Raw genomic sequence first — 56,355 nt, 5'->3', positions numbered from 1 at the left:
TCCCGCTGATCCTCGTCCTCCCGCACGACTCTCCCCCACGTTCTTCCTCCCCCCACGCACAGAGGAGCCATTAGCCGTGACCATCACCCAGCCGGACCTGAGCGTCTTCGAGACCCTGGAGTCGGAGGTGCGCAGCTACTGCCGCAACTGGCCCACCGTCTTCGACCGGGCCCGGGGCAGCCGGATGTACGACGAGGACGGCCACGAGTACCTCGACTTCTTCGCGGGTGCCGGGTCCCTGAACTACGGGCACAACAACCCCGTGCTCAAGCGGGCCCTGATCGACTACCTGGAGCGCGACGGCGTCACTCACGGGCTCGACATGTCGACGACCGCCAAACGCGGCTTCCTGGAGGCCTTCCAGAACCTGGTGCTGCGGCCGCGCGACCTGCCGTACAAGGTGATGTTCCCCGGGCCGACCGGCACCAACGCCGTCGAGTCCGCGCTCAAGCTCGCGCGGAAGGTGAAGGGCCGCGAGTCGATCGTGTCGTTCACCAACGCCTTCCACGGCATGTCGCTCGGCTCGCTCGCCGTGACCGGCAACGCCTTCAAGCGGGCCGGCGCCGGTGTCCCGCTGGTGCACGGCACCCCGATGCCGTTCGACAACTACTTCGACGGCCAGGTCCCGGACTTCCTGTGGTTCGAACGGCTCCTGGAGGACCAGGGCTCGGGCCTCAACCAGCCCGCCGCGGTGATCGTCGAGACCGTGCAGGGCGAGGGCGGCATCAACGTCGCGCGGCCCGAGTGGCTGCGCGCCCTCGCCGACCTGTGCGAGCGCCGCGACATGCTGCTGATCGTCGACGACATCCAGATGGGCTGCGGGCGGACCGGCGCGTTCTTCTCCTTCGAGGAGGCCGGCGTCGTGCCCGACATCGTGACCGTGTCCAAGTCCATCAGCGGGTACGGACTGCCGATGTCGCTGTGCCTGTTCAAGCCCGAGCTGGACATCTGGGAGCCGGGCGAGCACAACGGCACCTTCCGCGGCAACAACCCGGCGTTCGTCACGGCCGCCGCCGCCCTGGAGGCCTACTGGGCCGACGGCTCCGCCATGGAGAAGCAGACCCGCACCCGCGGCGAGCAGATCGAACAGGCGCTGATCTCCATCACCGAGGAGAACCTCGCCGACATCAAGGAGTACCGGGGCCGCGGGCTCGTCTGGGGCATCGAGTTCAAGGACAAGGCCCGCGCCGGGCGGGTCGCCCAGCGCGCCTTCGAACTCGGGCTGCTCATCGAGACGTCCGGCCCCGAGAGCGAGGTCGTGAAACTGCTGCCCGCGCTCACCATCACCCCCGACGAGCTCGACGAGGGCCTGCGCACCCTCGCCCGCGCCGTCGGCGAGACCGCCTGACCGGCCGCCCGAGAGACCCGGGCAGCGCGAACCACGAGAAGCACGAGAGAGAGGCATCGCACCACCGTGATAGTCCGTTCGTTCAAGGATGTCGAAGGCACCGACCGGCACGTGAGGGCCGCGACCGGTACCTGGGAGAGCAAGCGCATCGTCCTCGCCAAGGAGAAGGTCGGCTTCTCCCTGCACGAGACGATCCTGTACGCGGGTACGGAGACCCAGATGTGGTACGCGAACCACATCGAGGCCGTGCTCTGTGTGGAGGGCGAGGCCGAACTCACCGACGAGGAGACCGGCCGGAAGCACTGGATCGAGCCCGGGACGATGTATCTGCTGGACGGCCACGAGCGCCACACCCTGCGTCCCAGGACCGACTTCCGCTGCGTCTGCGTCTTCAATCCGCCCGTCACCGGACGGGAGGACCACGACGAGAACGGCGTCTACCCCCTGCTCACCGAACCCGAGGAGGCGTGACCCACCGATGACCACACTCACCGATCCGTACCCCAGCCGCGCCGCCACCGAAGTGGCCCTGCCCCGCCAGGACCCGGTCATCTGGAGCGCGCCGGACGGACCCGGCCCGATCCCGGTCGACCGGCTCCAGTCGTACGAGCGCGACGGGTTCCTCTCCGTCGAGGAACTCATCACCGAGGACGAGGTCGCCGTCTACCGGCAGGAACTGGAGCGGCTCGTCACCGATCCGGCGATCCGCGCCGACGAGCGCTCGATCGTCGAGCCGGGGACGCGGGAGATCCGGTCCGTCTTCGAGGTGCACCGGATCAGCGAGATCTTCGCCCGCCTCGTACGCGACGAGCGCGTCGTCGGCCGGGCCCGGCAGATCCTCGGCTCGGACGTGTACGTCCACCAGTCGCGGATCAACGTCAAGCCGGGGTTCGGGGCCGGCGGTTTCTACTGGCACTCGGACTTCGAGACCTGGCACGCCGAGGACGGTCTGCCGAACATGCGGACCGTGTCCGTCTCGATCGCGCTGACCGAGAACCACGACACCAACGGCGGCCTGATGATCATGCCGGGGTCGCACCGGACGTTCCTCGGATGCGCGGGGGCCACACCGAAGGACAACTACAAGCAGTCGCTCCAGATGCAGGACGCCGGAACGCCCTCCGACGAGGCGCTCACCCGCCTCGCGAGCCTGCACGGCATCAAGCTCTTCACGGGCCGGGCCGGTTCGGCGACCTGGTTCGACTGCAACTGCATGCACGGCTCGGGGGACAACATCACCCCGTTCCCGCGCAGCAACGTCTTCATCGTGTTCAACAGTGTGGAGAACGCGGCGGTGGAACCGTTCGCGGCCCCCGTGCGCAGGCCGGAGTTCATCGGGGCGCGGGACTTCACACCGGTGCGGTGACACTGCCCCGCCGGCACTCGGTGGGCGGCCTCGGGGAGCCCGTGCTCCCCGGGGCCGCCCGACGTGCGCCGGCCGTCTCGCCGGTCAGCCGGCGAGCACGTCCAGCAGCCGGTCGACGTCGGCGGCGGTGTTGTAGAGGTGGAACGACGCCCGCAGATTGCCCGCGCGGTTCGACACCTCGATGCCGGCCCGGCTCAACTCGCCCTGGCGGTGCCCCAGTCCGGGCACCGAGACGATGGCGGAGCCGGGTGCCGGCAGCGGCTCGTGGTCCAGCGCGGCCAGACCCGCGCGGAACCGGCCGGCGAGGGCGAGGTCGTGCGCGTGTACGGCGTCCACGCCGAGTTCCTCGATCAGCGCGAGGGAGTGACGCACCCCGGCGTAGGTGAACAGGGCGGGACTCACGTCGAAACGGCGCGCGGAGTGGGCGAGTTCCTGCACCGGGCCGTAGCAGCTGTCCCAGGGCTTCTCCCCGGCCACCCAGCCGGCCAGCAGCGGGGTGAGCCCGCCGAAGTCCTCGGGCACGACGAGGAAGGCGGCGCCGTGCGGGCCCAGCAGCCATTTGAAGGTGGTGCACACGGTGAAGTCGTAGCCGTCGGCGTCGACCGGCAGCCAGCCCGCCGCCTGCGAGAAGTCGACGTAGGTGCGCGCCCCGTGGGTGCGGGCCGCCTCGCGCAGCGCGGGCAGATCGGCGATCCGTCCGTCGGCGGACTGCGCGGCACTGACCGCGACGAGTGCCGTGCCGGACCGCACGGACTCGGCGAGCCGCTCCAGCGGCACGGCGCGCACCTTCAGGTCGCCGCGGACGTGGAACGGGTTCAGCACGGAGGTGAAGTCGTCCTCAGCGGTGAGAACTTCGGACCCGGGGGCCAGCCCGGTCGCGACCAGCGCGGTCTGGGCGGCGACGGACGGGCCGGCGGCGACCCGGGCGGCCGGGACGCCGGCCAGCCGGGCGAAGGCGGCACGGGCCAGCTCGACGTCCTCGAAGAGTGAGTCGATCGGCCTGCCCTCGGCCCGCAGGGCCACCGCCTCGTGCAGGGCGGTGACGGTCCGGGCCGGCAGCAGGCCGCTGCTGGCCGTGTTCAGGTAGGTGTTCTCCGGGGTGAACTCGGCGCGGACGAGGCTCTCGAAGGTCTCCATGGCACAACTGTGCGGCCCCGTGGACTTCCCGTCCATTGCCGTTTTCTGCGTGGCATTCCCAAGGAACGCTTATGCATCAGCCCTGACCTGCCGCTTTCAGGACTGCGGCACCGCGCACCCGTCCGGGCCGCACGCCTCGGCGTCGGCGCCTTCGTCCTGGACCAGCGTGAGCTGCGGGCGCTCGCCCCAGGCCTGGGCCAGCGCCTGGGCGAAGACCTCGGCGGGCTGCGCGCCGGAGACGCCGTACGCGCGGTCGAGGACGAAGAAGGGGACGCCGTTCGCGCCCAGCTCGGCGGCCTCGCGCCCGTCGGCGCGGACGTCGTCGGCGTAGGCGGTCGGGTCGGCGAGCACCTCGCGGGCGTCGTCGGCGTCGAGCCCGGCGGCGACGGCCAGCTCCACGAGCCGCTCGTCGTCACCGAAGACGCTCCGCTCCTCGGCGAAGTTGGCCTTGTAGAACAGGCCGATCAGCTCGTCCTGCCGGCCCCGCGCCTTGGCGAGGTGCAGCAGGCGGTGCATGTCGAAGGTGCTGCCGTGGTCGCGGTCCCGGGTGCGGTACGCGAGGCCCTCGGCGGCGGCCTGCGTGCCGAGGTTCTCCTCGCCCGCCCGCGCCTGCGCCTCGCTCATGCCGTACTTCTTGGTGAGCATCGTGAGCACCGGCTGGATGTCGCCCTTGGCGCGGCCCGGGTCGAGCTCGAAGGAGCGGTGCACGACCTCGACCTCGTCGCGGTGCGGGAAGGCGTCCAACGCCTTCTCAAAGCGCGCTTTCCCGACATAGCACCAGGGGCACGCGATGTCGCTCCAGATTTCGACGCGCATTCTTCGGCTCTCTCTCCAGGTCGTACGGATACGGGACACCCTCCAGGGGAGTCGGTAGATGAACGTTCAAACGGCTCGGGTCATTCCCCGGGCGCGGAGCGGGACGGGGTTCCGGGATCGGAACCGGTGGCACCGGCACCGGACACCCGGCCGGACACCGCGTACCGCAGATACAGGTGGTGGTCGCCCTCGGCGGGCGGGTTCTCCGGGTCCGGTACCCAGCCCAGGCGGGCGTAGAAGGCCTGGGCGCGCGCGTTGTCGACGTGCACGTCGAGCGTCGCCGCGCTCTTCCCGTCCGCCTGCCATTCCTCCACGCAGGCCGCGTGCAGCTCCGTGCCGATACCGGCCCGCCAGCGGTCGGGATCGACATGGAACTGGTGGAGCTTGACCGTGTCGGCGGGCGCGCCCTCGGCCGTACGGAAGGAGGCGATGCCCGCGATACGGCCGTCCCGCACGACGCACAGGACATGGCCGTCGGGGCGCTCGATGGCGCTCCGCCAGGCCGCGAGCCAGTCGGTACCGTCCCGCGGCACTCCGTCCGGGTAGTACGTCGCCCGAGCCCGGGCGTGCAGTTCGGCGACGACGGCCGCCTCGGAGGGCAGCGCGGTCCTGATCACCCGCCGCACACGGTTCACACGGTCCTCGATCATGCCGATGAGGACGTGGCCGCGGACGGTCCGGTTCCGCGCGGGCCGAACCGGGTGCGGAAACCGGCCGCGGAACCGGGCCGGGCGCGCCCGCTAGCTGCCGTCGCGGAGATCCTGCGGCCAGTCAGGCCTGAACTCGATGGCGTCGTACGTCACCACACAGCCCTCCCCCATCGGCGACTGGGTCATGAAACCCACCAGCGCCGCCCCGGTCTCCTTCTCGCCGGCCAGGGTGAAGAGGCGGACGAAGGTCCAGCGCTCGCCGTCGCGTGAGGCGTGGAAGGCGAAGGCGCGGTCCGTGCGGCTCACCCGCAGCCAGACGGAACTGCCCTCCACGGTGAAGGAGTTGGCATCGTCGGAGTGTCCCCGGGTGACCACCGTGCAGACGGTGGGCACGTCCGGGGAGTACTCCAGACACAGCTTCGCCCAGGCCCGCTCCCCGACGTGGACGTAGAGCACGCCCGCGTCGAAGGCCGCCCCGAAACCCACCGTCACGCGGGCGATCAACTGGAAGTCGCCCTCCGGCGAGCCGAGCAGCCGCGGCGCGTCCGAGGCCGGGTCGAGTCCTTCACCGGTGGGCGGCACGAAGCGGTCCTGCCGGGGCCCGGCCCAGCCGGTGAGCACGCCGTCCTCGTACGACCAGTGCCCGCCGGGGCCGTAGGTGCGGAGGGAGAAGGGGAGTTCGGGGAGTGTGACGTCCATGGATCGAAGTCTCTCAGGTTCACGGCCCGCCCTCCGGGGGCGCGGGGCGCCGCGTGATCGGACACGCGGCACCCACGGCACCTGCGGCCCGCGAAGGACCGGTGAGGACCCATAGGAACCGGGAAAAGGCCGGAAAGGGACCGGCCCGCTTCGGAACTAGCGCTCCAGCCGCCCGTCGTACCGGCGGGGCAGCCCCAGCGGGTTGTCGTCGCGCAGCTCGGGCGGCAGCAGCGCCTCGGGCACGCCCTGATAGGCGACCGGCCGCATCCAGCGCTCGATCGCGCTGCCGCCGACCGACGTGGACGTCGAGGTCGTCGCCGGGTACGGCCCTCCGTGGTGCTGGGCCGGCGCGACCGCGACCCCCGTCGGCCAGCCGTTCACCAGCACGCGACCCGCGAGAGAGGTCAGTTCGGCGAGGATCTCCGCGCCGCGCCCCTCGCCCGCCGCCTCCTCCGCGGAGAGCTGCACCGTGGCCGTGAGGTTGCCCGGCAGCCGGGAGAGCACCGCGCCGGCCTCGGACTCGGACTCGTAGCGCGCCACGACCGTGAGCGGCCCGAAGCACTCCTCCAGGAGCAGATCGTGCTCGCCCTCGGCCGCGAGCCTGCTCGCGGGAACGGTCAGGAAGCCGGGGCTCACCGTGTGCTCGCCGCCCGCGCCCGGTGTCACCGGGGCCTGGACGTCCGGGAGTCCGGCGCGCCGGGCGACCCCGGCGATGAAGTTGTCGCGCATACGGTGGTCGAGCAGGACGCCGGAGGCGGTGTCGCTCACCGCGTCGGTCAGGGACTTCAGCAGACGGTCGCCCGCCGCGCCGGCCGGAGCGAGCACCAGGCCCGGCTTCACACAGAACTGGCCGACGCCCAGGGTCATCGAACCGGCGAGTCCCGCGCCGATCTCCTCGGCGCGTTCGGCGGCCGCGGCCTCGGTGACGACGACGGGGTTGAGGGAGCCCAGCTCGCCGTGGAACGGGATCGGCACCGGACGCGACGAGGCCGCGTCGAACAGCGCGCGCCCGCCGCGGATCGAGCCGGTGAACCCGGCGGCCGTGATCAGCGGATGCCGGACCAGCTCGACACCGGCCTCGAAGCCGTGGACGAGACCGATGACACCCTCGGGGATGTCGTGCCGGGCGGCGGCGCGGCGCAGGACGGCCGCGACCAGCTCGGAGAGCGCCGGGTGGTCGGGGTGGCCCTTGACCACGACCGGGCAGCCCGCGGCCAGCGCGCTCGCCGTGTCGCCGCCCGCGACCGAGAAGGCGAAGGGGAAGTTCGAGGCCGAGTACACGGCCACGACGCCCAGCGGCACCTTGTAGCGGCGCAGGTCCGGGATCGGCGGGGTCGCCGTGCCGTCCGGGTGGTTGATGACGACGTCGAGGAAGGCGCCCTCGTCGACGATCGAGGCAAAAGCACGCAACTGGTAGCAGGTGCGGGCGAGTTCGCCGGTGAGCCGGACCGGGCCGAGCGCGGTCTCCGCGTCGGCGGCCTCGACGAGCTGGTCCTTGGCGCCTTCGAGCAGGTCGGCGGCGGTGCGCAGGAACGCGGCGCGTACGGTGCGGTCGACGAGAGCGGGACGGGCGGCGTGCGCGGCGCGGACGGTGTCGTCCACCTCCTGGGCCGTGGCCTCGACCGCGACCTGCTCCCGCTGCTTCCCGGTACGGGGGTCGACACTCCAGACTGGTGCTGCTGCCACCGCGGGTCCCTTCAGATGTAATGCCACAGTTCTTGTGTCGCTCACCAGGGGTGTTCGATATGCTGAACGCTGTCTCTGATGGTGAACTCCTGTTGGAGACTATTTCCCGTCCAACGAAGGGGTCAAGGGCGATGTCGGCAGGCGAGACAGGCGGCGGGGCGCAGGTCAAGTCCGCGGTGCGGACCGTGGAATTGCTGGAGTACTTCGCCGGCAAGCCCGGAATGCACTCCCTGGCCGCGGTCCAGGAGGCCGTCGGCTATCCCAAGTCCAGCCTCTACATGCTCCTTCGCACGCTCGTGGAGCTCGGCTGGGTCGAGACGGACGCGACGGGCACGCGGTACGGCATCGGCGTACGGGCCCTGCTGGTCGGCACCTCGTACATCGACGGCGACGAAGTGGTCGCCGCGGCCCGTCCCACCCTCGACCGTCTCTCCGACGACACCACCGAGACGATCCACCTGGCGCGCCTGGACGGCACGAACGTCGTCTATCTGGCCACCCGGCAGTCGCAGCACTATCTGCGCCCCTTCACCCGGGTCGGCCGCCGGCTGCCCGCCCACTCCACCTCGCTCGGCAAGGCGCTGCTGGCCACGCACACCGACGAGCAGGTCCGCAAGATGCTGCCGGAGACGCTCCCCGCGCTGACCGAGCACACGATCACCGACCGGGAGAAGCTCATCGAGGAGCTGCGCCAGGTGCGGGAGCAGGGCTTCGCGGTGGACCGTGAGGAGAACACGCTGGGACTGCGCTGCTTCGGCGTGGCGATCCCGTACCGTACGCCCTCCCGTGACGCGATCAGCTGCTCGGTGCCGGTGGCCCGGCTCACCCCCGCGCACGAGCAGATGGTCAAGGACGCCCTGTTCGACGCCCGCGACCGCCTCACCCTGGCCACCCGCAGGCTCTGACGGGCGAGCCGCCCGCCCGGTGGCTCCATGAGGGATCCATGAGAAAACCGGGCGGACGGGAACGATTCGCCCCTGATCGCTCGTCCTTCTGTGCGGGATGAACAAGACGATCAGGCGTGCCGCCGTCTTCACTCTGCTGCTCGTGCTCTCCCTGCTGGTCAGGGCGACGTGGGTGCAGTTCTACGACGGCAGGGCACTCGCGGACGACAAGAACAACCGACGGAACATGATCTCGCTGTACGCGAATCCCCTCGGGAACATCATCGTGGCCGGTGACGCGATCACCGGCTCCGCGCAGACGACAGGGGGCGACCTCAAGTACAAGCGGACGTACAAGGACGGCAGCCTGTACGCGGCGGTCACCGGCTACAGCTCGCAGGTGTACGGGGCGACCCAGCTGGAGGGCATCTACCGGAACCTGCTGGACGGCACGGACCTCCGGCTGAAGAACCCGCTGGACACCCTGGCCGACAAGCGCGCCGACCCCGGTGATGTGATCACGACGATCGACCCGGCCGTGCAGAAGGCCGCGTACACGGCGCTCGGGAGCAAGAAGGGCGCCGCCGTCGCGATCGACCCGAAGACCGGCAAGATCCTCGCGGTCGTCTCGACACCGTCGTACGACCCGACGTCGATCAGCGCGGGCAACACGAGCGTCTGGCAGCGGCTGACCAAGGACGCCGACAAGCCGCTGGTCAACCGCGCGCTGCGGCAGCCGCTGCCGCCGGGCTCGACGTTCAAGCTGGTCGTGGCCGCCGCCGCGCTGGAGGACGGGCTCTACGCCGACGTGGACGCGAAGACGGACAGCCCGGCCCCGTACACCCTGCCGGGCACGACGACCGTCCTGAAGAACGAGAACACGTCCGCGCCCTGCGAGAACGCCTCGATCCGGGTCGCGCTCCAGTACTCCTGCAACAACGTCTTCGGGAAGATGGCGGTCGACCTGGGCCAGGACAAGGTCAGGGCGATGGCGGAGAAGTTCGGCTTCAACGACTCGAAGCAGGACGTGCCGGTGCGGGCGTACACCAGCGTGTACCCCTCGGGCATGGACAAGTCGTCCACGGCGCTGACCGGCATCGGGCAGTTCGACGTCACCGCGACCCCGCTCCAGATGGCCATGGTGTCCGCCGCCATTGCCAACGACGGCAAGTTGGTCTCGCCGCACATGGTGTCGCAGACCAGTGACGCCAGCGGCGATGTGCTGAGGAACTACGACGACAGCGCCGGCACCAAGGAGATCGTCAGCTCCGGAACGGCCCGGCAGCTCCAGTCCGCGATGCAGACGGTCATCGAGGACGGCACGGGCACGAACGCCCGGATCCCCGGCGCGACCGTGGGCGGCAAGACCGGAACGGCCCAGCACGGCGAGAAGAACAGCAAGACGCCGTACGCCTGGTTCACGTCGTACGCGAAGTCGGACTCGGGCGGCAAGGAGGTCGCCGTCGCGGTGATGGTCGAGCAGTCGGACGCGGCGCGCTCGGAGGTCAGCGGCAACGGACTGGCGGCACCGGTCGCCAAGGCGATGATGCGGGCGGCGCTCCAGGGCTGACGCCCGGGGCGCTGTGCCCGAAGCCGGGACGGCCCCGCACCCTCGGGGGTGCGGGGCCGTCTCCCGTACGGGGCTCCCTCGGAGCGTTACTTCACGCCGAGCAACTGCTCCACCGGGTCGATCGCGAAGTACACCAGGAACAGCGCCGAGGCCGCCCACAGCAGCCAGTTGACCTCCTTGGCCTTGCCCAGCACCGTCTTGATGACGACGTAGGCCAGGAATCCGGCGCCGATGCCGTCGGTGATGGAGTACGTGAACGGCATGGCCACGATGGTCAGGAACGCCGGGATCGCGATCTCGTACTTGTCCCAGTCGATGTGCTTGACATGGGTCATCATCAGGAACCCGACCGCGATCAGCGCGGGCGCCGCGGCCTGGAGCGGGACGATGGTCAGCAGCGGGGTGAGGAAGAGCGCGAGGCCGAAGAGGCCGCCGGTGATCAGGTTGGCGAAGCCGGTACGGGCGCCCTCGCCGACGCCGGCCGCGGACTCGATGTAGGCGGTGTTGGAGGAGGCGGAGCCCAGACCGCCCGCGACGGCGGCGGCGCCGTCGATGAACAGGACCCGGCCGATGCCCGGCACCTGCCCCTGCTCGTCGAGCAGCCCGGCCTCGGCACTGATCCCGACGATGGTGCCCATGGCGTCGAAGAAGTCCGACAGGATCAGCGTGAAGACCAGCAGGACCGCGGTGAGTACACCGGCCTCGGCGAAGCCGCCGAACAGGCTGAAGTGACCGATGAGTCCGAAGTCCGGGCTGGCGACGATCTTGTCCGGCACCTTGGGGGTGGTCAGGCCCCAGCTCTTGATGTCGGCGACGGCGTTGATGACGATCGCGACGACGGTCATCGTCACGATGCTGATGAGGATCGCGCCCTTCACCTTGCGGGCGAGCAGCGCGATGGTCAGCAGGACACCGAGACAGAACACGAGGACGGGCCAGCCGGTGAGACGGCCCACGGCACCGAGCTGCACGGGGACGGTGGTGTTCGCGATGTCCGGGATACGGCTGACGAACCCGGCGTCCACGAAGCCGATGAAGGCGATGAACAGACCGATGCCGACGCCGATGGCCTGCTTGAGCTGCTGCGGGATCGCGTTCATGATCGCTTCCCGGAGGCCGGTGAGCACCAGGACGCAGATCAGGACGCCTTCGAGGACGACCAGGCCCATCGCGTCGGGCCAGCTCATCAGCGGCGCCAGCTGGAAGGCGACGACGGCGTTGAGGCCGAGGCCCGCGGCGATGGCGAGCGGGAGGTTGCCGCCGACACCCATGATGACGGTCATCACACACGCCACCAGCGCGGTGGCGGTGACCAGTTGGCCGGTGTCGAGCGTGTGCCCGAACTTGTCCTTGGCGCTGCCCAGGATGATGGGATTCAGGACAAGGATGTACGCCATAGTGAAGAACGTGGCGAATCCGCCGCGTATCTCCCGGCCTATGGTGGAACCTCTGGCGGATATCTTGAAGAACCCGTCGACCCCACCTGCCGCCGGTGTTGCGGCACTTGGCCGGTTGTCGACCTTTTGAGCTTCGGACATGGCGATTCTCCTCGTTGCCTGCGCGCGCGGTGTGCGGATGCTGGCTGGATTGTTCCCCCGATCAACTGCTTTCAGGTTTTCTCCGTGTTACGGAAATCGAGTTCGGTCCGCCACACGCCGTTCGAAGGTCCGTACGACCGGCTGGTACGCTCACGCGTCCCGCCCCACCAGAACTCCCTTCCCCCACAGGCGAATCACAGGGGTGAACCACAGAGGCCGTATACGCCGCACCCGCACCGGTGCCACAGCCGTAGCGAGGAGAGGTACCCCGTGGGCACTGTCGTCGACGACGCCGCCTCCGTGGAGTTCCACGCCTTCTTCGAGCGGCACTACGCCGAACTGGCCCGCCTGGCCAACCTGTTGACGGGTGAGCCGGACGCCGCCGACGACTTGGCCGCCGACGCGCTGCTCGCGCTGTGGCACCGCTGGGACCGGGTGCGGGCGGCGGACCATCCGGTGGCGTACGCGCGCGGTGTGGTCGCCAATCTCGCCCGGACCCGGATCCGCGCGGCGGTGCGCGAGCGCCGGCGGATCACGCTCTTCTGGTCGCAGCGCGAGGACAGGACCGAGAACCCCGACGTGGCGGGCACGGTCGACGTCCAGGAGGCGCTGCGCCGGCTGCCGTTCCGCAAACGGGCCTGTGTCGTACTGCGGCACGCCTTCGATCTTTCGGAGAAGGACACCGCGCTCGCCCTCGGAATCTCCGTGGGTACCGTGAAGAGCCAGACGTCCAAGGGCATGGCGGAGCTGAAGCGGCTGCTGGGCACCGACCGGGCGGCGGTCCGGATGCGCGCGGGAGCGCTGCCCGCGGGCGGGGCCCGAGGACGAGAGCGATGAGGGAGGCGCTGGACGTGCACGACGAGCTGCGCGCCCGGCTGCGCGAGGCGGCCGGGGCGCACGAGCCCGACCGCGCGCGCATCCTGGCCCGGGTGGAGCGCGGTATGGGGGGCGCGGGCGAGCGGCGGCCCTCGCGGCGCGCGGCGCGCCCGCCGCTGCTCGGCTGGGCCCGTGTCCTGGGCGCCACGGCCGCGGTCGCGAGTGTCCTGGCGGTGGGCGGCTACGCGGTCGCCTCGGCGGTGAAGGACGACACCCCGCCCCAGCAGACCGTCGCGGTCTCGCCGACCCCCGCCCCGTCGCCGGACCCGACCGGCCGGGTACCGGTCACACCCGGCCCCGGCCGACACTCCGGGACGCCGAAGGAGTCGGGCCGGCCGGGTCCGTCGCCCTCGGGCACCCCCACGGCGACCGCGACCGCCCCGGTCCGGGCGCCCGCCGGGGGCACCGCGGAGGGCCCGTTGTGGTCGGACGGCTCGGTCGACCCGCACAGCAACGACTTCTGGGCACAGAGCGATGTCACTCTGAAGACCGGCAAGCAGCTCACCGCGCTCATGGTCGAGTTGAAGGTCAAGCGGACCGGCGGTGTGAGCGACGCGGGTGCCTGGCGTTCGCTGCCCGAGAGCGACTTCACGACGACGGTCGCGGAGCGGGACGGCTTCCTCGTCTACACCTGGACGCTCAAGCCGGGCCGCACGGTCTGGCCGGGCGAGTGGGTCTTCGCCGGTCAGTACGGCCACGACCGCGGCGGCCGGGACGCGAAGGACGACGCCTACGCCGTCACGGCGACCGCGAAGGGCGGCGAACGGTCCAGCGTGGCAGGGGACTTCGCGGCCCGCACCGCCGACGGTTCATAGGCCTGTCCGTGTTCGCCCATGACGGGGTCCGGAGATTCGATCGCACCCCGGAAACAACCACACGTTCGTATTTGACGTCATCGACTGTGTGGACCTGTCGGCCTGAGCCCCCCTCGGCCGACAGAAGAACGCCCCCGCCGGTGACGACCGGCGGGGGCGTTCGCCCGTGGGGGGGGATCAGCTCACGAAGTACGTGGGGTTCGGGAGCTTGTAGGTCTTGTCGGCGTAGCCGCCGTCGAGGTCCGAGTACTGGTCGCCGAAGTTGGCGACGATGTCGTACCCGAGGGACTCGATGTGCTTGCGGGTGCCGGACTTGTACTGCACGGTCGTGCAGTTCCAGGCGACGGCGGTGGCGCAATCGCTCAGGTAGGCGGGCGGGTTGGCCGCGTCCTTGAGGAACATGTGCGCGGCGTCGAGGTTGACGTCGACGCCGATCTTCTTCAGGTTCTCGACCGCGGAGACGCGCTGCGACTCCTTCAGGCCCGAGTTGTAGAACACCTCGACGCCCTTGGACGCGGCGTACTCGACGAGTTCGGGGCTGCCGAAGACGGCCGGGCGGTCCGCCTGGGCGACGTACGCGGCCCAGGAGGCCGAGTTGTAGGTGTAGTTGGTCTTCTTCTCGTAGTCGAGGGAGAGCAGCAGCGTGTCGTCGATGTCGAAGACGACCGCGGCCTTCTCGTGCCGGTGGTGGGCCTTGCGGGCCGCCTGGTCGATGTGCCGCTTCGCGGCGGCGTCGAGGCGCGCCAGGTCCTTGGCGTACGGGCTGTCGGGGGACGCCTGGTAGACCCCGTTGCTGTCGGCCGCGGTGCCGTAGTAGGTGTCGATGTCCTTGACGAGGACCCCGATGTTGTAGGGCTCGTGCGTCGAGTTCGCCGTCGACTGACCGGCGGTGGCGACGCCGGTGCCGTACAGGGCGGCACCGGCGACGACACAGGTGGCGGCGACGGCCGCGATGCGCAATGGCTTATGCATGACAGGTTTCTACGCGCGTAACCCCCTTCGGCGCGAGACCTGTTGCCTGATCGATACATACTTTTCAGGCGACTTGGGCCTCGCGCCTTGCGCTTGGCGGACTCAGTTCATGGTGGCTCCGATGGTGCTGCTGCCTGTCGTCAGGAAGGTGGTCGCGGGCAGCGCGCCACTGGACGAGCGGGCGTTGTACGTGGTGCTCGCGTCCGTGGAGACGAACGACGGGGTGGAGATCCCGGAGTCCCAGTTGTTGCCGGCCGAGGTCACCGAGGAGCCCTTGGACACCGCCGCGGTGCCGTTGCCCACGGCGAGGTTCTTGCCGAGCTTGGCGGCGCTGGTGGCGAAGTAGTAGCCGTACTTGCCGTTGGCGTAGGCGGTGGTGCGGTTGATGACGATGGCACCGGTGTTGGAGTTCTCGGTGAAGCCGCTGCCCGCGTCGTCCCAGGCGGCGGAGTTGTTGACGACGTGGGCGACGACCTCGCCGTCGCCGCCGAGTTTGTAGCCGTTGCCGTCGCCCGCGAAGGCCGAGTCGCCCCAGCGGTTCTTGCCGTTGCCGAAGGACCAGGAGTGTTCGACGGTGACGGGCGAGGAGAACGACCAGAAGTCGATGCCGTCATCCGAATTGTTGTACAGGCGGGCCCCGGTGATCAGGTTGCCGGTGCCCGAGCCGAACTTCACGGCGACGCCGTCCGCGTTCTCGCCGTGCTCGGCGGCGTCGTAGTTGCCGTACGAGTCGATGTTCTTCACCGTGTTGTTGACGGTGCCGTCGCCGGTCAGCGTGAAGCCGGAGTCGCCGCCGTTGATGGTCTTGATGTTGTTCCACACGGTGCCGGTGCAGGACTGGCAGACGACCGCGCTGTCCGGGGAGTCCTGGAACGTCAGGTTCGAGACGTTCCAGTAGTCGGCGGTGAGTTTGAAGATCCAGGAGCCCGAGGGGAGCGAGGACCCGTCGATCTTCACGGTCTCCGAGCCGTACGCCGTGAGCGTGACCGGCGAGGAGGACGTGCCGTTGGTCGTGGACTGGAGGGTGGCCGTCGGGTAGTAGGTGCCGCCGCGCACCTGGATGACGGTTCCGGCGGTGGCACTGGAGATGGCGCTGGTCAGTTGGGCGGTGGTGGAGACGACGACGGTGGCGGCCTGCGCCTGGGTGGGGAGGACGGCGAGGCCTGCGCCGAGTGCCAGGGTGGCACTCAGGGCGAGAGCGGTACGACGAGACATGGAGTGCGGTCCTTTCGTCGTGCTGGGGAGTGGAACGGGGGAATCACGGACGCCAGTCGCCGAGATACGCGGCACGGGTGTGCTGCTCGGCCTCCGCGTCCGTGAGCTGGGGACGGTTCTCCGGGACGGTGATCACCGCGCCGGGTCCGGTGTTGCGGTACTCGCGAAAGCGCATGGACTGCCACGGATAGGCCGCGCGCATGTCGGTGTAGGGCGCCACCGCGTCGATGCCGGGCCCGAGTTCGCATCCGCGGACCACGAGCGAGGGCCAGGCCGTGGTCTCGTACGAGGGGACCCAGGGCCGGGCGATCTTGTACGCCCCGTCCTCGGCGCCGGAGGTGACACGGCCGCCCACGGCCAGGAAGCCGTACGGGTTCGCTCGGGCCGTGGACGGCGCGAAGACCATTCCCTCGGGCCTGAAGGAGACGTCCCGGTCGAGCGTGTGGAAGTGGCAGCGCTCGAAGACGGCGGTGGCCCGGCCGAAGACGAAGTCGACATCGCCCTCGATGTAGCAGTCGCGGTAGAAGTGACGGTCGAAGGCGGCCAGGTCGCTGGTGTCCGCGAACAACGTGTCCTGGTGCGCGAGCAGCCGCACCCGCGCGAACGACGAGCGGTCGCCGGTGACGCGGGCCGCGACCGCCTGGGTGCCGGTGATCTCCGGATGGTCGGCCCGCAGCCAGTCGTTGGCGATCGTGAGCCCGCGGACGGTCAGTCCCGGCGCCGCCGAGGTGAGCGTCGCGGAGCCCGCGGTCCCGTACGTGCCGGAGCCGTCCGGCTTCGGCGTGCCGTTCGCCCGGTCGAAGACGATCACGGCGTCGCGCGGGTCGCGGGTGGCACCGCGCAGCGTCAACTCCCGCTTGTCCGCGGGGATGTCGACCACTTCGCGATACGTCCCCGGGTGGACGACGATCGTCTGCCCGGGTCCGTCCACCGCGTCCACGGCGGCCTGGACCGAGTCACCGGGACACACGTGCAGGACACGGCGGCCGTGCACGGCGGCCGGGGTGCCGCCGAGGGCCATGACTCCCCCGGCCACGCCGGCGAGGAGCGTGCGCCTGCGCATCTCAGCACCCCCTCCCCGGCGTCCAGTCGCCGAGGTACGCCTCCCGGGTCGCCGAGCGGGCCTCCTCGTCGGTGAGCTGGGGACGGTTCTCCGGGACCGTGATCACCGCGCCGGGTCCGGTGTTGCGGTACTCGGCGAAACGCTGGCTCTGCCACGGATAGGCGGCTGACATGTTCGTGTACGGCGCTACCGCGTCGGTGCCTGCGTCCAGGCGGGTGTCGCGGACGGTCAGCATCGGGCGGGCGGTGGGGTCCGAGCCGGGCACCCACGGGCGGGCCAGCTTGTAGTAGGCGTCCGGTGCCGCGCTGCTGATCCGGCTCCGCGTGACCAGGTATCCGCGCGGGTCGGCGACGGCCGTGGACGGCGCGAAGACGAAGCCGTACGGGGCGGTGGCCAGGTCCGTGCGGTTCAGGGTGCGGAAGTGGCAGTACTCGAAGACCGCCGTCGCCCGCCCGAAGACGAAGTCCACGTCCCCCTCGACGTAGCAGTCCCGGTAGTACTGGCGGGCGAAGGTGCCCAGGGCGAACGAGTCGGCGTACAGCGTGTCCTGGTGGCCGAGGAAGCGGCACCGGTGGAACGCCGAGCGGTCGCCCTGCACCTTGATGGCCACGGCCTGGGTGCCGGTGACCCCGGGGTGGTCGGCGCGCAGCCAGTCGTTGGCGAAGGTGACCGCGCGGGCCGTGAAACCGTCGGTTCGTACGGTGGTCGTGGCCGATCCGGTGGTGCCGTAGGTGCCCGAACCGTCGGGCTTGGGCGTGCCGTTGGCGTTGTCGTACACGACGACGACATCACGCGGGTCGCCTGAGGCGCCGATCCAGGTCATCTCGGACCCGGCGGCGCCGGGCAGCCCGGTCGCCGGGTCGACCGCTCCGACCGAGACCGTCTCGCGGTAGACGCCGGGCGCTATGACCAGGGTGAATCCGGCGCCGGTCGCGGCGGTCACGGCGGCCTGCACGGTGGTGTGGTCGCCCAGGCCGCCGGGGTGGACGTACAGCGTCCTCGCGTCGGGCCGCGCGGACGGCGAACCGTGGCGTCCGAAGGGCCGGCGTCCGAAGGGCGGGCGCCCGGTGGCACGGGCGGGGGCCGCGAGCCCGAGAGCCAGGGCGGCTCCGGTGCTCGCGGCGACGAACGCCCTTCTGCTGACGGGGTGTCCGGCCATGGTCAGCAGATCTTTCCGGCGCCCGCGCGGTGGTCGACGATGCCGGGAACCGCCCTCGGCGCGTCGACCTTCGTCCGCAGGGCCGGTGTCCATCCGGCACCGGACTGGAGCGTCTCGGCGGGGATCCCCGCGTTGTGCACGGCGATCAGATCGGTCAGTACGCCGTTGACGTAGTTGTCGGCTGCGGTCAGCGGCGCCTCCTTCCACTTCTTGAGGACCGTCGCGGCGCTGACGGAGTCCGGCAGCGTGAACGCGTTGTGTTCGGCGACGAGTTGGGACTCCATGCCGATGCCGTAGCTGTAGCCGTACGTGGAGTCGGCCACGAAGTGGTTGTTGTAGGAGTCCACTTGTCCGAAGCGGACGCGCGGGGCGCGCTCGACGAGACCGGTGAACAGGTTGTGGTGGAGGGTGACCTTCAGATGGCCCCGGTCCACGGCGGCGGTCGACGCGCTGTCGCTGTTGCCGATCAGGATGGTCTTGTCGTGGTCGGCGAAGACGTTCCAGGAGGCGGTCACGTAGTCGGCGCCCTTGACGATGTCCAGTTCGCCGTCGTGCTGTTCGTAGATCCGGCCGTAGTACGTCGGCAGCGAGCTGTCCGGGTGGGCGCCGTCGGTGAACGTGTTGTGGTCGAGCCAGACGTGCGTGGCCCCGTAGATCACCGCGCTGTCGTACTCGGAGTTCCAGTTGCCGGTGTCGCCGTCGGTGGGGTCCCACTGCGGGAAGCAGTCGAGGGGGCTCTCGAAGGAGAGGTTGCGGACGATGACGTTGTCGACGCCCTTGATCTGGAGGCTCGCGCCCTTGAAGCCCGCGTTCCGGCCGATGCCGACGATGGTGGTGTCGGCGGGGACGTACGCCTTGATGGCGGTGTCCTGGTTGGCGGCGGAGGCGGCGCGCAGATCCTCCTGCTCGCCGCTGACCACCTGGTCGTAGCCCCACACGGCGGGGTCGTAGTCGGCGAGGTACCGGGCGAAGTCGTAGCCGGGCGCCGCGAAGGAGTCGCAGCCCTCGGCGTTGGCGTCGATCGTTCCCCTGACCTTGATGATCTTCGGCGCGCTGCCGCCCGCGGCGAGCGCGGCCTTGAACTCCGCCCAGGTCGTGACCGTGCTGACCCGCGCGGCCGCGGCGGCCGAGCCGCCGGTGGTGCCGGTCCCGTCGGACGCCCAGCCGTCGCCCGCGGCGAGTGTCTGCCGGCCGAGCTCGCGGGGACGGGCCTCGGCGGTGGTGCCGGTGACGGCGAGCACGAGGGCGGTGCAGCCGATCAGCGCGGCCGTCCGTCGCACGGTGACCGCACTCCAACATGTGGCATGCTCATGCCATTTCTGTGTGTTCATGGTGCGACTCGACTCTCTTTCCTTCGGCTCAGGGACTCGGGGGTTCGGGGACTCAGGGACTCAGAGGTTCAGGAGTTCAGGCTGGGGGCCAGGTGATCCAGGACTCGGGTATCTCCGCGTCGAGGCGGCGTACGTCCCGGGGCGTGAGCACCCGGCGGTGCAGCAGCCCGGCCGCGACGAGACGGGCCACGGCGATGGCGCCGGGCGGGTTGAAGTGCGTGTTGTCCTGTTCGGTCGCGGTCCAGTTGAAGTACTTCTTCGTCTCCTCGACGCCGAGCCGCTGCCACAGGGCGATCGAGCGGGCCTGGATGTCGAGGAGCGCCACGTGCTCGTCCGCGGCGAGCGCGCGCATCGACGCCGGGTAGTCGCCGTGCGTCGGCACCGCGTTGCCGTCCGCGTCGAACTTCCTGCGCTCCACCGGGGTGGCGAGCACCGGCCGGGCGCCCCGGGTCCGCGCCCCCTCGATGTACTGCCGCAGACAGTCCTGGTACGTCGTCCACGGCTCGGTGTAACGCGTCGGGTCGGCGGTCTTCTCGTCGTTGTGCCCGAACTGGACGAGCAGGAGGTCGCCTGGGCGGATCACGTCGAGGATCGCGCCGAGGCGCCCCTCGTCGATGAAGCTCTTCGAACTGCGGCCGTTCACCGCGTGGTTGGCGACCACGACGTCCTCGTGGAGGAAGAACGGGAGCGCCATGCCCCACCCGGTCTCGGGTGCGGCGTCGGCGTACTTCTGGGCGGCGGTGGAGTCGCCGGCGATGTGGAGGGTGCGGGGCCGGCGGTGCGGGCGCGCCGAGGCGGGTGCCGCCGCGGCGACGGCGAGGGGTAAGGCGGCCGCGGCCGCCGAGGTGACCTGTCTGCGCGTGAGGGACACGGGCGTGTGCCTTTCGACAGAGGTGCGGGAGCGCGCCCCCGCGGGGCGCCTGACTGCCTGGATGCGCGGCTCCGCCGCGGGGGCGGCGGGAGCCGCTGCACGACGTGCGCCACGGCCGGCCACGGTGAGCACGGGGCCGGCCACGACGGGCGCACCGGACTAGTGGTGGGCCTTCCAGTCCGCCTGTGCCTTGTTCAGCTGGTCGGCCAGCGTGTCCAGGAAGTCCTTCGCGCTCATCCTGCCGAGCAGGACCTTCTGGAAGTTCGGCTCGTTGTCGGCCTTGGAGATGGTGTTCCAGTCGGGCAGGTAGTACGGCAGCTGCACGATCTTGGTGCCGGTGCCGTTCAGCGCCTCGGCGGCGAGCTCGGTCGGCTCGGCCTGCTGGATCCAGGCGTCCTTGGCGGCGTCGGTGTTCGCCGGCACCTGGCCCGCGGACTCGTTGAACTTGGAGTTCTCCGCCGCCGAGACGGCGAACTCGATGAACTTCCAGGAGGCCGCCTTGTTCTTGCCGGACTTGAACAGGCTCAGCCCGTCGACCGGGTTGGAGACCTGTACGCGCGTACCGTCGTCCAGCGTGGGGTTCGGGACGCCGCGGAACTTGCCGGCGCCGAGCGCCTTCAGGTGGTCCTGGTAGGAGCCGAGGTTGTGGCTCAGCATGCCGATGGTGCCGCTGTCCCACTGCGCGACCATCTTGGTGAAGTCGTTGTTGACGTCGGCGGACGGGGTGACCTTCTTGTACAGGGCGACGTACTTCGCCAGGGCCGCCACGTTCTTCGGGTCGTTGACGGTGGTCTTGTCGGCGTTCCAGAACGAGGTGATGCCGGTCTGGCCGTACGCCGCGTCCAGCGCCGGGGCGATGGAGCCCTCGCCGCCCCGGATGGTGAAGCCGAACCTGTTCCTGCCCTTGTCGGTGAGCTTCGCGGCGGCGTCGTAGAACTTCGACCAGGAGGTCGGCGCGTCCAGGCCCGCCGCCTTGAACAGGTCGGTGCGGTACCAGAGCGTGCCGTTGTTGGCGGAGGTCGGCACCTGGTACAGCGTGTCTCCGCCACCCGCGGCCCGGCTGACGTCGAGCAGGTTCTGGCTCAGCTTCCCGTTCAGCGCGCTCTTCTCGATCCGGCTGTCCAGCGGCTCCAGCGCTCCCTGGACGGCGACCTCGGCGAGCATGGCGGTGCCCACGCCGCCGACGTCGGGCAGACCGCCGCCCTGGATGGCGGTGTCGTACTTGGACTGGGCGCTGGCCGCCGGGATACCGACGTAGTCGACCTTGATGTCGGGGTACTTCTTCTCGAAGTCGGCGATGATCTGCTTCCAGATGTCGGTGCGGACACCGCCGTTGTTGTCCCAGAAGGTGATCTCGCCCTTGCCGGAACCCTCGGTGCCCTTGTCCCCCGCGCTGCCGCTGCCGTTGTCACCACAGGCGGTGGCGGTCAGCGCGAGCACGGAACCGAGGGCGACGGCGACGGCCGCGCGCCTGCCGCCGCGCCTGCCGGTCTTCGGCGCGCCGGCCTCCGGTGAACCGGTCCGCGGTGCGCCGGTCCCCAGTGGGCTGCTCTTGAGTGGGCTTCTCTTCATCGGTCGGCTCTCTTCCTCTGGATCCAACGGGGTGGCGGGGTCGGTGCGGTGTCCTCGGAGATCGGCACCCGGATGCTTCCGGAAGGGACGCGCCCTTCCTCCCTCATCCGGTAAGCGCTTGCCACGGAGGTGCGTCATTGCGGCTCCCAACAGGCGTACGTACGGCAGGAAGTGACCCTCAGGGGGCCGGGGTGACACGGAAACGCGTGAACGAGGCGGCGCCGGCGTGTCCGACGCCGGTCGGCGCGACGGCGAACAGGCCGAGCAGGGCGCCGACCCAGCGCCATCCGGTGGCGGCGAAGACCTGCCCCGAGGGCTGCCGGCCGCCACCGACGTCGTAGGAGAAGCGACAACGGGCTCCCGCGCCGATCTCGATCCACAGCCGGGCCCGTCCCTCGGGCGCGGGCCGCGCGGGTGCGGCGTCCCGCTCGCCCTCGCACGACCCCGACCGCACGACGGGTGCCGCGGCGACCGTCTCGGCGAACCGGTGCACGAGCCGTACCGATCCGCCCGGCTCGCGCTGGAGTCCGATCCAGCCGAACGCGTCCCCGAGCACCACGAGTCCGGCCCGTGCCCCGGGTTCCTCGCTGTCGAGGCACAGGTCGACCTGGACGGTGGCCGCCGCGCCCGGTATCCGCTGGGTGAGGACATGGGGCACTCTGCGCAGGTCGTGCGCGTCCGCCGTACGGACACAGCTCAGCCGCAGCCCGTCGCCGGAGTGCTGGGTGGCCCAGCCGTCCTGGGGGTTGGCGGTCCACTGCCATTGGCGCCCGAAACGGCCGCCGGGGAAGTCGTCGTCGGTGGCGGGCGCGGACGGCGGCTGGGGCGGCAGTTCCGGCTTCCGGTGTACGGCGACGGGGGCGCCCCGGTCTCCGAGCACCGGCCAGCCTCCCCCACTCTCGGCTTCGCTCGAGCGGGAGGTACCCCCATCGCCCCAGCGCATCGGCTGGAGGTGGACCACCCGCCCGTAGGGACCGCGCTGCTGGAAGTGCGCGAACCAGTCCTCGCCCGTCGCCGTGCGCACCCAGCCGCCCTGGTGCGGGCCGTTGACCCGGGTGTTGCCCTGTTCCAGGACCACCCGCTCCTCGTAGGGCCCGAAGAAGCCGCGCGAACGGAAGGCGCCCTGCCAGCCGGTCTCGACTCCCCCGGCGGGCGCGAAGATCCAGAACCAGCCGTCGTGCCGGTAGGCCTTGGGCCCTTCGAGGGTGAACCAGCCGGGAATCAGGTCGGCGTCGACGATCACCTTTCCCTCGTCGAGCAGCCCGGTGCCGTCGGGGCGCATCCGGTGTCCGGTGAGCCGGTTCTTCACGCCGGAGCGGGACTTGGCCCAGGCGTGCACGAGATAGGCCTCGCCGCTCTCCTCGTCCCACAGCGGGCAGGGGTCGATGAGCCCCTTCCCCTCCTTCACCAGGTGCGGCCGGGTCCAGGGGCCCCTGATCTCAGGGGCGTTGACCTGGAAGATGCCGTGGTCGGGGTCGCCCCAGAAGATCCAGAAACGGTCGTCGTGGTGGCGCAGGGAGGGCGCCCACACACCGCGGTCGGGCCGGGGGCGCCTGAACTCGCGCGCGGGTTCCAGGCGTTGGAGGGCGTGCCCGACGAGCGTCCAGTTGACCAGGTCCCGGGAGTGCAGCAGGGGAAGGCCGGGGGCGCGGCCGAAGCTGGAGGCGGTGAGGTAGAAGTCGTCGCCGACGCAGAGCAGATCGGGGTCGGACCAGTCGGCGTCGAGGACCGGGTTGCGGTAGGTGCCGTCACCGAGGTCGGCGGAGGGCAGGGCCATCAGGGGCTCACCGCCTTGCGGACCAGCGCGGCGGCCTCGCTCCGGTCGAGGGTGCCGTCGGCGACGACGGTGACGACCCGGCGTACGAGCGTGCCGCCCGCTTCGACGGTGAGCCGCTTCTCGTGGGCGAGGGAGGAGCCGACGCCCGGGTACTGGGCGGTGCGGACGAACCACGGGTCACGGCGGGTCGCGTCGGTCGCCCCGGCGAGGACGAGCGTCCAGCCGGCGCCCGCGAGGGCGAGCCAGTCGGCGGTGCGCGCGTGGACCGCCTCCTCGCCCTCGGCGTCGGCGGTGAACACGCGCGGGGCGTCCGGCTCCTTGCGGGCCCGCCAGAAGAAGCCGCCGTACGCCGCGCCCGGCCGTCCGTTGGTGGCCGGGCTGCCGAGCGAGAGCCCGTGGTCGGTGACGTTGGTGAGCGAGAAGGTGAAGTCCAGCGCCCAGGCGGAGTCGGTGAGTCCGACGGCCGCGACCGTACGGCGTTCGCGCAGCAGCTCGGTGCCCGCGGCCGTCCAGCGCAGCTCCTCCACGAAGCCGTCCGGGTCGCGCAGCTGGAAGGCGGTGTGCCGCTGGGCGCCGTGGTTGTCGAGCTCGGTCGGTCCCTGGTCGCGGACGTAGGTACGCCCGCCCCAGAAGTTGTGCCCCTCGACGTCGGGTACGGCTACACCGACGCCGAGGTGGTGTGGGTGGTCGGCCGGGCTGAGCTCGGTGACGGCCGTGCCGGCCAGGGTGGTGACGGGGTGCAGATACGGGCGCGGGGAGAGCCGGGCGGGCAGTGCGGGACGGGTGACGTAGCGGCCGACGGGGCGGCCGCCGATCCGCAGGACCAGCGAGTCGTTGTTCACGCGGTGCTCACCTCTGTCGGGAGCGCCCAGGAGGCGCCCAGCTCGGAGTAGAGGGCGAGGGTGTCGGCGGCCGCCGCGACGAATCCGTCGACGCCGCGCACCACGCGGCGGTTCTCGCCGGGGAGCGGTTCCCAGGCGTCCGGGGGCAGCGCGATCGGGTCGGGTGCCTGCCGGATCGCTTCGACGACCTTCATGAAGGCGCCCGTCGACTCGGGCGGGACCAGCAGTTCGGTGCCGCCGCTCAGATGCTCGACGAGGTTCTCCAGCAGGTCCGTACGGCCGTACTCGATCTCCTCGGGGCCGTGTCCGGACCGCTGCACGAGGACCCGGTCCTGCTTGTACCAGAAGGTGATCCGGCCGTCGGTGCCGTGCACCAGGACGTACGGTTCGCCGGGGTGTTCGGCGCAGAGCGTCGCGGCGACCGTGATCCGGCCCCCGGTGGTCGTGACCCGTACGCACGAGGTGTCGTCGGACTCGATGTCGTTGGCGCGCAGCAGCTCGGTGCGGATGGCGGTGACGTCCTCGGCGCGGGTCGAACCGTCCAGCGCGAGGGCCGTGGCGACGGCGTGGGCCAGCGGGTTCGTCAGGACACCGTCGACCACGTCCACGCCGTTCAGCCGGCGCTTTCCGGCCCAGGGCGCGCGGCGGTAGTACGCCTCGTCGCGTGCCCAGGCCCCCGCCCCGCCGATGCCGGTCACCCGGCCGAGCGCGCCCTCGGTGATGAGTTTCCTGATGGCGGGCACGGCGTGCGAGCCGAGCGACTGGAAGCCGATCTGGCAGACCACACCGGCCGCCGCGACCCCGTCGGCCATCCGCCGGAACTCGGCGTAGGAGGGAGCGGGCGGCTTCTCCAGGAGCAGGTGGACACCCTTGCGCGCGGCGGTCAGCGCGAGGTCGGCGTGGGTGGGGATGGGGGTGCAGATCACCGCGACGGCGGCACCGGTGGAGTCGAGGAGCGCCCCGAAGTCGGCGGACTGCTCCACGCGTTGCCCGCCGAGCTCCTCCTCGGTGAGCGGGTTCAGCTCGCAGACCCCGGCGAGGCGTACCAGGCCCTTGTCCTGGAGACGGCGGATGTTGTCCAGGTGCCAGTGGCCGTGGCCTCGGGCGCCCGCGAGGACGACGGGCAGCGGGAGTCCGGGGGCCGTCGTGTTCGCCGGGGCGGCGGCGGGCGTGGTCCGCGGACCGGCTCCGCTCAGGGCTTGGAGGCCGGCTGCGCGCGGGGCACCGGCCTGCTGCCGCGAGGCGCTCGTCATCCCTTCACCGCCCCGGCGCTGAATCCGGTGATCAGCCACTTCTGGATGAAGGCGAAGACGACGACCACGGGGACGGCGGCGATGATGCCGCCCGCGGCGAGCGCGCCCAGGTCGACGCTGTCGGAGCTCATCAGGGTGTTGAGGCCGACCGGGATGGTCTGCTTGCTCTGGTCGCTGAGGAACATCAGGGCGAACAGGAAGTGGTTCCAGGCATGCACGAAGGCGAAGGAGCCGACGGCGATCAACCCGGGCCGCAGCAGCGGGAGTACGACGATCCGGAAGGCGTCGAAGCGGTTGCAGCCGTCGACCCAGGCGGCCTCCTCCAGGGTGTACGGCACGTTCCTGATGAACCCGCTGATCAGGATCATCGACAGCGGGAGCTGGAAGACCGTCTCGGCGATGATGACGCTGACCAGCGAGTTGATCATCCGGAGCTCGGCGAAGATCTGGAAGAGCGGGACCAGGAGCAGCGCGCCCGGCACGAACTGCGAGCAGAGCAGCGCGAGCATGAAGCCGCGCTTGATCCTGAAGTCGAAGCGGGCGAGCGCGTAGCCGCCGGCGAGCGCGACGAGCGTGGTCATCACCAGGGTGGCTACGGCGATGAGGACGCTGTTCTGGAAGTAGGTCCCGAAGCTGCGCTCGTTCCACACCTTGTCGAAGTGTTCGAGGGTCATGGGCCAGGGCACGAGCGAGGTCGACCCGGCCGGGCGCAGCGCGAAGAGCAGGATCCAGTAGAAGGGGATCAGGGTGAAGAGCAGGTAGATGCCGAGGGGGAGATAGATGTGCCATCGCGGGACCTCGTCCCAGGCGCGGTGCTTCTCCCGTTCGCGCGGGCGGGGTACCTCGACGGGCTGGGCGGGTGCGGCCGGGGCGATCGTCCCGGCTTCCTTGGTGATCACTTGTCCCCGCCTCCGAACTTGCTCAGTCGCAGATAGACGATCGAGCAGAACAGCAGAATCACGAACGCGACCGTGGTGAGGGCGGACGCGTAGCCGAAGTCGTGGGCGTCGACGCTGGTGTTGGCGATGTAGAGCGGGAGGGTCGTCGTCTCGCCCGCGGGTCCGCCGCCGGTCAGGGTGTAGAGCAGGTCGACGTTGTTGAACTCCCACACCGCGCGCAGCAGCGTGGAGAGGATGATCGCGTCCTTGAGGTGCGGCAGCGTGATGTGCAGGAACTGCCGGACGCGGCTCGCTCCGTCGACCTCGGCGGCCTCGTACAGGTCCTTGGAGACGGACTGGAGGTCGGCGAGGATCAGGATCGCGAAGAAGGGGACCCCGCGCCACAGGTCGGCGACCACGGCAGCCGGGAAGACGGTGGAGGTGTCCGACAGCCAACTCGTCCCGTACGAGCCGATGCCGGCGTCGGCGAGGTAACGGGTGACGCCCGTCTGGGAGTTGTAGAGCAGCACCCAGATCGCCGAGGTCAGCACCCCGGAGACGGCCCACGGCGAGAAGACCAGCGCGCGCCCGAACGCCCGCCCGGCGAAGGTCTGGTTGACGATCAGCGCGAGCGCCAGGCCGAACAGCAGTTGGAGACCGACCTCGACGGCGACCCACTTCGCGCTGAAGGTCAGTGTGTCCCAGAACTGGGGGTCCTGGGTGAAGGCGTGCGTGAAGTTGCCGAAGCCCGCGTAGCCGTTGCGCCACGGTTTGGTGGGGTTGTAGTTCCGCAGGCTGTAGTAGAAGACGCTGATGACGGGGTAGGCGATGAAGCCCAGCATCAGCAGCGCCGCGGGGGCGATCAGCAGATACGGAAGCCTGCGCGGGGTCGCGGAAGCACGGCGCCGCCGGGGTGGCGCGGGCGGTTTCGCCACGGCTGCGGCTTGGGCCATGACTGTTCTCCGTTCGCAGTGGGGCAAGTACAGCGAGTACAGGAAGCGCTTGCTACGACCACATGGGTCGAGCACTTCCACGTGCGGGTGCGGGGGCCTCAGCCGGCGTACGGGTCCGGCACCTGGCCCGGCCGGGCCAGGAACGCGAAGTCGCAGCCGGTGTCGGCCTGGGTGATCTGCTCGTTGTAGAGCGCTCCGTAACCGCGCTCGTAACGGACGGGCGGCGGAGCCCACTTCGCCCGCCTGCGCTCCAGCTCCGCGTCGTCCACGTGGAGTCGGAGTGACCGTGCCTCGACGTCGAGGGTGATCGGGTCCCCGTCGCGTACGAGGGCGAGCGGGCCGCCGACGTACGACTCGGGTGCCACGTGAAGTACGCACGCGCCGTAACTCGTGCCGCTCATCCGGGCGTCGGAGATCCGCACCATGTCCCGGACACCCTGCTTGAGCAGGTGGTCGGGGATCGGCAGCATCCCGTACTCGGGCATGCCCGGGCCGCCCTTGGGACCGGAGCCCCGCAGCACGAGGACGCTGTCCGCGGTGATGCCGAGCGACGGGTCGTCGATGGTCCGCTGCATGGTGCGGTAGTCGTCGAAGACGACCGCGGGACCGGTGTGCTGGAGCAGGTGCGGCTCGGCGGCGATGTGCTTGATGACGGCGCCGTCGGGGCAGAGGTTGCCGCGCAGGACGGCCACTCCGCCCTCGGCCGCGACCGGGTTCTCCCGGGTGCGGATGACGTCGTCGTTGTGCACTTGGGCGTTCGCCAGCTGCTCGCGCAGAGTGTCGTGGGAGACCGTGGGCCGGTCCAGGTGCAGCAGGTCGGTGATCCGCGACAGGAACCCGGGCAGTCCGCCGGCGAAGTGGAAGTCCTCCATGAGGTACGTCCGTCCACCGGGGCGGACGTTGGCGAGCACCGGCACGGTCCGGGCGATCCTGTCGAAGTCGTCCAGCGTGAGGGTGACCCCGGCCCGTCCGGCCATGGCGATCAGATGGATCACGGCGTTCGTCGAACCGCCGAGACCGAGCACCGTCGTCACCGCGTCCGTGAAGGCGTCCTCGGTGAGGATGTCGGACAACTTGCGGTCCTTGTGGACGAGTTCGACGATCCCGATCCCCGCGGCGGCGGCCATCCGGTCGTGTCCGGAGTCGACGGCGGGGATGCTCGACGCGCCGGGCACGGTGACGCCGAGCGCCTCGGCGGCGGCCGTCAGCGTGGACGCCGTCCCCATCGTCATGCAGTGCCCCGGCGACCGCGCGAGCCCGCTCTCCAGCTCGGTCATCTCGCAGTCCCCGATGAGACCGGCGCGCCTGTCGTCCCAGTACTTCCACATGTCGGTGCCGGAGCCGAGGACTTCATCGCGCCAGTGGCCCGGGAGCATCGGCCCGGCGGGCACGAAGACGGTCGGCAGATCGACCGAGGCGGCCCCCATGAGCAGCGCGGGCGTGGTCTTGTCGCAGCCGCCCATCAGCACGGCCCCGTCCACCGGGTACGACCGCAGCAGTTCCTCGGTCTCCATCGCGAGCAGGTTGCGGTAGAGCATCGGGGTCGGCTTCTGGAAGGTCTCGCTCAGTGTGGACACCGGGAATTCGAGCGGGAATCCGCCGGCCTGCCACACGCCCCGCTTCACGGCCTGCGCGCGGTCGCGCAGGTGCACATGGCAGGGGTTGATGTCGGACCAGGTGTTGAGGATCGCGATGACCGGCTTGCCCAGGTGCTCCTCGGGGAGGTAGCCGAGCTGCCGGGTCCTGGCCCGGTGGCTGAACGAACGGAGCCCGTCGGTGCCGTACCACTGATGGCTCCTGAGGTCCTCGGGCCGCTTCACAGGGACCATCCGGCGGCTATGGCGGCGACCTCGGAGCGCTCGCTCGCGGGCAGCGGCCTGCTCGGCGGGCGGACGTCGCGGCGGCACAGGCCGAGCGAGGACAGGGCCTCCTTGACCACGGTGACGTTGTTCGCGGAGGCGTTGGCGGCGCGCAGTTCCTCGAAGCGGCGGATCTGCTCCCAGACCTTCATCGCGGCCGGGTAGTCGCCGGACCGGAGCGCCTCGATCATGTTCAGCGAGACGGCCGGGGCGACGTTCACCAGGCCCGAGGTGAAGCCGGTGGCGCCGGCCGAGAAGTACGAGGGAGCGTACGGCTCGGCGAGTCCGGCCACCCACACGAACCGTTCGAGCCCGGCGTCGCGTGCGAAGGACGCGAAGCGCGCCGCGTCGGGAACGGCGTACTTCACACCGATGACGTTCGGACAGGCGTCCGCGAGTTCCGCGAGCCGCGCACCCGCGAGCACCGGATTGCGGATGTACGGCACGACGCCCAGCTCCGGCACGGCCTCGGCGATGGCCCGGTGGTAGTCGACCCAGCCGCTCTCCGAGACATAGGGATGAACGGGCTGATGGACCATCACCATCGGTGCGCCGAGGGCACGGGCGTGCCGCGCGGAGGCGACGGCGGTCGGTACGTCGTGCCCGACGCCGACGAGGACGACCGCGCGGTCGCCGGCCTCCTCGACGGTCGACTCGGTGACGATCCGGCGCTCTTCGGGGGTGAGGGCGTAGAACTCGCCGGTGTTGCCGTTGGGGGTGAGGGTGCGGACGCCGCCGTCGATCAGCCGGCGCAGCAGGGCCCGGTGGGTGTCCCGGTCGATCGTGCCGTCCTCGGCGAACGGGGTCACCGGGATCGCCACGACCTCGGCGAGGGCCGCCCGCTGGGTCTCGAACGTCGCTGTCATTCCTGTCCGTCCTCTTCCCGGCCCTGGGGGAAGGCCCGTCGCACGAACGACGCGATGTGCGCGTGCAGCGCTCCGGCGGCGCCGTCGGCGTCACCGTCGAGGGCGAGCCGCAGGATCTCCCGGTGCTCGCTCGCCTCCCGCTCCCAGGAGGGATCGGACGCCCAGGCGACCGCCGAGACGAGGGCCGCCTGGTCGCGCACCTCGTCGAGCATCCGGCCGAGCAGCGGATTGCCGCAGGGCACGTACAGGGCGCGGTGGAACTCCCGGTTGGCCAGGGACCGTTCGGCGGTGTCGGCGGCGTCGTCGGCACGGGTGAGGGCGTCACGGGCGGCGTCGAGGGAGGCTCCGCGGCGCACCACCCGTCGCAGCGCCTCGGGTTCGAGGAGCAGCCGTACGTCGTACACCTCGCGCGCCATGTCCGCGTCCACCATGCGCACCGTGACGCCCTTGTACTGGTTCATCACGACGAGACCGGTGCCGGCCAGGGTCTTGAGCGCCTCGCGCACGGGGGTCTTGGACACCCCGAACTGTGCGGCGAGGTCGGTCTCGACCAGGGCCTGTCCCGGGGTCAACTGCCCGGTGAGGATGCGGTGTTTGATCCCCTCCAGCACGAACTGCGTGCGGGAGGGGATCGGGGTGGGCACAGAGGTCATGCGCGCCTCTCCGGTCTCACGGCTCGGATCACGGGAGCCGGGCGTCGCTCGCGGACATCGACCCCGGATCTCGCGTATCGCGTCTCATATATGACGTACGAAGTACGACGCGTTGAAGGTAGGAGCGTGACCGTGTTTCGTCAACGCTTCCGGCAGAGAAAATTGACGTGCCGGGTGAGGCGCGAAGTGCCGGAGGGTCCGGGTCCCCTCTTCGGGGCGAGGCGCGTCGGGTGTTCAATTTCGCGACGCACGACGAGGCCGGCCTCACGGTGCGCGCCCCCGGAGTACGCGTACGGGCCGCCCGCACGCCTGGCGGGCAGCCCGTGAACCCCGCTACGGCTTCCAGCCGGGGTCGCGGCCGCTGAGGCCGATCGCGCGGTCGAGGAGCGGCCCGTCGCCGGGTACCGGGACGGCGGGGCCGAAGATGCCCCCGCCCCGGGCCGGGTCCTCGGCCACGCCGACGAGGAACCCGTGCGCCGCTTGCAGGGCGGCGGCGTCGGGCGTGTACCGCTGGCCGGTGGCCCGCGCGAGGTCCCAGCCGTGCACCACCAGTTCGTCGGCGGCCACGGCCGCCGCGACCGCGCCCGGCAGGTCGACTCCGCCGGCCCGGGTCGTGCCGGTCCAGGCGGCCGGGTCCCGCCAGGCGTCGGCGAGTTCGTCGAGCGCCTTCGGCAGCGTCTCGCGCCAGCCCGGCTCGATGTCGGGCACGGTGGCGGCCGGGCTGGTGCCGGTCGTAGGGCCCAGGTCCTTGCGCCCGGCGTCGCGGAAGGCGACGGCCAGCCCGTTCAGGTGCCCGAGCAGGTTGTGCACCGCGTACTTCGGGCAGGGCGTCGCCCCGTCGAACCGTGCGTCCGTGACACCCTCCGCGAGGCGCGCCACGATCAGGGCCTGCGGCCCGAAGTCGAAGGTCTGGCCGGTCATCCGATTCTCCTCAGAACTGCGGGTCCCCTTCAGGGGGAAACGCCCGGGGGCAGGTCCGCGGGGGTGGACCTGTGCCGCCGAGCCCGTTGTGTAGACCCCGTACGGACCCGAAAGTCATCGGTTCCCCGGCCAGGGGCTCCCGCCCCAGGACAGCCGGACGGCCCACCACCGGGCGTCCCGCTCCTCCGTATGCAGCAGCGGCGCGGGCGAGTCGATCACCCGGGGCCGAAGCTGGGCCTGCCCCGGCCCCCAGGCCCCACCCGACTCGGGAGAATCCCATGCCACTGGCCCGCCACCCCCGCCTGCGTCCGTCCCTCGGCGCCCTGCTGGCCGCCGCCTGTCTGACCGGCGCCGTGTCCGCACCGGCCGACGCCGGCTCAGGCTCCGCGGACCGCGATCACGACCGCGCGCTGCGGAAGCAGCTCGAAGGGCTGGTGAGCAGCCCCGGCGGCCCGCCCGGTGTCATCGCCGTCCTGCGCCGCGAGGGCGAGTCCCGCGTGGTGCGCGCGGGAGTCGCCGACCTCGACAGCGGACGTCCGATCACACCGGACGACCACACGCGGATCGCCAGTACCGCGAAGGCGTTCAGCGGTGCCGTGGCGCTGCGCCTGGTGGACAGCGGCGCGCTCTCCCTGGACGACACCATCGGCCGCCGGCTGCCGTCCCTGCCGCGCCAGTGGCACGCCGTGACGCTGCGCCAGTTGCTGAACCACACCAGCGGGCTGCCCGACTACACCCAGAGTCCCGAGTTCATCAAGATCTTGACCGCCGATCCGCGCCACCACTTCGACTCGCGCCGGCTGCTCGACTACGTGGCCGGCGAACCGCTGCTGTTCCGGCCGGGATCGCAGTACAAGTACTCCAACTCCGACAACATCGCGGTCGCCTTGATGGCCGAGGCGGCGACCGGCAAGCGCTACGAGCAGTTGCTGCGCGGGCTCGTCTACCGGCCGCTCGGCCTGCGCGACACGAGCCTCCCGCAGGGCTACGAGATGCCCGAGCCGTACATGCACGGCTACGACGTCCAGCCGCCGAACCCGCCGCAGGACATCAGCGAGGCGCTCAGCGCGTCGGGCGCGTGGGCGTCGGGCGGGATCATCTCGACGCCGGCGGACCTGACCCGCTTCATCCGCGGCTACGCGGGCGGGGCGCTGATCTCCAAGGCCACCCTGCGCGAGCAGCGGCGCTGGATCGACGGGGCCTCGGAGCCGGCCGGACCCGGCAAGAACAAGGCGGGTGAGGCGATCTTCCGCTACTCCACCCGCTGCGGAGTGGTCCTCGGCCACACGGGCAACTTCCCCGGCTACACCCAGCTGATCGCCGCCACCCCGGACGGCCGGCGGTCCCTGACCTTCTCGCTCACCACCCAGGTGAACCAGGCGACCAAGCCGGAGCTGCTGAAGGAGCTGCGCAAGGTCGAGGAGAACTTCGTCTGCGCGCTGCTGAAGGACTGAGGGAATCCCCGGCGGGCGCCCGGACGGATCCGGGCGCCCCGGGCGTCTCCCGCACAGCGCTCACGCGCATAGCGTTCACCCGCAATCCATTGCAATGAACCGAGTAAGGCTTGTTGCATTAAACCCAGAACCATTGCAACAAATTCCAGCCACTTACCTGCAATTACAACAGTTACACGCAACGAGCATGTTGCCTTAACCTTGAATGCAACGTAGCGTTTCCATCACCAGAAAGCAGCAGGGAACGCACACGGCGCAGCCGAAGGAGAGCACCATGCAGAAGTTCGACACCCCCGCCCCCGTCTCGGCCGTCCTCGACATCCCGGCCGGACGCATCCGGTTCAGCGCGGCGGACCGTACCGACACCACGGTCGAGATCCTGCCCGCGGACGCCTCCAAGAGCCGCGACGTGAAGGCGGCCGAGCAGACCGAGGTCTCCTACGGCGACGGCGTCCTGCGCATCGAGATCCCGGCGGCGCGGAACCGGGCCCTCGGCTCCTCCGGGTCCGTCGAGGTGACCGTCCAGCTGCCCGCCGGCTCCCGCGTCGAGGCGAAGGCGGCCGCCGCCGAGTTCCGGGGCGTCGGACGGCTCGGCGACATCGTCCTCGACGGCGCCCGCGGCTCGGTCGAGCTCGACGAGGCCGACAGCGCCCGTCTCACCGGCCTCGACGCCGACATCACGGTCGGCCGCCTGAACGGCCCGGCCGAGATCAGCACCCAGAAGGGCGACATCCGCATCACGGAGGCCGTACGCGGCAGGGTCACCCTGCGCACCGGGCACGGCGGGATCTCGGTCGGCGCCGCCCACGGAGTCTCCGCCTCCCTGGACGGCGGCACCGCCTACGGCCGGATCGACAACACACTCAAGAACGCCGACGGCGCAGCCACCGGCCTGGACATCCACGCGACCACCTCCTACGGCGACATCACCGCCCACAGCCTGTGATGGAGGACTCCCCGGGGCGGGGCTCTACGCGGCGTACGGCGGCCCGCGGGTGGCCCTCCTGGACGCGGTGACGTTCGTCCTGGCGGCGGCGGTGTTCGCGCTGCCGCGCGTCCGCGAGGCCCCGCCGGCGCGCGAGCCCGCCGAGAGCCTGCGCACCCGCACCGCGGAGGGCGTCCGCCATCTCCGGGGCCACCCCCGGCTCCGGCCGCTGGTCGTCGCGGGCGGTACGACGATGCTCTTCGCGGGGATCTGCGGCTCGACGGTCTACGCCGTGGCCGAAGGGCTGGGTCACTCCCCCGCGTACGTCGGCGTCCTGTACGTCGCGCAGGGTCTCGGCTCGGTCGCCGTCGGTCCGGTGTCCGGGACGCTGCTGCGGTGGCTGGGCGAACAACGCTTCGCCGCCTGCGGGATCGCCCTCACCGCCGTCGCGGTCATCTCCCGGCCTGTTCCGGGCGACGCGGTGGCCCTCGCGTCCAGCGCGGCCGCGGGGGCCGGGCTGCCCTGCGTGCTCATCGCCACGTACACCGCGGTCCAGCGGGAGACACCGCCCGAGCTGCCGGGCCGCGCCTTCGCCACCTTGAACACGCTCCTGTACGCGCCGAACGCCGTCGGGCTGGCCCTCGGGGCGGGGCTCGTCGAACTGGTCGGCCACCGGGTCCTGTTGCCCGCGCTGGGCCTGATCCGGCTGGTGACCCTGGGCCCGCTGTTCCGGAGCGCCCCCGAGCCGGTGGCGGACTGAGGGCACACCGGTTCTCGCCCCCTCCGCCCCTACCCGTCCCCGGGGCCTCCGCCCCGGACCCCGCTCCTCAAACGCCGGAGGGGCTGGACTACAGCCCCGCCAACACCCCCCGTACCGCCTCCAGATCGGCGTCCGAGGCCAATCCCGCGTGGTACAGCCGCAGTTCCGTCGCACCCAGCTCGATCGCGCGCGCCGCGTCCGCCGCCAGGGTGGCCGGCCGGCCGCCCATCCCGGACACCACGGTGAAGTTGGCCGCCAGGACACGCCCCTTGGCGCCCGCGCGCGCCGCCTCCGCGAACGGGGTCAGCAGGTCCGCGCCCCCGGTGCACGGCACGACCACCCCGTCGGCCACCGACAGGACGTGCCGCGGGTCGACCCCGGCGTTGGCGCCGCAGTGGAAGGAGACGGGGTCGGCGTGCAGCAGTACCTGGAACCCGGCCGGTGCGGCGGAGCGGACGGCCGAGACCGTCTCCTCCTGGAGCGAGCGGGCCACCCGGTCGCGCCAGGCGCGGGTGGCCGCGGCGGTCGCCGCCCCGAGCAGCTTCTCCACCCCGGCCCAGCCCCCGTCGGACGGCGCCCCCCGCCACACGGGCTCCAGCGCGCCGCGCACGAAGGACGCCAACTCCTCGGCGTCGAGGCCCTGCCGGTCGTATCCGTCCGCGCACGCGGCGCAGAAACAGAGCGACATCAGGTACTGCCCGGCGTCCCCGAGCGCCACCCCGCCGATCTTGTCGTGGGCGTGCAGATGGGCGAGCCCGTACCAGCCGAGCGACTCAAGTTCCGTACCGGCGGCGCCGGGCCGGACCGCGGCCTCCACCGCGAGATCGGTGAGGTAGGCGCGGGTGCCGGGCTGGGCGACGCAGGGCGCCCAGGGATACCGGTCGCCGTAGGCGTTGACGACGGAGGTCGTCGGATGTTCTTCCCCCATACGGGAGTTGTGCGCGAGCACGACCCAGGTGTGGACGTCGAGACCGGCCCCGGCGAGCGCGGCGGCGGCCTCGCCGTACGCGTCACCGGGTGCCCAGTCGCCCGCCGGGTAAGGGCGAAGGGCGCGGCCCTGCCACCGTGCCTCGTCCACCGGGTAGAGCACGGCGGCGTGCGAGGCCGTGACGATCCGGTGGCGGGGGTGGCGGGGCGTCGCGGCGCGCGTGGAGTGGTACGCCGACGCGAGGGTCACCTGGCGGACGCCGAGACCGGCGGTCCTGGCGGCGGCCTCCGGGTCCCCGTTGACGTCCCAGGGGTACAGGAACACGGACGTCGTCACACGCCCTCCTCAAGCAGCGCGTACCCGCGGTCGATCAGCTGCGCGAGCTGCTTGACGTGGTCCTCGGCCGGCTCGTTCAGCGGGGGCCGCACCTCGCCGACGTCCAGTCCGCGCAGCCGGACGCCCGCCTTGACGAGGGCCACCGCGTAGCCGCGTCCCTGCGCGCGCAGGTCGACGAAGGGCCGGTAGAAGCTGTCCAGCAGCCGGTTCACGGTCGTGTCGTCCCCGGCGTTCAGGGCCCGGTGGAAGGCCAGCGCGATCTCGGGGGCGAAGCAGAAGACCGCCGAGGAGTAGAGCGTGATCCCCAGTCCCCGGTAGGCGAGTCCGGTCAGTTCGGCGGTCGGCAGTCCGTTGAAGTAGAGGAAGTCGCCGGGTGCCTCGCTGCGTACGGCGCTGACGATCCGCTGCATCAGGTCCAGGTCGCCGAGCCCGTCCTTGAAGCCGATGATCCCCTCGGTGCGGGCGAGTTCGACCACGCTCCCCGGGGTGAAGACGGCGTTGTCGCGCTGGTAGACGATGACGTCCAGGGAGGTGGCGGCGGCGATCTCCCGGTAGTGCCGCAGCAGGCCCTCCTGCCCGGCCGTCACGAGATACGGCGGCATGGCGAGCAGCCCGTCGGCCCCGGCGGCCTCCGCGAGGCGGGCGTAGCGCACGGCGAGGGCCGTCCCGTATCCGGCGCCCGCGACCACCGGCACGCGTCCCGCGGTCGCCTCCACGGCGGCCCGCACGCACGCCTCGAACTCCTCGGGCACGAGCGCGTGGAACTCACCGGTGCCGCAGCAGGCGAAGACCGCCGCGGCTCCGGCCTCGACGCCGCGTCGCACATGCTCCCGGTAGACGTCGAGATCGACGGTGCCGTCGGGGCCGTACGCGGTGACGGGGAAGAAAAGCGGCCCGCTGGGGATGCTCAGCCGAGCGGCAAGAGGGGCTGACGTCACGGACTCTCCCTTAAAAGGTGCCCACCGAGTGCACGTTTCTGATCCACGTCCATATCTCTGAACGCGCCCACGCTAAGCCGCCACCTTAGGGCTGGTCAAGCACGCAAACCCGCAACACGAAGGCGGATTTCGCCCCTCCGCGTGCCACTTGACGCAGCACGTCAGCAATCCTTAGCGTGTCCATGGATGTGAATGCCAGACACGAATACGGCCGCCTGGCCGAGCCCTCGCCGACCGCCCGGCGGCACCCCCGCCCTGCCACACCGGCCCGCACCGAGGAGACCCCGCATGCCCGCTCCCCGCACCGTTCTGCTCACCGGCGCCGCCGGCGGACTCGGCACCCTGATGCGCGGGCTGCTGCCGGAGTACGGCTACGGGCTGCGCCTGCTCGACGTGCTCCCCGTCGAGGGCGAGCCGGACGCGATCACCGCCGACCTCGCCGACCGGGCGGCGCTGCGCGAGGCCGTACGGGGCGTCGACGCGATCATCCACCTCGCGGGCATCTCCCTGGAAGCCTCCTTCGACAAGATCCTCAAGGCGAACGTCGAGGGGACGTACAACCTGTACGAGGCGGCGCGCGAGGAGGGCGTACGCCGTGTCGTCTTCGCCTCCTCGAACCACGCGGTCGGCTTCACCCCGCGCCCGCGGGGTGACGACCCCCTGATCCCGATCGACACCCCGCACCGCCCGGACACCTTCTACGGCCTCTCCAAGTCGTTCGGCGAGGACCTGGCGCAGCTCTACTGGGACAAGCACGGCCTTGAGACCGTCTCGGTGCGCATCGGGTCCTGCTTCACGGAGCCCACCAGCGTGCGCATGCTCTCCGTGTGGATGAGCCCCGAGGACGGCGCCCGGCTCTTCCACGCGGCCCTGACCGCGAAGGACGTGGGCCACACGGTCGTCTACGGCTCGTCCGCCAACACCCGCCTGTGGTGGGACCTTTCGACCGCGCGGGCGCTCGGCTACGAACCGCGCGACGACTCCGAACCGTATGCCGGGAAGATCGTCGCCGAACAGGGCGAACTCGACCCCGGCAACCCCGACCACGCCCACCTGGGCGGCCACTTCACGACGCACCCGCCGATCTGGCCGCACTGACACGGCAGTTGGAAGCGGGACGGCGGGGGGGGACCGAACGGGCCCGCCCGCTCCCCTGTTCGGGCACGGACCCTGCCCGATCCCACCTCCTCACCCGCTCCGCCCCAGGTCCGCCGCGGGCGGCCACGGCACCGAACGGGCACAGCCGGGCAGCATCGGGCCCGCAACAGGCCTGGTCAGTGGCCGACACCCGCTGTAGAACTTCCCTCAAGGGCTCCACCGGGCCCGAACGGGCAGTGCGCGACGGAGCGCGAGGAAGCGGGTGACGTCCATGACGGCGGAGGAACGGCAGCGCGAGATCGTCCGGACCGCGCGCCGCACGGGCTCGGTCGACGTCACCGAACTCGCCGGCGAACTGGGCGTCGCCAAGGAGACCGTACGGCGCGATCTGCGCACCCTGGAGGACCACGGCCTGGTGCGCCGTACCCACGGCGGCGCCTACCCCGTGGAGAGCGCCGGTTTCGAGACGACACTCGCCTTCCGCACCACGAGCCATGTGCCCGAGAAGCGCCGGATCGCCGCCGCCGCGGCCGAGTTGACCGGAGACGCCGAGACGGTCTTCATCGACGAGGGGTTCACTCCGCAGCTCATCGCCGAAGCACTGCCCAGGGACCGGCCGTTGACCGTGGTCACCGCCTCGCTCGCCACGGCCGGGGCGCTCGCCGGGGCCGACAACACGAGCGTCCTGCTGCTCGGCGGCCGGGTCCGTCCCGGCACACTCGCGACCGTCGACCACTGGACGACGAAGATGCTCGCCGGCTTCGTCATCGACCTCGCGTTCATCGGCGCCAACGGCATCTCCCGCGAACACGGCCTCACCACCCCGGACCCCGCGGTCAGCGAGGTCAAGGCGCAGGCGATCAGGGCCTCCCGGCGTACGGTCTTCGCCGGTGTGCACACCAAGTTCGGCGCCGTCAGCTTCTGCCGGTTCGCCGGCGTCGGCGCCCTGGAGACGATCGTCACGAGCACCCTGCTCCCGGCCTCCGAGGCGCACCGCTACTCACTGCGGGGCCCCCAGGTCATCCGCGTCTGACACCCCTGCCGACCCGACCCGCCACCTCTCCCACTCCACCGGCCGCGACGGCCCAACTCACCCGCTCCGGGGCACCCTTACGCCTCGACCCGCCCCTTATCTCCTCATTCATCCAGGAGTGATCCATGCGAACCCCGAGCCGACGGAGGCCGCGCGCGCTGCTCGCCGCGGCCGCCGCAGGGACGCTGCTCTCCCCGCTCCTCTCCGGCTGCTGGACCGGAGCGGGCGGGTCGGGCTCCGGCGGGAACTCCATCAACGTCCTGATGGTCAACAACCCGCAGATGGTCGAGCTGCAGAAACTCACCAAGGCCCACTTCACCCAAGAGACCGGCATCAAGGTGAACTTCACCGTCCTGCCGGAGAACGACGTCCGCGACAAGATCAGCCAGGACTTCGCCAACCAGGCGGGCCAGTACGACGTCGCCACCCTGTCCAACTACGAGATACCGATCTACGCCCGCAACGGCTGGCTGCACGAGATGGACTCGTACGTCCGCCACGACAGCGGGTACGACGAGCAGGACATCCTGAAGCCCATGCGGCAGTCGCTGACCGCCGCCGACGGAAAGCTCTACGGACAGCCGTTCTACGGCGAGTCGTCCTTCCTGATGTACCGCAAGGACGTGTTCGCAGCGAAGGGCCTGACGATGCCCGCGCATCCCACCTGGGAGCAGGTGGGCAGGCTGGCCGCCGCGACCGACGGCGCCGAACCCGGCATGAAGGGCATCTGCCTGCGCGGCCTGCCCGGCTGGGGCGAACTCATGGCACCGCTCACCACCGTGGTGAACACCTTCGGCGGCACCTGGTTCGACAAGGACTGGAAGGCCCGTCTGGACTCCCCCGAGTTCGAGAAGGCCACCAACTTCTATGTGAACCTCGTACGCGAGCACGGCGAGTCCGGCGCGGCCCAGTCAGGCTTCGCCGAGTGCCTCAACAACATGACCCAGGGCAAGACGGCCATGTGGTACGACGCCACCTCGGCCGCCGGCCTGCTGGAGGCCAAGGACTCCCCGGTCAGGGGCAAGCTCGGCTACGTGCCGGCGCCGGTCGAGAAGACCGCGTCCTCCGGCTGGCTCTACACCTGGGCCTGGGGACTCCAGAAGGCCTCGCACAACTCGGACAAGGCCTGGAAGTTCATCTCCTGGGCCTCCAGCAAGCGGTACGAGCGACTGGTCGGGACCACCACCGGCTGGTCCGACGTACCGGCGGGCAAACGCGCCTCGACGTACACGAACGCCGCCTACCGCAAGGAGGCCGCGGCCTTCCAGGACATGACCCGTGCGGCCATCGAGGGCGCCCGGCCCACGGACCCCGGCGTCCAGCCGCGCCCCGCGCCCGGCATCCAGTTCGTCGGCATCCCCGAGTTCACCGACCTCGGCACCAAGGTCTCGCAGGAGATCAGCGCGGCCATCGCCGGACGCCAGTCCGTCGACTCGGCGCTGAACAAGTCCCAGAAACTCGCCGAGAAGATCTCCAAGGAGTACGAGGGACGATGACCGCCACGACCACGGCCCGCGTGGCCGCTCCCCCCGTACACGCCCATCGGCAGCCGTCCGCCCGGCTGCGCGCCTGGGCCACCCGCGGACCGCTGCTCCCGGCCCTGATCTTCATGATCGCGGTGACCCAACTGCCCTTCGTGGCCACGCTGGTGATCTCGTTCTTCGACTGGAACGCCCTCTACCCGAAGGCCCGCCGTTTCACCGGCTTCGGCAACTACTCGGACGTCCTGACCGACGCCGGTCTGCGCCACTCCGTCTGGACGACGATCCTGCTGACCGTCACCGTCGTCCTCGTCAGTCTGGTCCTCGGCCTGATCCTGGCCCTGCTCCTGGACCGGAGGTTCAGAGGGCGCGGCATCGTCCGCACCCTGCTGATCGCACCGTTCCTGGTGGTCCCCGTCGCCGCGGCCCTCCTCTGGAAACACGTGCTCTACAACCCTGAATACGGCCTGCTCAATGGGTTGTTGCACGCTGTGGGCGGCCCACAGCCCGACTGGATCTCCAACACCCCGCTGCTCGCGGTCGAGGCCTCCCTGGTCTGGCAGTGGACGCCGTTCATGATGCTCATCCTGCTCGCCGGCCTGCAGAGCCGCGACCACCAGCAGATCGAGGCGGCCCGGGTGGACGGCGCGAACGACTGGCAGGTCTTCCGCCACCTCACCCTCCCGCACCTGCGCCGCTACCTCGAACTGGGCGCCCTGCTGGGCTCGATCTACATCGTCCAGAACTTCGACGCCGTCTTCACCCTCACCTCCGGGGGCCTCGGCACCGCGAACCTGCCCTACACCGTCTACCAGAGCTTCTACCAGGCCCACGAGAACGGCCTCGCCTCCGCCGCGGGCGTCCTGGTGGTCATCGGCTCGATCGTCATCGCGACCTTCGCCCTGCGCGTGGTGTCGTCCCTGTTCCGTGAGGAGGGGTCCCGCTGATGAGCGCCACCGCGACACGCGTCCGCCCCCGCCGCGCCAAAGGGGCCGGCCTCGGCCTGGCTGCCTGGGTGCTGGGCATCGTGTTCTTCCTGCCCATCGCCTGGATGGCCCTGACGTCCTTCCACTCCGAGCCGGACGCGGCGAAGAACCCGCCGTCCTTCGGCGCGGCCCTGACCCTCGACGGCTACCGGGAGTTCTTCGGCACGGGCGGCGGCGCGAGCCCCTGGCCCGCGATCGTCAACTCCACCGTGGCGTCGGTGGTGTCCACCGTCTGCGTCCTGCTGCTCGCCCTCCCGGCGGCGTACGCGCTCTCCGTCCGCCCGGTGAAGAAGTGGACGGACGTCCTGTTCTTCTTCCTGTCGACCAAGATGCTGCCCGTGGTGGCGGGCCTCCTGCCGATCTACCTCTTCGCCAAGAACACCGGCATGCTCGACAACATCTGGCTGCTGGTCATCCTCTACACCTCCATGAACCTGCCGATCGCGGTGTGGATGATGCAGTCGTTCCTCGCCGAGGTCCCCGTCGCGGTGATCGAGGCCGCGCAGATCGACGGCGCCCGGCTCCCGACCGTCCTGACCCGGGTCGTAGCCCCCATAGCCCTCCCCGGTATCGCGGCAACGGCCCTGATCTGCTTCATCTTCAGCTGGAACGAACTGCTCTTCGCCCGGGTGCTCACGGGCGTGGTCGCGGAGACCGCCCCCGTCTTCCTGACCGGATTCATCACCAGCCAGGGCCTGTTCCTGGCGAAGGTGTGCGCCGCGTCGCTCGTCGTCTCCCTGCCGGTGCTCGCCGCGGGGTTCGCCGCCCAGGACAAACTGGTCCAGGGTCTGTCGTTGGGAGCCGTGAAATGAAGGCCGCAGTCATCGAGTCCGTGGGCCGTGCCGTCGTGGCCGAGGTCCCCGACCCGACGCCGGGCCCCCGCGAGGTCGTGGTCGAGGTCGCCGCCTGCGGCCTGTGCGGCACCGATCTGCACATCCTCCAGGGCGAGTTCGCGCCCGAACTGCCGATCGTGCCTGGCCACGAGTTCGCCGGCGAGGTGGTCGGCGTGGGCAGCCGGGTCACGGAGCTCGCGGTCGGCGACCGGGTGGCCGTCGACCCGTCCCTGTACTGCTACGAATGCCGCTACTGCCGTACGGGCCACAACAACCTCTGCGAACGGTGGGCCGCGATCGGCGTGACCACCGCGGGCGGCGCCGCCCAGTACACCACCGCCCCCGTCGCCAACTGCGTGAAACTCCCCGAACACGTCAGCACCCAGGACGCGGCCCTGGTCGAACCACTGTCCTGCGCCGTCCGCGGCTACGACGTCCTGCGGGCCCGGCTCGGCGCCCACGTCCTGGTCTACGGCTCCGGAACGATGGGCCTGATGATGCTGGAGCTCGCCAAGCGCACCGGCGCGGCGAGCGTGGACGTCGTCGACGTGAACCCCGAGCGGCTGGCCACCGCCCGGCTGCTGGGCGTCTCCGGGGCGGCGGCGAACCCCGACGAACTGGACCGCCCCCGGGGCTGGGACGTGGTCGTCGACGCGACGGGCAACGCGGCGGCGATCCAGGACGGCCTGGACCGGGTGGCGAAGGCGGGCACCTTCCTCCAGTTCGGCGTGGCCGACTACGCGACCCGCGTCACCATCGACCCGTACCGCGTCTACAACCAGGAGATCACCATCACCGGCTCGATGGCCGTCCTCCACAGTTTCGAACGCGCGGCGGAACTCTTCGCCACGGGCGTCCTCGACCCGTCGGTCCTCATCAGCGACCGCCTCCCCCTGACGAGCTACCCCCAGGCCCTGGAACAGTTCGCGTCGGGCGTGGGACGCAAGATCGTCGTCGTGCCCTAGAACCGAGTCCGGGTCGGCCCTGGCACCGAGTCCGAGTTGCGGGGGCGAAGGAGGACATGCCCCCGCAACTCACCCCTGGGTAAGGGAACGGTAAAGCGCCTCCGCTCGTTACCCCAGTCATGACAGCTATGACCCCTGGCTCGAACATCCCTCTCCCCGTCTCGCGCGTGACGGTGGACGTCACCGCCCCGGTGCGGCTCGACGTGTCGAGCCTGCTGCTCACCGCCGACGGCAAGGTGCGCTCCGACGCCGACTTCATCTTCTACAACCAGCCCACCGGCCCCGGCGTGACCTACCGCTCGGGCGGCGGTACGGCGCCCGACGCGATCACGGTCGACACGGCCGCGGTCCCCCCGGGCATCGAGAAGATCGTCGTCACGGCGAGCCCCGACGCGGCGGGCCAGTCGTTCCAGGGCATCGAACCCACCGCGACGATCCGCAACGCGGACGACAACACGGTCCTGGCCACCTTCACCCCGCCCCGGCTGGGCGCGGAGACGGCCCTGGTGATCGTCGAGGTCTACCTCCGCAACGGCGCCTGGAAGGCCCGCGCGGTCGGCCAGGGCTACGCGAACGGCCTGGCGGGCATCGCCACCGACTTCGGCGTGAGCGTCGAGGAACCCGCCCCGGCCGCCGCCCAGTCCGCCCCCGCGCCGCAGCCCCCGGTGACACCCCCGGCCCCGCCCGTGGACCCCCGCGTCACCGCCCCGCCGGCCCCGGCCGCTCCCCCGGCTCCCCCCGCGGCCCCGGCGCCCTCCGGGAAGATCAACCTCGACAAGGGCCGGGTCAGCCTCCAGAAGAACCAGACGGTCTCCCTGGTCAAAGGCGGCAGCCCGTTCCTCTCCAAGGTCCAGATGGGCCTCGGCTGGGAGCCCGCGTTCCGCGGCAAGGACATCGACCTGGACGCCTCGGTCATCGCGTACGGCCCGCAGCGCAACCACATCGACAGCTGCTACTTCGGCAAGCTCTCCATCGTGAACGGCGCGATCAAGCACTCCGGCGACAACCTCACGGGCGAGGGCGGCGGAGACGACGAGGTGATCACCGTCGACCTCGGCCACCTCCCCCCGGAGGTCACCGGCCTCGTCTTCACGGTCAACTCCTTCTCCGGCCAGAAGTTCACCGAGGTGGCCAAGGCCTACTGCCGCCTCCTGGACGCCGCCACCGGCGAGGAACTCGTCCGCTTCGACCTCACCAACGCCGAGGCCCAGACGGGCGTCATGATGGCCAAGCTCATCAAGCAGTTCTCCGGCGAATGGGACATGACGGCCATGGGCGACTTCGTCAAGTCCCGCACGGTCCGCGGCATGGTGAAACCGGCAGCCGAGTCCCTCTGACCCGGCCCCCCACCCCGGCCGGTCATCCCGACCCCGGGGTGGGCCTCACCCCCTCATACCGGCCCTTCACCCCCGTCGCCCCTGGGGCTCCGCCCCAGACCCCGCTTCTCAAATGCCGGAGGAGCTGAATTTCGCGCCCTGGCTGGGGCGAGCCCCTCTGCTGCCGGCGGTCGGCCCCGACCCACGCACGCGGCACGCGGCACGCACAAGACGCCCGGAGGGCTACGGCCGCAACCCCTCCGTCAGCAGCGACAGATACCGACGGATGTACGTCCCGTCCCCGTTGGCGAGCTCCGACGCGCTGGCCACCCCGTGCGCCAGCCGCAACACCTCGATCGGCTCCAGGTCGGCCCGCAGGGTCCCCTCCCGCTGAGCCGCCTCGACCAGCCGCCCCGCCGCCCCCTTCACGGAGGCCCCGCAGCGCGCCAGCACCTCGGAGCTCCCGTCCGCGACAGCCGACCCGAGCAGCGCCTTCAGCCCGCGGACCTGGATCATCCCCTCACCGAGTTCGTTCAGCCATTCCACGAGGGCCTCACCCGGCGGCAGCTCCGCCGCGATCTCGTCCGCGCGCACGGCGATCGCATCGATGGCGTCCACGTAGACGGCCTCCAGCAGCGCCTGCCGCGTAGGGAAGTGCCGGTACAGCGTCCCGGATCCCACGCCGGCCCGCTTGGCGATGTCGTCCAGAGACGCGCCTTCCCCGTGTTCGGCGAAGGCGACCGCCGCCTCCTCCAGGAGCCGTTCATAGTTCCGCCGCGCATCCGCCCGCATCGGCTTGACCTGGGCCATTCAGATACTCCTTGCGAACCGGGGACCCTCTCCGTATCTTGGCGAGAGTCAAACGGAGACAGTCCCCGCTTATCTCGGCGGGCAGTCCGCGCTGCCCACCCGCACCGTACCGGGGACGCCAGACCAGGAGAACTCCATGTCCACCCCGCCCTCCCCGTCCACGAGCACCCCCACTCCCGACACACCGTCAGCCGGCTTACCCCCGAGGCCGCTTCACCCCGCCGGGGCAACCACCGCCCTCCTCGTCATCGTGACCGTCTACCTGATGGTCGGAGTCGACTCCACCGTCGTCAACGTCGCACTGCCCGACGTCCAGCGGGACCTCGACTTCACCCCGACCGGCCTGTCCTGGGTCCTCAACACGTACACCCTCGCGTTCGGCGGCCTGCTCCTCCTGGGTGGCCGGATCGGCGACATCGCGGGCCGGCGCCGCACCCTCACCGCGGGCGCGCTCCTCTTCGCCGCGTCCTCCCTGCTCGGCGGCCTCGCCACCGAAAGCCCCTGGCTGCTCGCGGCACGCACGCTCCAGGGCATGGGCGCCGCACTCATCGCCCCCAGCACCCTCGCCCTCATCACCACCAGCTTTCCCGAGGGCCCACGCCGCCACCACGCCCTCGGCGTCTACTCCTCGATGGCCGGGATCGGCGCGTCGGTCGGACTGGTCCTCGGCGGCATGCTCACCTCGTGGGCGTCCTGGCGCTGGTCCCTGCTGATCAACGTGCCGATCGGCATCGGGGTCGCCGCCGCCCTTCCGCGCTTCGTCACCGAGACCCCGCGCCACGCGGGCCGGTTCGACGCGGCGGGGGCGCTCATCGGCACGGCGGGCACGACCTCGCTGGTCTACGGGTTCATCCGGGTCTCGGAGGAGGGCTGGAGCGACACCCAGGCGATGCTGGGCTTCAGCACGGCGGCGGCCCTGCTCGTCGGCTTCGCCCTGGTGGAGGCGCGCGCGGAGCAGCCGATCATGCCGCTGCGCCTCTTCGCGAGCCGCGACCGCGCGGGCGCCTACGCCGGTGTCCTGCTGCTGCCCGCGGGCATGTTCGGCGCGTTCTACTTCCTCACCCTGATCAGTCAACAGGCCCTGGGCTACAGCCCGTTGCGTGCCGGTTTCGCCTTCCTGCCGATGACCCTGACGATGTTCACGACCGTGCGCCTCGTGCCGCGGCTGCTCCAGCGCTTCGGCGCCAAGCCGGTCCTGCTCACCGGCATGGCACTGATCGCCGTCGCCGCCGGCTGGCTGTGGCTGCTGGAACCCGGCGACGGCTACCTGTCCGGCCTGCTGGGCCCGCTGCTGGTGATGGGGCTGGGCGTCGGCCTGAGCTTCATGCCGCTGAACGCCACCATCCTCACCGGCATCGGACCGCGCGAGGCGGGTGCCGCCTCCGGACTTCTCCAGACCCTCCAGTGGCTCGGCGGCACCCTCGGGCTCTCCGTACTGGTCACGGTCTTCGGCACGGCGACCCGGCACGCCCACGGCTCACCGTCGGAGATCCTCGTGCAGGGCTCGGCCCGCGCGTTCGGCGCCGGCGCGCTGATCGCCCTGGCCGCGCTGGTGCTGTCGGCGCTCGTGATCACAAGCACCGGACGCGAACGCGGCGCCTAGGGGCTGTCGTCCCTGTCGGACCCGGCACGCACATGGGCGCGGCCCGCACCGAAGTACGGGCCGCGCCCTTCTCGCAAGCCCAGGAGGCTTCACAGCGAGCCCTCAGGTCCACGGCCAGTCCGCGTCCCGCGCCGACTCCAGAAGCGGCACCAGCCGGAAAGCCGCGTCCGAGAGTCCGCCGAAGGTGTGCCTGTTGCCCTTTCCGGACGGACCGTGGCCCGCGCGGTAGCCGGCGAGGTTCCAGGTGTAGACGGGTACGTGTGCCGGGACCTGCTCGGTCGGGTCGCCGTAGTGGCTGTACGTGGCCTGCTCGTCGGTGACGATGAGGACCCGGTCGTGCTTCTTGTAGTGCGCGCGGACCGCCTCGCTCGTGTTGGTGCCGCCGAGGTCGCCGAACCGCCCGATGACCTTGAGCACCGACTCGCCCGTGCTGAACTCCACCCGCTTGCTGGTGGTGCCGAACTCGACGAGGTCCGCGTCCGCCGCCCGCAGCGCGAGCGCCGTTCCGAAGATCGCCGCCGCGTCGGCCCGGTTGAGCTCGGAGCGCTCCGACAGCCGCGAGTAGAACATCGAGCCCGAGCGGTCCACGAGCACCAGGGTCCGGCCGGGCAGCGCGGGCACGTTGGCCAGCGAGTGGCCGAGCGCCTGCTCCAGCGGGTACGACCAGCGCAGCGACGGAGCGTGCTGGTAGGCCGCGAGGTAGCGGAACGGGAACTGCCGCGAGCGCGCGACCTCCGCCGGGTCGCTGATCTTCGCCGCGACCCGGGCAGCCACCTCGTCGCTGACGCCGGCCTCGTCGAAATTGCGCAGGTTGCGGACGAGCGCCATCGCGCCCATGGACGGGATGACGGCCTCCCAGGCCGCCTTGTCCATCGGCCCCTGAAGCCAGCCGGCCAGCGCCTCCCAGGTCATGCCCGCGTCCGCCAGGCGCTGCGCGCCCTGCGCGCCGGTCACGACCTTGCGCCGCTTGGCGGGCCGCAGCGCCATCAGGTCGCGGTGGGCGACGACCATGGGCAGCGACTTGGGGACGACGGCCGTGTCCGGGTTGTGGCGCCGGTCCAGCGCGTACTGGAACAGGTCGCCCTGCCACGGCTTGGCGGGGTCCGGCGCCGCGTGCACGAGGTTGAGGATGTCGCCGAAGCGGTAGCCCTTGGACGCGGTGTCGTACTTCAGCAGCGACTTGCCGCTGTAGAGACGTCGTACGGCGTCGGCGACGCCCCGCTTGACGGGCTTGGGCACGTTGCGGCCGTACTGGGAGGTCCAGTAGGCGAGCAGCTCGCCCGGCTCGTCCGGACGGCGCAGCACGGAGGCGATGACCTGCCGGTTGGCGGGGCCGTCGGTGGCGCCCGCGTCCAGGCGTGCCTTCACGTACTCGGCGGCGCCCACGAGCGAGGCGGTGCGCAGGTTGCCCTCGCCGCGCAGCCAGCCGAGCAGGCCGGCGGTCCAGGACGGGTCGGCGACGGCGAGCTCGCGCACCAGCGCGGCGAACCGGTCGTCGCGGTCGGCGCCGGTCTCGTAGAAGGTCTGCTGCGACACGAAGTTGGCGATCGCGAGCAGGAAGAGCTCGGAGCGCGCGTCGCGCTCCTGGCCCCGGCCGCCCTGGTGCGTCCGCAGCACACGGCCGGTGGACGTGACGCGGGAAGTGGGCTGCGCCTTGGCCGTCTTGGTGTTGAATCGCGCCATGGTGAATTCCCCCGAATTCTTTCTGCGACGACGTCGCGTTTCGGAGGGAGGCACAGCAAATGGAGGGTGCCCGAGGTCAGAAGTCGGCGACGGGCTTACGCAGATGCTCTACCGATTGAGCTACACCGACCCGAAGTCGATGACGGGATTTGAACCCGCAACCCTCTGATCCCAAATGAAGTATCCGTCGCCTGCGCACCGGGCACCCACCATGAGCTGCGCCTCCCGAGATCAAGTCGGCCACGGCGTGGATTCTTTGGAAGAGAAGTAGCCGCGGCCCGCGCACCGGGAGGTGCGTGAAGTTGTGGTGTCCAGAGTTCAGGTTCGGCGGAACCGACGTAGGTGTTCTAACCCCTGAGCTACACCGGCGCGTTGTACCGGTGACGGGACTCGAACCCGCGGCCGCCCCATTATCAGTGGAAGTAGGTCCTGCCTTCGCACCTGGACACATGCATCACTTTAGGAGGGCGGCCGCGCGTCGGGCTAGCGAATTGATTCCGGTGGAACCGGCGGGAGTTCAGCCGCGCTTCTGACGCTTCCAAGGCCCCGTGATCGCGAGCATGATGCCCGGTTCCTGGATGTTGGCGAAGAGGGTGCGGCCGTCGGGCGAGAAGGTGACGCCGGTGAACTCGCTGTACTCCGGGGCCTCGGCGGTGCCGTTGTTGAGCTCGTTGCGGGCGATCGGGTACGTACGGCCGCTCTCGGTGGCGCCGAACAGGTGCTGGACGCCCTCGCCGTCCTCGGCGATGACGAGGCCGCCGTACGGGGAGACGGTGATGTTGTCGGGGCCGTCGAAGGCGCCGTCGGCGGAAGGGTCCGGGTTCACGCCGATGAGGACCTTCAGCGTCAGGGTGCGGCGCCCCGGGTCGTAGAACCAGACCGCTCCGTCGTGCGCCTGGCCGGGGCTCTCGGTGCGGGCGTAGGAGGAGACGATGTAGACGCCGCCGTCGCCCCACCACATGCCTTCGAGCTTGCGGGCGCGGGTGATCCGGCCGTCGGTGAACTGCTTGCGGACGGAGACGGTCCTGGCGTCACGGTCCTGGACGTCGACCCAGTCCACGCCGTAGACCGTGCCGGGCTTGGTGGCGCGGGAGAGGTCGTCGACGAACCTGCCGCCGGAGTCGAAGCACTTGAAGGCCTGGAGGGCCCCGGCGTCGTCGGCGAGGGTGGCGAGCTGTCCGTGGCCGTGCTCGAAGCCCTGCGGGGGCGTCCAGCGGTACAGCAGGCCGTTGGGGCCCGAGGCGTCCTCGGTGAGGTAGAGCCGGCCGCGCTTGGGGTCGACGACGACGGCCTCGTGGGCGTAACGGCCCAGTGCCTTGACGGGTTTGGGGCTCCTGTTGCGGCGGCGGTCGGCGGGGTCGACCTCGAAGACGTAGCCGTGGTCCTTGGTCATGCCGTTCTGGCCGGCCTTGTCCTCGGTCTCCTCGCAGGTGAGCCAGGTGCCCCAAGGGGTGTTGCCGCCCGCGCAGTTGGTGGAGGTGCCCGCGATGCCGACCCACTCGGCGACCTGGTCGTGGCGCACCTCGACGACCGTGCAGCCACCGGACGCGGCCGGGTCGTAGACCAGGCCCTCGGTGAGCGGCACGGGATACGTCCAGCCGGAGCGGGGGCCCTTGAGCTCGTGGTTGTTGACGAGGAGGGTGGCGCCGCGCGGGCCGTCGAAGGTGGAGGTGCCGTCGTGGTTGGACGGCGTGAACTCACCCGAGTCCAGTTTGGTACGGCCGCTGTAGGTGATGACGCGGTAGGAGAACCCGGCGGGCAGCGAGAGCAGTCCCCTCGGGTCGGTGACGAGCGGACCGTAGCCGACACCACCGTGCCGGGCCTCCGCCGAGTCCTCGCCGGCGCCGTCGATCTCCGTCTCCGTGGCGGCGAGCGCGTTGGGGGCGGTGGCGAGGGCGCCTACGCTGCCGACCAGCACGACGCCTGCACCGGTGATCGCGGACTGCCTGGCGAAGTCCCTGCGAGTGAGCGACATGTGATGTCTCCTGTGACGGTGGACTCGGACTGCCGTGCGGGGCGAGTGGCGACCTCGGCTTGCGGCCACACCGTCCCGCCCCCGCCTGAACGCGAGTTGAACGCGCGCCGACTTCAGAGGTCCCGCTTCCGTGAATCCACCCGCCCGGCGCAGGGGAACACGCGCCTCCGCGAGACGATCCGCCCCCGCCCGGGTCACCTCACCAGCCCGGGGGGGAACACCGCTCCGCGGACGATCCCCCCGCGCCCCGCGCCCGAGTCGCCTCACCGACGCAGGAGAACACGCACCTCCACAAAACGTCCGCCCGCGCCCCGCGCCCGCCCGGGTCACCTCACCGGTGTCGTGTCCGCTCACCCGCCCTGTTGCGACCGGGCCTTGAACGCCGCCTTGCGGGCTTCCTTGGCGACCTTCTTGTCGGGGTGCAGGCGGCCCATGGCCTCCAGGACGTCGGGGGCGGCGGGGTGCTCGACCCGCCAGGCCGTGTCGAAGAAGCCGCTGTGCTGCTGGGCCAGGCCCTCGACCAGGGCCTGGAGTTCGTCGGAGTTGCCTTCGGCGGCGAGTTGCGCGGCCACCGTGTCGATGGTGAGCCAGAAGACCATCGCCTCGGACGGCGGGGGCACGTCGGACGCGCCGTGCTCGGAGAGCCAGACCCGGGCGAGACCGCCCAGCTCGGCGTCGTCGAGCACCTCGCGCAGCGCGGGCTCGGCCTCCATGCCGACCAGCGCGAGAGCCTGCTGGCAGTGCAGGCGGCGCAGCGGGGCGCCCGTGTCGGCGCCGCGCGCCGCGAAGAGCAACTCCTGGGCGGCGGACAGCGGTTCGCGCCGGGCGAGCCACTGCTCGATCTCGGCCTGCGCGGCCGTCGGGGGGAATCCGGCCGTACCGTCCAGCAGCGTGTCCGCGCCCTTGTCGGTCAGCTCGCCCACAGCGGGGGCGAAGAAGCCCGCCTCGATCAGCCGGGCGCGCAGTCCGTACAGACCGAGCGGCGTCAGGCGCACCACCCCGTACCGCGATACGTCCATGTCGGCGGCGGCGGCCGGCTCCTCGGCGGCGTCCGCCATCAGTGCCTCGTCGACGGGCTGGAAGGCGACGAGGCCGATGGTCTCCAGCAGCCGGAACTGGTCGTCGAGCCGCATCATGGCGTTCGAGACCTGCTCCAGGACGTCGTTGGTGGGCTCCCCCATGTCGTCGGGCAGGACCATCGAGGCGGCCAGCGCGGGCAGCGGCACCGGCACCTCGCCGAGCGCGTCCTCGCCGACGGTCAGCAGATACAGGTTGCCGAGCACTCCGTCGAGGAACTCGGACTCCGCCTCCGGGTCCCAGTCCAGCGAGGAGAGGTCGATCTCGCCCTCGTCGTCCATGGCGTCGACGAGATCGCCGAGGTCGGGCACGCTCGCGTCGGCGAGCACGACGTCGAGCGCGCCGAGCCAGATCCCGAGGACGTCCTGCGGGGCGCCGGAGGTGAGCAGGGCGAAGTCCTCGCCCGCGGTGACGGTTCCCTCCTCCTCGTCCACGATCTCGACGAGCCCGGTGTCGACGGCCAGCCGCCAGGCCTCACTGGCGAGGGCGACCGCTTCCTCGCCTGACAGGCCGAGGACGCCGGCCGCCTCGGGGAGTTGTTCCTCGACGAGTTCGCCCCCCGCTCCGACACGGGTGCCGGGGCCCGCCCAGCGGGCCAGTCGCGCGGCGCGGGAGAGCAGCGGCGCGGCGAGCGCGTCCCGCGCCAGCTGCGCCTCGGAGTGCAGCCGCACGGGCGGCAGGGAAGAGCTGTCTGACATCGGCTGGGTTCTCCTCCGAACAACCACGACGTGCAGGGCTGGCAGGCTGGCAGGGCAAGCGGTTCGAGCGGGGCTTTCGCCCGGAGCCGCGCCGGACGACGGCGGGCACCGTCGGCCGCGGCGGGCACCGGACCCCGCCGGGCGCCGCCGGACTCGGGAATCCGAAGGCGGCCCGGGACATCCGTGCCAACTGCTCAGCCTAGACGGATTTCCACCCATGCCGCCCGGTTCATGTCTCCGACAGGTCTCGTACACCGTCGAAACCTTGACAACTCCCCTTGCTACACACGAGATTGACGCGCGTAGAAGTTCAACGACCCTGTGCTCCACCCTCTTCTACGCGCGTCACTGGCTCGAACGCAGGTCGCGCTCCCCCCACCGTCCACCCTCGTCCCGGCGCTCACGAACGTCCCCGGAGGGATTCCCTTGCCGAGCAAGAGAACCGCGCGCATCGGCGCGCTGACCGTCGCCGCGGTCTGTTCCACCGTCTCCGCCGTGGTGCTCACCACCCCGGCCCAGGCGGACACCGTCCACATCCACGACATCCAGGGCACCACCCGGACTTCCCCCCTCGCGGGCACGAAGGTCACGGACGTGGCCGGCATCGTCACCGGCGTGCGGACCTACGGTTCGTCCAAGGGCTTCTGGTTCCAGGACCCCACCCCGGATGCCGACCCCGCCACCAGCGAGGGCGTCTTCGTCTTCACCAGCTCCGCTCCCAAGGTCGCCGCCGGCGACTCGGTCACGGTGACGGGCACGGTCTCGGAGTACGTCCCGGGCGGCGTCTCCACCGGCAACCAGTCGGTGACGGAGATCGGCAAGCCGACGGTCACCGTCGTCTCCAGCGGCAACGCCGTCCCGGCCGCGACGGTCGTCGACGCGAAGTCCGTGCCGGACGTCTACGCTCCCGCGGGCGACACCGCCGCGAGCGGTTCGGTCAACGCGCTCACCCTGGAGCCGACGCGGTACGCCCTGGACTACTACGAGTCCCTGGAGGGCATGAACGTCCAGGTCGCCGACCCCCGTGTGGTCACCGCCACCGACCCGTACGCGGAGCTGTGGGTCACGGTGAAGCCGCACGAGCACGCCACCCGCCGCGGCGGCTCGCTGTACGGCTCGTACACCTCGCAGAACACGGGACGGATACAGATCCAGTCCCTCGGCGCGACCGCCGACTTCCCGACCGCGAACGTCGGCGACAAGCTCACCGGCACCACCGCCGGTCCGCTGGACTACAACCAGTTCGGCGGCTACACGCTCGTCGCCAACCAGCTGGGCACCCTGGAGAAGGGCGGCCTGCAACGCGAGACGACACGCAAGCAGTCACGCGGCGAGCTGGCGGTGGCGACGTACAACGTCGAGAACCTTGACCCGGCCGACGCCACGTTCGCGGCCCACGCGTCCGCGATCGTGAACAACCTTCAGTCGCCCGACATCGTGTCCCTGGAGGAGATCCAGGACAACAACGGCGCGACGGACGACGGCACGGTCGCCGCCGACCAGACGGTGAACAAGCTGATCGACGCGATCGTGGCGGCGGGCGGCCCGAAGTACGACTGGCGCTCCATCGACCCGGTCAACGACCAGGACGGCGGCGAGCCGGGCGGCAACATCCGCCAGGTCTTCCTCTTCAACCCCGAGCGGGTCTCCTTCACCGACCGCGCGGGCGGCGACTCGACGACCGCCGTCGGTGTCACGAAGGTGCACGGCAAGGCGCAGCTCACCGCGTCCCCCGGCCGCGTCGACCCGGCCAACACGGCCTGGACGAGCAGCCGCAAGCCGCTCGCGGGCGAGTTCGTCTTCCGCGGCCACACGGTCTTCGTGATCGCCAACCACCTCAACTCCAAGGGTGGCGACCAGGGGCTGACCGCGCAGTACCAGCCCCCGTCACGCAGCTCGGAGACCCAGCGTCATCTCCAGGCGACGGCGGTGAACTCCTTCGTCAACGAGATCCTGAAGACGCAGAAGAACGCCGACGTGCTCGCCCTCGGCGACATGAACGACTTCGACTTCTCGGACACCACCAAGATCCTCGAAGGTGACGGCGAACTCTGGTCGGCGATCAAGTCGCTGCCGAAGAGGGAGCGTTACACGTACGACTACCAGGGCAACGAGCAGGTTCTGGACCAGATCCTGGTCAGCCCGTCGATTCGCAGGGGCTGCGACTTCGACTACGACAGCGTGCACATCAACTCGGAGTTCTCCGACCAGATCAGCGACCACGACCCGCAGGTGCTGCGGTTCCGTCCGTAGTCGCTCAGGTACGCGTAGTCGTTCGAGTACGCGAGAGCCCGGCCCTTTCGTCCGGGGCCGGGCTCTTCGCCTGCGCGGGCCTCCCACCGGGCCGGGCTCGTCGCCCTCGCGGGGACTCCCATGGCACAGGGTTCGTAGCCCCGTGCGCGGGTGCGCGGGTCAGCTGGTGAAGACCCCGTCGAGCCAGCCCTTCCAGGCGGTCTCGTTGACCTCGGCGTCGGCGTCGGGCGCGAAGTCGTGGACGCTGACGCCGACCGGCGCGCCCCAGCGGCCGCGCCCGAAGAAGCGGATGAGCGCGTTGTCGGTGCGCAGCCCGAGGAAGTACGGGTTGCGGTAGTCGACCACGGCGTCGAAGGCCTCGCCTCCGGGCCCCTCGGTCCGGACCCGCGCGCCCTCGGCGGTGCCGTCCGCGAGGCCGAGCGCCCGTCCGACGGCGGCGAAGGCGTCGCCTGCCGCGGACGCGCCGGGTCCCTGGAACGTCGCGAAGGCGACCGGGCGGCCCGCGAAGTGGGTCACGTACTCGCGCAGGGTGTGCAGATAGAAGTCCGTGTGCTTGTCGGCGCCGTCGTACTGGTTGTCCCAGTCGTCGGTGAAGATGCCGCTGTGCACGTACCGCACCCAGGAACGCCGGCCGTCGTCGCGGGCCTCGATGGTGTGGTCGATCTGGTTGAGGCTCTGCGTCGGGAACGGCACGTCCTCGCTGCGCACGGTCAGCCGGTGCGGCGGGTCCCAGGCGGTGATGATGCTGCCGAAGGGCCCGGCCCCGCCCGCGCGGGGCTCGTACTCCATGGGCCACAGCCAGCCGCCGCTGCCGCTGGTGATCGCGTCCCACATCTGGCCGGGCGGCACGTCGACCTCGTACTCGCGGGCGATCTCGAATTCCTTGGACATGATGACGACTCCTGAGTGATCAGTGGGCGGCTTCGCGGCCCGCGGGGGCTTCCACGGCTTCGGGTCCGGCCGTGGCTTCTGGCTTGACCGTGGGGTGGACGGCGACGACGATCCGGTGCGGGCGCCCGTCCTCCGCGTCGACGTCGTGGTACTTGCGGACGAGCGCGCCGACCCCGGCCGTCAGCTCCTCGATGAACGCGGCCCGGTCGGCGGCCGACGCGAAGGTCACCTCGCCGTCGAGCGCGTACGTCGCCAGTCGTTTACGGGCCTTCGCGGCGCCGGTGACGAGCGAGCCGACGTCCCGGACGAGCCGGGCGCCGAGCGCGAGCAGCCAGCGGGCGGACAGCTGGTCCCGGAAGCGGTCCGGATCGGGCTGTACGGCGGCCAGCGCGAGCGGCGAGATGACATACGACGCCGCGGTCGCGCGCATCAGCCGCTCGGTGACATTGCCCTTGCGGCGCTCGCCCGCCAGCTCGACCAGGCCGTGCCGCTCCAGCGTCTTGAGGTGGTAGTTCACCTTCTGCCGGGGCAGGCCGACCTTGCCGGCCAGCATGGCGGCCGACGCGGGTCCGGCGGCCAGCTCGGCCAGCAGCCGGGCCCGTACGGGGTCCAGCGACACGGCGGCGGCCTCGGCGTCCTCGATCACGGTCACGTCCAACATGACTCCACCGTCCCACCGAAAACTTTTTTTGTCCAGACGATTCGAATTGTCGGTGGGTCGGTGTTGGATTGGGGGCTGGTG

General features: G+C 70.9%; 50 protein-coding genes (1 of these 50 running past the window's edge). 20 read left to right on the top strand and 30 right to left on the bottom strand.

The window, feature by feature from the left end; translation table 11 throughout:
- The 4 genes from ectA to thpD form a co-directional block, all read left to right on the top strand.
- Window positions 1-9: the 3' end of a diaminobutyrate acetyltransferase gene (ectA, locus tag ACZ6KY_RS02305; protein WP_469308402.1), read on the top strand. 531 nt of this gene lie to the left of the window's left edge; the window shows 9 of its 540 coding nt (coding positions 532-540); its start codon lies off the left edge, out of view; it ends in the stop codon at window positions 7-9.
- A gap of 67 nt (window positions 10-76) precedes the next feature.
- Complete coding sequence (gene ectB, locus ACZ6KY_RS02300; RefSeq protein WP_469308401.1) at window positions 77-1,348, top strand: diaminobutyrate--2-oxoglutarate transaminase; 1,272 nt, start codon at window positions 77-79, stop codon at window positions 1,346-1,348.
- Window positions 1,349-1,414: 66 nt separating this feature from the next.
- Window positions 1,415-1,819 (top strand): ectoine synthase, encoded by a 405-nt coding sequence (locus ACZ6KY_RS02295; RefSeq protein WP_469308400.1) that lies wholly within the window; start codon window positions 1,415-1,417, stop codon window positions 1,817-1,819.
- A gap of 7 nt (window positions 1,820-1,826) precedes the next feature.
- Entirely contained in the window at window positions 1,827-2,714 is an 888-nt protein-coding gene (gene thpD / locus ACZ6KY_RS02290; RefSeq protein ID WP_469308399.1) for an ectoine hydroxylase, read from the top strand.
- 84 nt (window positions 2,715-2,798) lie between these two features.
- On the opposite strand, the gene ACZ6KY_RS02285 is transcribed toward thpD, so the two are convergent.
- The 5 genes from ACZ6KY_RS02285 to ACZ6KY_RS02265 form a co-directional block, all read right to left on the bottom strand.
- Entirely contained in the window at window positions 2,799-3,851 is a 1,053-nt protein-coding gene (locus ACZ6KY_RS02285; RefSeq protein WP_469308398.1) for an aminotransferase class V-fold PLP-dependent enzyme, read from the bottom strand.
- Window positions 3,852-3,947: 96 nt separating this feature from the next.
- The gene (locus ACZ6KY_RS02280; protein ID WP_469308397.1) at window positions 3,948-4,667 is read right to left on the bottom strand and encodes a DsbA family oxidoreductase; all 720 of its coding nucleotides are present in this window, start codon (window positions 4,665-4,667) and stop codon (window positions 3,948-3,950) included.
- Window positions 4,668-4,747: 80 nt separating this feature from the next.
- A complete protein-coding gene (locus ACZ6KY_RS02275) occupies window positions 4,748-5,317 on the bottom strand; it encodes a GNAT family N-acetyltransferase (protein ID WP_469308396.1) in 570 nt (189 codons plus the stop codon).
- 90 nt (window positions 5,318-5,407) lie between these two features.
- Complete coding sequence (locus ACZ6KY_RS02270; protein WP_469308395.1) at window positions 5,408-6,016, bottom strand: DUF1349 domain-containing protein; 609 nt, start codon at window positions 6,014-6,016, stop codon at window positions 5,408-5,410.
- Window positions 6,017-6,172: 156 nt separating this feature from the next.
- Window positions 6,173-7,702 (bottom strand): aldehyde dehydrogenase (NADP(+)), encoded by a 1,530-nt coding sequence (locus ACZ6KY_RS02265; RefSeq protein ID WP_469308394.1) that lies wholly within the window; start codon window positions 7,700-7,702, stop codon window positions 6,173-6,175.
- 131 nt (window positions 7,703-7,833) lie between these two features.
- Between ACZ6KY_RS02265 and ACZ6KY_RS02260 the strand changes: the two genes are divergently transcribed.
- Window positions 7,834-8,607, top strand: a complete 774-nt coding sequence (locus tag ACZ6KY_RS02260; protein ID WP_355843630.1) for an IclR family transcriptional regulator — start codon at window positions 7,834-7,836, stop codon at window positions 8,605-8,607.
- A 97-nt stretch (window positions 8,608-8,704) separates the two neighbouring features.
- Window positions 8,705-10,156, top strand: coding sequence for a peptidoglycan D,D-transpeptidase FtsI family protein (locus ACZ6KY_RS02255; RefSeq protein ID WP_469308393.1), 1,452 nt, complete (start codon window positions 8,705-8,707; stop codon window positions 10,154-10,156).
- An 86-nt stretch (window positions 10,157-10,242) separates the two neighbouring features.
- Here ACZ6KY_RS02255 and ACZ6KY_RS02250 read toward each other — a convergent pair whose 3' ends face one another.
- Entirely contained in the window at window positions 10,243-11,694 is a 1,452-nt protein-coding gene (locus tag ACZ6KY_RS02250) for an NCS2 family permease (RefSeq protein WP_469308392.1), read from the bottom strand.
- Between the two features lie 270 nt (window positions 11,695-11,964).
- On the opposite strand from ACZ6KY_RS02250, the gene ACZ6KY_RS02245 reads away from it, so the two are divergent.
- The gene (locus ACZ6KY_RS02245) at window positions 11,965-12,531 is read left to right on the top strand and encodes a SigE family RNA polymerase sigma factor (RefSeq protein WP_469308391.1); all 567 of its coding nucleotides are present in this window, start codon (window positions 11,965-11,967) and stop codon (window positions 12,529-12,531) included.
- Entirely contained in the window at window positions 12,528-13,385 is an 858-nt protein-coding gene (locus ACZ6KY_RS02240) for a hypothetical protein (RefSeq protein WP_469308390.1), read from the top strand. The genes ACZ6KY_RS02245 and ACZ6KY_RS02240 overlap by 4 nt, the downstream gene beginning before the upstream one ends.
- Before the next feature lie 177 nt (window positions 13,386-13,562).
- Here ACZ6KY_RS02240 and ACZ6KY_RS02235 read toward each other — a convergent pair whose 3' ends face one another.
- From ACZ6KY_RS02235 to ACZ6KY_RS02160, 16 genes are all read right to left on the bottom strand, one after another.
- On the bottom strand, window positions 13,563-14,357 hold the full coding sequence (locus ACZ6KY_RS02235; protein ID WP_469308389.1) for an HAD family acid phosphatase: 795 nt from the start codon (window positions 14,355-14,357) through the stop codon (window positions 13,563-13,565).
- A 102-nt stretch (window positions 14,358-14,459) separates the two neighbouring features.
- Window positions 14,460-15,572 (bottom strand): right-handed parallel beta-helix repeat-containing protein, encoded by a 1,113-nt coding sequence (locus ACZ6KY_RS02230; RefSeq protein WP_469308388.1) that lies wholly within the window; start codon window positions 15,570-15,572, stop codon window positions 14,460-14,462.
- 43 nt (window positions 15,573-15,615) lie between these two features.
- On the bottom strand, window positions 15,616-16,635 hold the full coding sequence (locus ACZ6KY_RS02225; protein ID WP_469308387.1) for a pectinesterase family protein: 1,020 nt from the start codon (window positions 16,633-16,635) through the stop codon (window positions 15,616-15,618).
- 1 nt (window position 16,636) lies between these two features.
- Complete coding sequence (locus tag ACZ6KY_RS02220; protein ID WP_469308386.1) at window positions 16,637-17,794, bottom strand: pectinesterase family protein; 1,158 nt, start codon at window positions 17,792-17,794, stop codon at window positions 16,637-16,639.
- Between the two features lie 2 nt (window positions 17,795-17,796).
- Entirely contained in the window at window positions 17,797-19,125 is a 1,329-nt protein-coding gene (locus tag ACZ6KY_RS02215) for a pectate lyase family protein (protein ID WP_469308385.1), read from the bottom strand.
- 76 nt (window positions 19,126-19,201) lie between these two features.
- On the bottom strand, window positions 19,202-19,996 hold the full coding sequence (locus ACZ6KY_RS02210; protein WP_469308384.1) for a rhamnogalacturonan acetylesterase: 795 nt from the start codon (window positions 19,994-19,996) through the stop codon (window positions 19,202-19,204).
- Between the two features lie 159 nt (window positions 19,997-20,155).
- The gene (locus ACZ6KY_RS02205; RefSeq protein WP_469308383.1) at window positions 20,156-21,568 is read right to left on the bottom strand and encodes an ABC transporter substrate-binding protein; all 1,413 of its coding nucleotides are present in this window, start codon (window positions 21,566-21,568) and stop codon (window positions 20,156-20,158) included.
- Between the two features lie 178 nt (window positions 21,569-21,746).
- Complete coding sequence (locus ACZ6KY_RS02200; RefSeq protein WP_469308382.1) at window positions 21,747-23,345, bottom strand: glycoside hydrolase family 43 protein; 1,599 nt, start codon at window positions 23,343-23,345, stop codon at window positions 21,747-21,749.
- The gene (locus ACZ6KY_RS02195; protein ID WP_469308381.1) at window positions 23,345-24,187 is read right to left on the bottom strand and encodes a DUF6807 domain-containing protein; all 843 of its coding nucleotides are present in this window, start codon (window positions 24,185-24,187) and stop codon (window positions 23,345-23,347) included. Before ACZ6KY_RS02195 ends, ACZ6KY_RS02200 begins: the two co-directional genes overlap by 1 nt.
- Window positions 24,184-25,440: a Gfo/Idh/MocA family protein gene (locus tag ACZ6KY_RS02190; RefSeq protein ID WP_469308380.1), complete on the bottom strand. Its 1,257-nt coding sequence runs from the start codon at window positions 25,438-25,440 to the stop codon at window positions 24,184-24,186. Before ACZ6KY_RS02190 ends, ACZ6KY_RS02195 begins: the two co-directional genes overlap by 4 nt.
- The gene (locus ACZ6KY_RS02185; protein WP_469308379.1) at window positions 25,437-26,339 is read right to left on the bottom strand and encodes a carbohydrate ABC transporter permease; all 903 of its coding nucleotides are present in this window, start codon (window positions 26,337-26,339) and stop codon (window positions 25,437-25,439) included. The genes ACZ6KY_RS02190 and ACZ6KY_RS02185 overlap by 4 nt, the downstream gene beginning before the upstream one ends.
- Window positions 26,336-27,271: a carbohydrate ABC transporter permease gene (locus tag ACZ6KY_RS02180; protein WP_469308378.1), complete on the bottom strand. Its 936-nt coding sequence runs from the start codon at window positions 27,269-27,271 to the stop codon at window positions 26,336-26,338. Before ACZ6KY_RS02180 ends, ACZ6KY_RS02185 begins: the two co-directional genes overlap by 4 nt.
- Before the next feature lie 98 nt (window positions 27,272-27,369).
- Window positions 27,370-29,100 (bottom strand): L-arabinonate dehydratase, encoded by a 1,731-nt coding sequence (gene araD, locus ACZ6KY_RS02175; protein WP_469308377.1) that lies wholly within the window; start codon window positions 29,098-29,100, stop codon window positions 27,370-27,372.
- Complete coding sequence (locus ACZ6KY_RS02170) at window positions 29,088-29,996, bottom strand: dihydrodipicolinate synthase family protein (RefSeq protein ID WP_469308376.1); 909 nt, start codon at window positions 29,994-29,996, stop codon at window positions 29,088-29,090. The genes araD and ACZ6KY_RS02170 overlap by 13 nt, the downstream gene beginning before the upstream one ends.
- Window positions 29,993-30,649, bottom strand: coding sequence for a GntR family transcriptional regulator (locus ACZ6KY_RS02165; protein WP_469308375.1), 657 nt, complete (start codon window positions 30,647-30,649; stop codon window positions 29,993-29,995). Before ACZ6KY_RS02165 ends, ACZ6KY_RS02170 begins: the two co-directional genes overlap by 4 nt.
- A 333-nt stretch (window positions 30,650-30,982) precedes the next feature.
- A complete protein-coding gene (locus tag ACZ6KY_RS02160) occupies window positions 30,983-31,570 on the bottom strand; it encodes a TIGR03086 family metal-binding protein (RefSeq protein ID WP_469308374.1) in 588 nt (195 codons plus the stop codon).
- A gap of 278 nt (window positions 31,571-31,848) precedes the next feature.
- On the opposite strand from ACZ6KY_RS02160, the gene ACZ6KY_RS02155 reads away from it, so the two are divergent.
- From ACZ6KY_RS02155 to ACZ6KY_RS02145, 3 genes are all read left to right on the top strand, one after another.
- Window positions 31,849-33,024, top strand: coding sequence for a serine hydrolase domain-containing protein (locus ACZ6KY_RS02155; RefSeq protein ID WP_469308373.1), 1,176 nt, complete (start codon window positions 31,849-31,851; stop codon window positions 33,022-33,024).
- Window positions 33,025-33,298: 274 nt separating this feature from the next.
- Window positions 33,299-33,970, top strand: a complete 672-nt coding sequence (locus tag ACZ6KY_RS02150) for a DUF4097 family beta strand repeat-containing protein (RefSeq protein WP_469308372.1) — start codon at window positions 33,299-33,301, stop codon at window positions 33,968-33,970.
- Window positions 33,971-34,019: 49 nt separating this feature from the next.
- A complete protein-coding gene (locus ACZ6KY_RS02145; protein ID WP_469308371.1) occupies window positions 34,020-34,709 on the top strand; it encodes an MFS transporter in 690 nt (229 codons plus the stop codon).
- Between the two features lie 88 nt (window positions 34,710-34,797).
- On the opposite strand, the gene ACZ6KY_RS02140 is transcribed toward ACZ6KY_RS02145, so the two are convergent.
- Both ACZ6KY_RS02140 and ACZ6KY_RS02135 read right to left on the bottom strand, forming a co-directional pair.
- A complete protein-coding gene (locus tag ACZ6KY_RS02140) occupies window positions 34,798-35,973 on the bottom strand; it encodes a hypothetical protein (protein WP_469308370.1) in 1,176 nt (391 codons plus the stop codon).
- Window positions 35,970-36,911 (bottom strand): 5-dehydro-4-deoxyglucarate dehydratase, encoded by a 942-nt coding sequence (locus tag ACZ6KY_RS02135; RefSeq protein ID WP_469308369.1) that lies wholly within the window; start codon window positions 36,909-36,911, stop codon window positions 35,970-35,972. Before ACZ6KY_RS02135 ends, ACZ6KY_RS02140 begins: the two co-directional genes overlap by 4 nt.
- A 288-nt stretch (window positions 36,912-37,199) precedes the next feature.
- Between ACZ6KY_RS02135 and ACZ6KY_RS02130 the strand changes: the two genes are divergently transcribed.
- The 7 genes from ACZ6KY_RS02130 (at window position 37,200) to ACZ6KY_RS02100 (ending at window position 44,644) form a co-directional block, all read left to right on the top strand.
- A complete protein-coding gene (locus ACZ6KY_RS02130; RefSeq protein ID WP_469308368.1) occupies window positions 37,200-38,009 on the top strand; it encodes an NAD-dependent epimerase/dehydratase family protein in 810 nt (269 codons plus the stop codon).
- Between the two features lie 271 nt (window positions 38,010-38,280).
- Window positions 38,281-39,042, top strand: a complete 762-nt coding sequence (locus ACZ6KY_RS02125; RefSeq protein WP_469308501.1) for a DeoR/GlpR family DNA-binding transcription regulator — start codon at window positions 38,281-38,283, stop codon at window positions 39,040-39,042.
- A gap of 125 nt (window positions 39,043-39,167) precedes the next feature.
- Window positions 39,168-40,538: an ABC transporter substrate-binding protein gene (locus tag ACZ6KY_RS02120; RefSeq protein ID WP_469308367.1), complete on the top strand. Its 1,371-nt coding sequence runs from the start codon at window positions 39,168-39,170 to the stop codon at window positions 40,536-40,538.
- Window positions 40,535-41,470, top strand: a complete 936-nt coding sequence (locus ACZ6KY_RS02115; protein WP_469308366.1) for a carbohydrate ABC transporter permease — start codon at window positions 40,535-40,537, stop codon at window positions 41,468-41,470. The genes ACZ6KY_RS02120 and ACZ6KY_RS02115 overlap by 4 nt, the downstream gene beginning before the upstream one ends.
- A complete protein-coding gene (locus tag ACZ6KY_RS02110; protein ID WP_469308365.1) occupies window positions 41,470-42,321 on the top strand; it encodes a carbohydrate ABC transporter permease in 852 nt (283 codons plus the stop codon). Before ACZ6KY_RS02115 ends, ACZ6KY_RS02110 begins: the two co-directional genes overlap by 1 nt.
- Complete coding sequence (locus ACZ6KY_RS02105) at window positions 42,318-43,307, top strand: zinc-dependent alcohol dehydrogenase family protein (protein ID WP_469308364.1); 990 nt, start codon at window positions 42,318-42,320, stop codon at window positions 43,305-43,307. The genes ACZ6KY_RS02110 and ACZ6KY_RS02105 overlap by 4 nt, the downstream gene beginning before the upstream one ends.
- 128 nt (window positions 43,308-43,435) lie before the next feature.
- Entirely contained in the window at window positions 43,436-44,644 is a 1,209-nt protein-coding gene (locus ACZ6KY_RS02100; RefSeq protein ID WP_469308363.1) for a TerD family protein, read from the top strand.
- Between the two features lie 222 nt (window positions 44,645-44,866).
- Here the strand turns inward: ACZ6KY_RS02100 and ACZ6KY_RS02095 are convergent, their stop codons facing one another.
- Window positions 44,867-45,433: a TetR/AcrR family transcriptional regulator gene (locus ACZ6KY_RS02095; RefSeq protein ID WP_469308362.1), complete on the bottom strand. Its 567-nt coding sequence runs from the start codon at window positions 45,431-45,433 to the stop codon at window positions 44,867-44,869.
- 136 nt (window positions 45,434-45,569) lie between these two features.
- On the opposite strand from ACZ6KY_RS02095, the gene ACZ6KY_RS02090 reads away from it, so the two are divergent.
- On the top strand, window positions 45,570-47,036 hold the full coding sequence (locus ACZ6KY_RS02090; RefSeq protein WP_469308361.1) for an MFS transporter: 1,467 nt from the start codon (window positions 45,570-45,572) through the stop codon (window positions 47,034-47,036).
- A 102-nt stretch (window positions 47,037-47,138) separates the two neighbouring features.
- Here ACZ6KY_RS02090 and ACZ6KY_RS02085 read toward each other — a convergent pair whose 3' ends face one another.
- The 3 genes from ACZ6KY_RS02085 to ACZ6KY_RS02075 form a co-directional block, all read right to left on the bottom strand.
- A complete protein-coding gene (locus tag ACZ6KY_RS02085; protein ID WP_469308360.1) occupies window positions 47,139-48,719 on the bottom strand; it encodes a TROVE domain-containing protein in 1,581 nt (526 codons plus the stop codon).
- A 517-nt stretch (window positions 48,720-49,236) separates the two neighbouring features.
- A complete protein-coding gene (locus ACZ6KY_RS02080) occupies window positions 49,237-50,694 on the bottom strand; it encodes an alkaline phosphatase PhoX (protein WP_469308359.1) in 1,458 nt (485 codons plus the stop codon).
- A 350-nt stretch (window positions 50,695-51,044) separates the two neighbouring features.
- On the bottom strand, window positions 51,045-52,469 hold the full coding sequence (locus ACZ6KY_RS02075; protein WP_469308358.1) for a hypothetical protein: 1,425 nt from the start codon (window positions 52,467-52,469) through the stop codon (window positions 51,045-51,047).
- Between the two features lie 426 nt (window positions 52,470-52,895).
- Here ACZ6KY_RS02075 and ACZ6KY_RS02070 point away from each other — a divergent pair, with 426 nt between their 5' ends.
- Window positions 52,896-54,722, top strand: a complete 1,827-nt coding sequence (locus tag ACZ6KY_RS02070) for an endonuclease/exonuclease/phosphatase family protein (protein ID WP_469308357.1) — start codon at window positions 52,896-52,898, stop codon at window positions 54,720-54,722.
- Between the two features lie 159 nt (window positions 54,723-54,881).
- Here the strand turns inward: ACZ6KY_RS02070 and ACZ6KY_RS02065 are convergent, their stop codons facing one another.
- Both ACZ6KY_RS02065 and ACZ6KY_RS02060 read right to left on the bottom strand, forming a co-directional pair.
- Complete coding sequence (locus tag ACZ6KY_RS02065; protein ID WP_469308356.1) at window positions 54,882-55,613, bottom strand: SRPBCC family protein; 732 nt, start codon at window positions 55,611-55,613, stop codon at window positions 54,882-54,884.
- 19 nt (window positions 55,614-55,632) lie between these two features.
- Window positions 55,633-56,274, bottom strand: coding sequence for an ArsR/SmtB family transcription factor (locus ACZ6KY_RS02060; RefSeq protein ID WP_469308355.1), 642 nt, complete (start codon window positions 56,272-56,274; stop codon window positions 55,633-55,635).
- Window positions 56,275-56,355: the final 81 nt, after the last annotated feature.

The organism is Streptomyces sp. NPDC042002 (assembly GCF_055588305.1).
The sequence above is the reverse complement of the archived record's forward strand: the minus strand, read 5'-3'. Positions and strand labels throughout refer to the sequence as shown.

Coding starts and splice junctions, on each gene's coding strand:
- thpD (WP_469308399.1), top strand. CDS start 1,827: ATGACCACACTCACCGATCCGTACCCCAGCCGCGCCGCCACCGAAGTG.
- ACZ6KY_RS02285 (WP_469308398.1), bottom strand. CDS start 3,851: ATGGAGACCTTCGAGAGCCTCGTCCGCGCCGAGTTCACCCCGGAGAAC.
- ACZ6KY_RS02280 (WP_469308397.1), bottom strand. CDS start 4,667: ATGCGCGTCGAAATCTGGAGCGACATCGCGTGCCCCTGGTGCTATGTC.
- ACZ6KY_RS02275 (WP_469308396.1), bottom strand. CDS start 5,317: ATGATCGAGGACCGTGTGAACCGTGTGCGGCGGGTGATCAGGACCGCG.
- ACZ6KY_RS02270 (WP_469308395.1), bottom strand. CDS start 6,016: ATGGACGTCACACTCCCCGAACTCCCCTTCTCCCTCCGCACCTACGGC.
- ACZ6KY_RS02260 (WP_355843630.1), top strand. CDS start 7,834: ATGTCGGCAGGCGAGACAGGCGGCGGGGCGCAGGTCAAGTCCGCGGTG.
- ACZ6KY_RS02255 (WP_469308393.1), top strand. CDS start 8,705: ATGAACAAGACGATCAGGCGTGCCGCCGTCTTCACTCTGCTGCTCGTG.
- ACZ6KY_RS02250 (WP_469308392.1), bottom strand. CDS start 11,694: ATGTCCGAAGCTCAAAAGGTCGACAACCGGCCAAGTGCCGCAACACCG.
- ACZ6KY_RS02240 (WP_469308390.1), top strand. CDS start 12,528: ATGAGGGAGGCGCTGGACGTGCACGACGAGCTGCGCGCCCGGCTGCGC.
- ACZ6KY_RS02235 (WP_469308389.1), bottom strand. CDS start 14,357: ATGCATAAGCCATTGCGCATCGCGGCCGTCGCCGCCACCTGTGTCGTC.
- ACZ6KY_RS02230 (WP_469308388.1), bottom strand. CDS start 15,572: ATGTCTCGTCGTACCGCTCTCGCCCTGAGTGCCACCCTGGCACTCGGC.
- ACZ6KY_RS02225 (WP_469308387.1), bottom strand. CDS start 16,635: ATGCGCAGGCGCACGCTCCTCGCCGGCGTGGCCGGGGGAGTCATGGCC.
- ACZ6KY_RS02220 (WP_469308386.1), bottom strand. CDS start 17,794: ATGGCCGGACACCCCGTCAGCAGAAGGGCGTTCGTCGCCGCGAGCACC.
- ACZ6KY_RS02215 (WP_469308385.1), bottom strand. CDS start 19,125: ATGAACACACAGAAATGGCATGAGCATGCCACATGTTGGAGTGCGGTC.
- ACZ6KY_RS02205 (WP_469308383.1), bottom strand. CDS start 21,568: ATGAAGAGAAGCCCACTCAAGAGCAGCCCACTGGGGACCGGCGCACCG.
- ACZ6KY_RS02200 (WP_469308382.1), bottom strand. CDS start 23,345: ATGGCCCTGCCCTCCGCCGACCTCGGTGACGGCACCTACCGCAACCCG.
- ACZ6KY_RS02190 (WP_469308380.1), bottom strand. CDS start 25,440: ATGACGAGCGCCTCGCGGCAGCAGGCCGGTGCCCCGCGCGCAGCCGGC.
- ACZ6KY_RS02180 (WP_469308378.1), bottom strand. CDS start 27,271: ATGGCCCAAGCCGCAGCCGTGGCGAAACCGCCCGCGCCACCCCGGCGG.
- araD (WP_469308377.1), bottom strand. CDS start 29,100: ATGGTCCCTGTGAAGCGGCCCGAGGACCTCAGGAGCCATCAGTGGTAC.
- ACZ6KY_RS02170 (WP_469308376.1), bottom strand. CDS start 29,996: ATGACAGCGACGTTCGAGACCCAGCGGGCGGCCCTCGCCGAGGTCGTG.
- ACZ6KY_RS02165 (WP_469308375.1), bottom strand. CDS start 30,649: ATGACCTCTGTGCCCACCCCGATCCCCTCCCGCACGCAGTTCGTGCTG.
- ACZ6KY_RS02160 (WP_469308374.1), bottom strand. CDS start 31,570: ATGACCGGCCAGACCTTCGACTTCGGGCCGCAGGCCCTGATCGTGGCG.
- ACZ6KY_RS02155 (WP_469308373.1), top strand. CDS start 31,849: ATGCCACTGGCCCGCCACCCCCGCCTGCGTCCGTCCCTCGGCGCCCTG.
- ACZ6KY_RS02150 (WP_469308372.1), top strand. CDS start 33,299: ATGCAGAAGTTCGACACCCCCGCCCCCGTCTCGGCCGTCCTCGACATC.
- ACZ6KY_RS02130 (WP_469308368.1), top strand. CDS start 37,200: ATGCCCGCTCCCCGCACCGTTCTGCTCACCGGCGCCGCCGGCGGACTC.
- ACZ6KY_RS02125 (WP_469308501.1), top strand. CDS start 38,281: ATGACGGCGGAGGAACGGCAGCGCGAGATCGTCCGGACCGCGCGCCGC.
- ACZ6KY_RS02120 (WP_469308367.1), top strand. CDS start 39,168: ATGCGAACCCCGAGCCGACGGAGGCCGCGCGCGCTGCTCGCCGCGGCC.
- ACZ6KY_RS02115 (WP_469308366.1), top strand. CDS start 40,535: ATGACCGCCACGACCACGGCCCGCGTGGCCGCTCCCCCCGTACACGCC.
- ACZ6KY_RS02110 (WP_469308365.1), top strand. CDS start 41,470: ATGAGCGCCACCGCGACACGCGTCCGCCCCCGCCGCGCCAAAGGGGCC.
- ACZ6KY_RS02105 (WP_469308364.1), top strand. CDS start 42,318: ATGAAGGCCGCAGTCATCGAGTCCGTGGGCCGTGCCGTCGTGGCCGAG.
- ACZ6KY_RS02100 (WP_469308363.1), top strand. CDS start 43,436: ATGACCCCTGGCTCGAACATCCCTCTCCCCGTCTCGCGCGTGACGGTG.
- ACZ6KY_RS02095 (WP_469308362.1), bottom strand. CDS start 45,433: ATGGCCCAGGTCAAGCCGATGCGGGCGGATGCGCGGCGGAACTATGAA.
- ACZ6KY_RS02090 (WP_469308361.1), top strand. CDS start 45,570: ATGTCCACCCCGCCCTCCCCGTCCACGAGCACCCCCACTCCCGACACA.
- ACZ6KY_RS02085 (WP_469308360.1), bottom strand. CDS start 48,719: ATGGCGCGATTCAACACCAAGACGGCCAAGGCGCAGCCCACTTCCCGC.
- ACZ6KY_RS02080 (WP_469308359.1), bottom strand. CDS start 50,694: ATGTCGCTCACTCGCAGGGACTTCGCCAGGCAGTCCGCGATCACCGGT.
- ACZ6KY_RS02075 (WP_469308358.1), bottom strand. CDS start 52,469: ATGTCAGACAGCTCTTCCCTGCCGCCCGTGCGGCTGCACTCCGAGGCG.
- ACZ6KY_RS02065 (WP_469308356.1), bottom strand. CDS start 55,613: ATGTCCAAGGAATTCGAGATCGCCCGCGAGTACGAGGTCGACGTGCCG.
- ACZ6KY_RS02060 (WP_469308355.1), bottom strand. CDS start 56,274: ATGTTGGACGTGACCGTGATCGAGGACGCCGAGGCCGCCGCCGTGTCG.